Source organism: Pseudomonas sp. PSB11, assembly GCF_014596605.1.
Taxonomy (GTDB): Bacteria; Pseudomonadota; Gammaproteobacteria; order Pseudomonadales; family Pseudomonadaceae; genus Aquipseudomonas; species Aquipseudomonas umsongensis.
This window is the reverse complement of sequence record NZ_NOIO01000016.1, coordinates 1-57,671: the sequence shown is the minus strand read 5'-3', so window position 1 is coordinate 57,671 and position 57,671 is coordinate 1. Positions and strand designations below refer to the sequence as shown.

Below are 57,671 nucleotides of genomic sequence, written 5' to 3'. Positions count from 1 at the left end.
CTTGCGCTGCACCACGGTGGTGAAGAACACGATGGCGTAGGCCACCCATACCAGGGTCATCCACACCGCGCCGGAGAATTCGATCTCGGCGTATTCCTTGGTGGTGGTGTAGCCCAGCGGCAACGTGATGAGCATCACGACGATGACCGATTGCCAGCCCCAGAACGTGAAGGCTGCGAGCTTGTCCGAGAACAGTCGCACCTGGCAGGTACGCTGCACCGCGTAGTAGCTGGCGGCGAACTGCGCGCTGCCGGCAAATCCGAAAATCACCAGGCTGGTGTGCAGCGGGCGCAAGCGCCCGAAAGTGGTCCACGGCAGGTCCAGGTTCAACTGCGGCCACACCAGTTGCGACGCGATCCAGACGCCCATCGCCATCCCCACGACGCCCCAGATCACGGTTGCCACGATGAATTGGCGCACGACCTTGTAGTTATAAGCCTGTCCGATAGTTGTAGTGCTCATGTTCAATGCTTCCACGGTTGCAATGACGTGCACTGTAAAAACCCTGGCGAAAACAAAACAGACTCAGGAAAAACTGATTTATGCGGATCAGATATGCAGCGAATCAAATCGGGCGCCTCTGATCCTGATACGGTTTTTTCATGAGTAGCTGAATCTGTAATGAAAACCGGCACGGGTCCATAGTCATTGCCTCGAAACGAGCCGCAGTTAATGCCGCGCCCACAAGGGTCGCGCCAGGCATTGGCAACAGAGCCCGATCACTCTTGATGAGGTAGCCAGATGTATCAGTACGACGACTATGACCGGGCACTGGTGTTCGAGCGGGTTGCGCAGTTTCGCGATCAGGTCGAACGCTTCATGGCCGGCGAACTGAGCGAGGAAGAGTTTTTGCCGTTGCGCCTGCAAAACGGCCTGTACATGCAAAAACACGCCTACATGCTGCGCGTTGCCATTCCCTACGGCACCCTGAGTGCCCGGCAGATGCGCACGCTGGCGAGCATTGCCCGGGATTACGATCGCGGCTACGGCCACTTCACGACGCGCCAGAACATGCAGTTCAACTGGATCGAACTGGCCCAGGTGCCGGACATCCTCGAACGCCTGGCCCAGGTCAACATGCACGCCATCCAGACGTCCGGCAACTGCGTGCGCAACATCACCACCGAAGCCTTTGCCGGGGTTGCGGCCGATGAAATGATCGACCCGCGGCCGCTGGCGGAAATCCTGCGGCAATGGTCGACCATCAACCCGGAATTCCTCTACCTGCCACGAAAGTTCAAGATCGCCATCTGCTCGGCCGAGCAGGATCGCGCGGCAATCATGATGCACGACATCGGCCTCTATCTTTATCCCGGTGACGACGGGCAAATGCTGCTGCGGGTCATTGTCGGCGGCGGCCTTGGGCGCACGCCGATCCTTGGCTTGCAGATCCGCCAGGGCTTGCCGTGGCAGCACCTGCTGTCCTACGTCGAGGCGGTGCTGCGGGTGTATAACCGCCATGGCCGGCGGGACAACAAGTACAAGGCACGGATCAAGATTCTGGTAAAGGCCCTGGGCATCGAAGCGTTCGCCAGGGAAGTCGAGGAAGAGTGGACGCATATCAAGGATGGCCCGGCACAGCTGACCCTTGATGAGTTCGAGCGCGTGGCCAGTGCCTTCGTTGCGCCGCGATATCGCGAACTGGCGGATACCAGCCTTGAATTCGGCACGCAGCTGGCCCAGGACCCGGCGTTCGCCCGCTGGGTGCTGCGCAATGTACAGGCACACAAGGTATCGGGGTATGCCAGCGTGGTGCTGTCGACCAAGCCGGGCGGCAGCGCGCCGCCGGGGGATGTCACGGCCACGCAAATGGAGGCGGTGGCGCAGTGGTCCGAGCATTTCGGTTTTGGCGAGATTCGCATCGCCCATGAGCAAAACATCGTGCTGCCGGACGTGCCAAAAGCCGACTTGTTCACCCTCTGGCGCCTGGCGTGCGAACACAACCTCGGCTGCGCCAACGTCGGTTTGCTCACCGACATCATCGCCTGCCCCGGCGGCGATTTCTGTGCACTGGCCAACGCCAAGTCGATCCCCATCGCCCAAGCCATTCAAGCGCGCTTCGAAGACCTCGATTACCTGCATGACCTGGGCGACATCAGCCTCAACATCTCCGGCTGCATGAACGCCTGCGGTCATCACCACATTGGCAACATCGGCATTCTGGGTGTCGATAAGAACGGCAGCGAGTGGTACCAGATCACCCTCGGTGGCGCCCAGGGCAAGAACAGTGCGTTGGGCAAGGTCATCGGCCCGTCGTTCAGCGCTGCGCAAGTGCCTGCGGTAGTCGAACAGATCGTCGATACGTTCGTGCGTTACCGCGAAAGCGAGGAGCTGTTTGTCGATACCTTCCAGCGCATCGGCCTGGAGCCGTTCAAAGAGGCGGTTTATCCGTCAGCGCTGGAGGTGTCGGCATGAACAATCTGTTGCGTTTGCAAGAGGGAGGGGCACGGATTGTCGAGGATGATCCCTGGACGCTGGTTCGGGACCTTGAGGCGCCGTTGCCTGAGGGCCAGGTGATTTTGCCGGTGGCCCGCTGGCTGGAAAATCCGCAGCAAAACGCAGTCTGGCTCGGACCGGATGATGAGGTGGAAGGCCTTGAACGGTGGTTTGGCCAGTTGCCCTTGATCGCCCTGGAGTTCCCGAGTTTTCGCGACGGTCGGGCCTACAGCCAGGCTTATTTGCTGCGCACTCGATTAGGCTGGACCGGTGAGTTGCGCGCCGTGGGTGATGTGTTGCGCGATCAGCTCAGCCATATGCGCCAATGTGGGTTCGACAGTTTCGCGGTGCGAGAAGACAAGTCGGCCGAGGATGCGCTGAAGGGATTGGCGGGAATGAGCGTGTTGTATGGACGCTCGGTGATTGAGCCGCGACCGTTGTTTCGGCGGCGTTGACGTCAATTACGCATTGGCAGGGCTGACGCTTTCGCGAGCAAGCCCGCTCCCGCATTTGATCCTTGGCATTCACAAAAATCTGTGACCCACACAGATCCAATGTGGGAGCGGGCTTGCTCGCGAAGGGGCCATTGGATCAGCCCCCGATCACTTCAACGCCGGATCCCCCATGTTCATTTTCTTCCAGCCCTGCAACAGCACCTGGGCCTTCGGTTCCTGACCGTTATCGAGGTAGTACTGGATCAGCGACATCCGCGCATTTCGGTCGGCTGGCTGCACTTTCAACAGCCTTTCCAGTTCCTCGCACGCGGCATCGATCTTGCCGCTGTCATGCAGGGCCACCGCCAGCACATAGCCGTATTGTCCGCTCTGCGGTTCCAGTTGTGCGGCCCTGCGCAGGAAGGGCATGGCCTGTACGGGTTGGCCGGCACGCACCAGCGCCAAGCCCTGGGTGTGTTGCAACAGAGCGGCGTCGGGGTGTGCCTTGAGGCTCTGCGCCAGCAGTGCTTGGGCTTCCTGGCCGCGACCATTGGCTTCCAGCCATTGCACCAGTGTCACCAGCGCCGGATAAAAGTCCGGGTCGCGCTTGAGTGATGTGCGCAGCAAGCCTTCGACTTCGCCACTGCGACCGCTGGCCTGATACAGCATGGCCAGGTTGAGGTTGGCTTCGGCGCGTTCGGCCAGGCTTTTTTGCACGTTCTCATATTCGGTGATGGCCGCGTTCCACTTGTCTTGGGCAGCGCCCAGGCCATTGCGTGCAACGCTGAGCAAATCCCGGGCCGCGGCAATACGTACAGCCTTCACCGGATCGCTCAGCAACGGTGTCAACAGCGGTGCACGCTCCGGCGGTGGCAAGAACGCGCTGATCGCCCGTACGGCGCTTTCACGCACTTGCGGCGCCGGGTTGCTCAAGTCCCGAGTGGCCAGTTTCAGCGCCTGTTCGCTGGGGTACAGCGGTAGTTCGGCGAGCAGTGTCGCCCGTTGAATCGCCGGCAGGTTGCTGCGTTGCAGCTGTTCGTACAGGGCTTGTGCCGCGCCAGGCTGTCCATTGCGGATCAGCCACAGGCTTTCGTCGTAACGCGGGGCCTGCGCGGCGGTGGAGGTGTTCCAGAGTTTGAACTGCTCGGTGACCTTGTCACCGGCCTTGCCCTGGTGACAAGTCAGGCAAGCGTCCGGCGTACCGAGTTTTTTCGCCCGCTCGGGGTTGGGAATGCTGAAACTGTGGTCGTGCCGAAAGTCATTGCCCATATAAAACTTGCCGGGCATATGGCAATCGATGCACTGCGAACCCGGCTGGCCCATGGTGTGGCGGGTGTGTTCGATGGAATCGTAGTTTTTCGCTTGCAAGCCTTTGCCGTCGACACCTTCGACGGAGGTCTTGCCAGCTGTGTTGTGGCATTGCAGGCATACGCCATTGCCCGGCGCCTTGAGTTCGGTGCTGTGGGGGTTGTGGCAGTTGCTGCAGCGCACGCCCTTGTCGAACATTTTGCTCTGGGCGAACGAGCCGTGTTCGAACACTTCATCCTTGATTTTGCCGTCCAGGGCATACAGTTCACGGGTCAGGGCGCTTGGCAGGTAGTCGTCCATCAGGCGCTTGCCAACGGTAAAACCGTCGCCCAGTGGCGCACGACGGGAGTGACAGCGGGCACAGGTTTCGATCTCGACGGTCGCGTTCTTGTCCTTGAGGTCGACGGCGAAACCCGAGTGGATCAGATCGCCTTTTTTCGCCGTCCATTGCAGATGATTGGAGGCCGGGCCGTGGCAGGCCTGGCAGCCGACGCCGAGGCTGTTCCAGTGGCTGTCGAAGGTGTTTTTCGCGGCATCGAAATTGCGCTTGTAGCCGGTGGTATGGCACTCGACGCACATGAAATTGGCGTTCTGGCTCGGCTTGCTCCAATGCAGCGGGTCCTTGAAGGTCACGCCCTGGCCTGGATAGAGATGAAACCAGCGGTGCTTCTCGGTATCCCAGGCGATGCCGAGGGCTTGCAAGCGACCTTCACCGACCTCGATCAGGTATTGCTGCAAGGGTGCGATACCAAAGGTGTAGGCGACCTTGAAGTCGGCGTTCTTGCCGTCGATGCCCGGTGTGTTGACCCAGAATCCGTCATCCTTGCGCGAAAACCGGGTGGTTTCGTTTTCGGCCTTGAAGGTGACGTTGTTGAAGTCGCCGAGCATGGTCTGGGCGTTGGCCTCCTGCATCGCCAATTGGTGATGGGAACCTTGCCAGTCCTTGACCTGTGCACTGTGGCAGCCTTGGCATTGCTGTTCGTCGACCATCGTCGCCGGCGCCACGGCGACGGCTTGCGACGGCGGCTTGACGGGTTGCGCAACAGGTGTGTTGCTCGGCGCGTAGGTCAGCGGAGCGGGTTGGCTGTGCAGCAGAAACCAGCCGATGCCCGCGACCGCCAGCAACAAGACGCCGATGGTGGCGGGGAACAGGTATCGATGAATCAGGGTCGGTTGCGAATCAGGGTTTGGGTTTGCTGCTTTATTTTTATGTTTCGGCATTACGACTTCCGTAGTCCAGGTGCGTTTGCCGCAAGGCGCGCGTACAAGCTTGATGCAGCTTTGCTGGATGGCCGGCTTCTGTCAAATGATGGTTGCGGTGAAGCTGATGGCCTCTTCGCGAGCAGGCTCGCTCCCACATTTGGTCTGTGTCGTACACAAAATTCGTTTATGAACGCAATTCACTGTGGGAGCGAGCCTGCTCGCGAAAGCGGTTTGACAGACAACTGATCACTCGCCGACAAACCAGCGGTAATACGGATTCCCGCCATCCCCGCGCATCACCCAAAGTCAGGTCGGCAAAAATACACTGATCCCGGTGCTTATCGTTCCCACGCGGCGCATGGTCGCCGCATCCGGCCAGGACCACTGCGACAAACGTTCATTGCGGTCCTGCGTCACGCTTTTTTATTGCACTTGCTCGGGTGTAGCGGCATCGAACGGATAGATCCGGCGCCATTCGGCAGCCATGTCGACAACGGTCCAGCCACGGGCTTTTGCTTCGTCCAGGGCCTTGTCCAGACGGCCGATCTGCGATTGGCGGTCGTAGGCCCATTCGCGCTTGGCGTCGGTGTGATGCACCAGCCCCATGAAACGTTTGCCGGTCCCGGCCGCAGTCCACTGCAGCATTTGCAGGTCGCCGTCGGAGTTGCCGAACGCGAGAATCGGTCGACGCCCTATCACGGCGTCGATGCTCACCGGCTTGCCCGGCCCGTCGTCGTTATGTGCCAGTTTCGGGGTGCGCAGGATCGACGCCTTGCCATCCTTGTACTCAAACGAGGTGACGAATGTGGTGCCGATCACCTGTTCGGGGGGGATGCCGTAGACCTTTTCGGCGAAGGCGCGCATGAAGCCGGTGTCGCCACCGGAAACGATGTAGGTCTTGAAGTCCTGGCTGCGCAGGTAGTCGAGCATTTCCAGCATCGGCTGGAAGATCATTTCGGTGTACGGCTTGCCGGTTTTCGGGTGGCGGGCCTGGCTCAGCCAGGTCTTGGCGTAATCGTCGAAGGCTTCTGTTGTCATGCCGGTGTGGGTTGCACCGAAGATTTTCATCATGCCTTCAAGGCCACTGGCGGCCAGGGCCTGGTGATCGTTTTCCAGCACGGCCTGGAATGGCTGGGTGGTTTTCCATTCCGGATGCTGCGCCGCCGTACGCTTGACCTCTTCCAGGGCAAACAGCAGTTCGAAGTACATCGGCTGCTCGCTCCACAAGGTGCCGTCGTTATCGAACACGGCGATACGGTCCTCGGGTTTGACGAAGTCCTTGCTACCTTGATCGGTCACCGCCTGGACGAATTCGATGATGTTCATTTTCGACGGGCCGTCATTCCATGACGGCAATGGTTCAGCGGCCTGGACCAGCATTGGCAGGCTCAGGGCCAATGCCAGCAGCAGCTTTAACCCGTGGAACTGGCGGTGCGCTATCGGACTCGTCATGGGAAATCCTTCTCGTGAACGGGGTTGAGTGGTCGTAGTGCGCTAGCGACGGATTCTTGATGTTTTCGGCCTTGCTATGCAGCGTAGCCAAAGGTTGCCTGAGTTAGAGCAGTGCCGATGTTCTGGGTGAAACACAGCCCCGGCGCAGTTCATCGAAATTCAACCCACGGCCACGCAGGCACGAGGCAAAGCCCCTACCATCAACAACGCCACTTGCTTGTTTTGTTTGAATCGAGGCCGGTAGTTCACCTTCCATGACGATCTGGCCGATTCGGGTATCCGACTGGGCGCCGACCCCGCAACTGACGAACATCGTCATCAGGCTGAAACCGGCTGCGCGAATGGCTCCATGCATAGGGGGAGTTCCTTATTTGCCGAAGGTGGCGTTGAGGCCGACAAACAGCGTGAATTGCGGCATGCCATCGCCTTTCTTCTCGACGGTCCATTGCGGTTCGATGAAGGCGTTGAGGATATTGGAGCCGTCTTTCCACACTTTGCCACCACCCAAGCCGAGTGGGATGTAGTGGGTGTCGTTCTTCAGGTCGAACGTCCAGATGCCGGTGGAGCGCAGGTACCAGCCCTTTTCCAGGTTATGGATGATGAAGGGTTGCATCGTTGCGCTTTCGACGTGGGGCCGGTCGTTGTCACCGGCGAACGAACTCTGGTATTGCACCAGCGCGCCCAACAGCCCCCGTGGCGAAGAGTCGATGGCGATTGCAGCGAGGCCGCCCTGCCATTTGCCCGTGCCGAGTTCGTCCTGATCGGCAGTGGGGGCGGTTATCATCGGGCCGATGCCCAACTGCACGCCTTCAGTCTTCACCAGGAAAATATCGAACAGGTTCAGGTCACCTTCACCGGTGCTGTAGCCGCTGTTCGGATCCGGGTGGGTACTGATTGGCGCCGTGGCGCGGATCAATTGCGGCACGCCAATGTAATCGTTGGGCGCAATCGGCAGCGTGCCGCGTATCAGCAGGTCATTGGTGTGAATATTGGAGTCGTAGTACCTGGGCGTGTAGTAGTCCTGAGCGCTCATGCCTGGCGCGAAGTTCAGCGGGTTGTTGCTTTTGTTGGCGGTCTCGGCGTTGTCCGCCTGGGCGCACACGACAGGCGCAAACGAAGCCACCAAAAGACAGGCGCGGATCGCCATTTTGTTTGTCATGATTCCCCAATTCCATGGTGGCTAATTTGGACAACCCGGCACTTGGTGGCCGTAACGACGTAGTCTCTTTGCTATCAAGTCTGTAGGACACGTCTCTTGAACCTAGCAGCTAAATGGACGTTAGCCAGTCCAAGGGATTAATTCGTTGGTGGTTTGTACAAGTTTTTCGAGAACGTTGTGAACTAAAAAGTCAATACGAATCAAGGCACTGGAACCAGAAGGTTGTTCACGAAATCCAGGGAAACATAGAAACAAGAACGCCGATCCGTGGAGACCGTTTGTATCCCTGTAGGAGGAGCATGCTCGCTCCTACAGGGGGGAGAAGCCCAACATTCAGCACTTTTTCCCCTGCCCAAATGCCCGCTCTTCCTGCTCGCGCAACTCGGGCGTTAATTCCTCACCGAAATCCTCCAGCTCGAACACCTGGCGAATCTCGATTTCGGCTTCGGTGCCTGGCATCGGGTTGGGGCAGCGCTTGACCCATTCGATAGCCTCTTCTTTGGATTTCACTTGCCACAGCCAATAGCCGGCGATCAGTTCCTTGGTTTCGGCGAAGGGGCCGTCGATCACCGTGCGTTTGTCGCCTTCGAAACGTACACGGGCACCTTTGCTGCTCGGCTGCAGGCCTTCGCCGGCGAGGAGGATGCCGGCCTTGGCCAGTTCTTCGTTGTAGTTGCCCATGGCCGTCAGCAGTTCGGTGCTGGGCATGATGCCGGCTTCGGAGTCTTTGCTCGCCTTGACGATGATCATGAAACGCATGGTGTAGCCTCCGCTGGAGTGGAATTGTTCACTTATAGTCGAATGATCACCGGCCAAATCGACAAGGGTGTTACAACAAATTCTGCGATACCCCACCGAGGGGCGCGGAGTGCGGCGTTTTTGTGCACCGATACATGACAATTTGTATCCACCCCATAGGTCGCCGGAGCATTTCGTGGTTAACTTCTGCCTCTTCAAGATTCTCTACACCAACGTTCAGAAGGACTCCGTTCATGGCTCAAGTCACTCTTAAAGGCAACCCGGTTCAAGTCAACGGCCAACTGCCTCAAGCCGGTTCCAAGGCGCCAGCCTTTTCCCTGGTTGCCGGCAATCTGTCCGACGTCACCCTGAAAGACTTTGCCGGCAAGCGCAAAGTGCTGAACATCTTCCCAAGCATCGATACCCCGACCTGCGCCACTTCCGTGCGCCAGTTCAACGCCAAGGCGAGCAGCGTCGACAACACCGTCGTGCTGTGCATCTCCGCTGACCTGCCGTTCGCCCAGGCCCGTTTCTGCGGCGCCGAAGGCCTGGAAAACGTGCAGAACCTGTCGACCCTGCGCGGTGCAGAGTTCATCGAGAACTACGGCGTTGCCATCGCCGACGGTCCGCTCAAGGGCCTGACCGCCCGTGCCGTGGTGGTCCTGGACGAGAACGACAACGTGCTGCACAGCGAACTGGTCAAGGAAATCGCTGAAGAACCGAACTACGAAGCAGCCCTTGCCGTTCTGAAATAAGTAAAGCATTACAATTGTTAACGGCCTGGCCCTGTCCAGGCCGTTTTCATTTGTGTTTCAGTGTCTTGGATATATCTCCTGTTACGTAAGCCGAAGGTAAATTGCCGGTAAAGGCGCTTTGCTTCAGACCCGCCAGTGCTTATCGTTCAGCCTCATGTAATAAAGCCCACGCGCCCAATGGTTGATCACTCAATGCAATCCTCCGCTTCCCGTAGTCCCCGTCGCTGGCTGTTTGGCCTGCTGGTCCTGTTGGTCATCGCCGCCCTGTGCTGGAAATTCTGGCCTGGCAGCGCTGCGCCGAAAGAGGGCGCGGGGCAAAAAGCCGTGGCGGGGCACACCGGCCGATCGGGTGGGATGCGGCCGGGCTTTGGCGGTGCGTCAGGGCCGGTTCCGGTGCGCGTTGCGCCAGCGGTCACGGGGGATTTCCCACTGTATTACAAGGCGCTGGGTACGGTGACGGCGCTGAACACCATCAACGTGCGCAGCCGTGTCGGCGGTGAGCTGATGAAGATCTATTTCGAGGAAGGGCAGATGGTCAAGGCGGGCGACTTGCTGGCCGAAATCGACCCGCGCCCCTACCAGAACGCCTTGCTCCAGGCTGAAGGTACCTTGCTGCAGAACCAGGCGCAGTTGAAGAATGCCCAGGTGGATGTCGAGCGTTATACCGGTCTGTACCGCGAGGACAGCATCGCCAAGCAGACCCTGGACACCGCCGTAGCGCTGGTCGGTCAGTTCCAGGGCACGGTCAAGACCAATCAGGCAGCGGTCAACGACGCCAAGCTCAATCTCGAATTCACCAAGATCCGCGCACCCATCACCGGACGCGTCGGCCTGCGCCAGCTCGATGTTGGCAACCTGGTAGCGGCCAACGACACCACGGCGCTGGCGATCATCACCCAGACCCAACCGATCAGCGTGGTTTTCACCTTGCCGGAAAACAGTCTCGATGTGGTGCTGGCACGCTATCGCAGCGGCGCCAAACTGCCGGCCGAAGCCTGGGATCGCGGTGATACCAAGCTGCAAGCCACCGGCGTACTGCAGAGCCTGGACAACCAGATCGACGTCACCACCGGTACCCTGAAATTCAAGGCGCGATACGAGAACCGCGACCAATCGTTGTTCCCCAACCAGTTCGTCAATGTGCGCCTGCTGGCGGACACCCTCAAAGGCGTGGTGCTTGCGCCATCGGCGGCGATCCAGTTCGGCACCAACGGCACGTTCGTCTATGCCCTGGACGGCGACAAGAAGGTCAAGATCCGCCAACTGAAGATCGGCGCCAGCGACGGCGAAAACACCGTGGTCACCGAAGGCCTTGCCGCCGGTGATCGTGTGGTGCTGGAAGGCACCGACCGCCTCAAGGACGGCAGCGACGTGGAAGTGGTCAATGAGCCGCAGCAAGTCCCGACCAGCCCCGCGGGCCACCTGCAGGGTAAATCGGCGGCCAACGCGCCTGAGCCGGCTGCTGTGGACAAGGCGAAAAAGGGCGGCGCATGAATCTCTCGCGGCTGTTCATCCTTCGCCCGGTAGCGACCACCCTGAGCATGCTGGCCATCATTCTGGCCGGCGTGATCGCCTATCGCTTGTTGCCGGTGTCGGCCCTGCCTCAGGTCGATTACCCGACCATCCGCGTCATGACGCTGTATCCCGGCGCGAGCCCGGATGTCATGACCAGCGCCGTGACCGCGCCGCTTGAGCGACAATTCGGGCAGATGCCCGGCCTGACCCAGATGGCGTCCACCAGCTCCGGCGGCGCTTCGGTGCTGACCCTGCGTTTCAGCCTCGACATCAACATGGACGTCGCTGAACAGCAGGTGCAGGCGGCCATCAATGCCGCGACCAATTTGCTGCCCAAGGATCTGCCGGCACCGCCGGTGTACAACAAGGTCAACCCGGCCGACACCCCCGTACTGACCCTGGCCATCACCTCCAAGACCATGCTGTTGCCCAAGCTCAATGACCTGGTCGACACCCGCATGGCGCAGAAAATCGCCCAGATCAGCGGCGTCGGCATGGTCAGCATTGCGGGCGGCCAGCGTCAGGCCGTGCGGATCAAGGTCAATCCCGAGGCCCTGGCGGCCAACGGCCTGAACCTGGCGGACGTGCGCACCCTGATCGGCGCATCCAACGTCAACCAGCCCAAGGGCAACTTCGACGGCCCGACCCGGGTCTCGATGCTCGATGCAAACGATCAACTGACCTCGCCCAAAGACTACGCCAACCTGATCCTGGCCTACGCCAATGGCGCGCCGCTGCGGCTCAAGGACGTGGCGGAGATCGTCGACGGTGCCGAGAACGAACGTCTTGCAGCCTGGGCCAACGAAAACCAGGCGGTATTGCTGAACATCCAGCGTCAGCCCGGGGCCAACGTCATCGAGGTGGTTGACCGGATCAAGGCCTTGCTGCCGAGCATCACCGACAACCTGCCGGCCGGCCTTGACGTCACGGTGCTCACCGATCGCACCCAGACCATCCGCGCTTCGGTCACGGACGTACAGCACGAACTGCTGATCGCCATCGCCCTGGTAGTGATGGTGACCTTCCTGTTCCTGCGTCGGGCCAGTGCCACGATCATTCCGTCGGTGGCCGTGCCGCTGTCGCTGATCGGCACCTTCGGGGTGATGTACCTCGCCGGCTTCTCGGTCAACAACCTGACCCTGATGGCCCTGACCATCGCCACCGGTTTTGTGGTGGACGATGCGATCGTGATGCTGGAGAACATTTCCCGATTCATCGAAGAGGGCGACAGCCCCTTGAACGCTGCGCTCAAGGGCGCCAAGCAGATCGGTTTTACCCTGATCTCCCTGACCCTGTCGCTGATTGCCGTGCTGATCCCGCTGCTGTTCATGGCCGACGTGGTGGGGCGGCTGTTCCGCGAATTCGCCATCACCCTGGCGGTGGCTATCCTGATTTCCCTGGTGGTGTCGCTGACATTGACGCCGATGATGTGCGCACGACTGCTCAAGCGTGAACCCAAGGAAGCGGAGCAGGGCCGTTTCTATCGAGCCAGTGGCGCGGCAATTGATTGGATGATCGCAGCTTACGGGCGAAAGTTAACGTGGGTTCTCAAGCATCAGCCGCTGACGTTGCTGGTGGCCGTCGCCACCCTGGCGTTGACCGTGTTCCTGTACATGGTGGTGCCCAAGGGGTTCTTTCCGGTGCAGGACACCGGGGTGATCCAGGGCATTTCCGAGGCGCCGCAGTCGATTTCCTTCGCGGCGATGAGCGAACGTCAGCAGGAACTGGCCAAGGTGATCCTGGCTGACCCGGCGGTGGAGAGCCTTTCGTCCTACATCGGCGTCGACGGTGACAACTCGACGCTCAACAGCGGCCGTCTGCTGATCAACCTCAAGTCCCACAGCGACCGAGACCTGAGCGCGACGCAAGTGATCGCTCGCTTGCAGCCGGAACTGGACAAACTGGTCGGCATTCGCCTGTTCATGCAACCGGTGCAGGACCTGACCATCGAGGATCGGGTCAGCCGAACGCAGTACCAGTTCAGCATGTCGTCGCCGGATTCCGAACTTCTCACCCTGTGGAGCGGGCGCCTGGTCGAAGCGTTGGCCCAGCGGCCGGAATTGACCGATGTCGCCAGCGACTTGCAGGACAAAGGCTTGCAGGTCTACCTGGTGATTGATCGCGACGCCGCGTCGCGGGTCGGGGTATCGGTGTCGGACATCACCGACGCGCTGTACGACGCCTTCGGCCAGCGGCAGATTTCCACCATCTACACCCAGGCCAGCCAGTACCGCGTGGTGTTGCAATCGCAGTCCGGCGAGAAGATCGGCCCGCAGGCGCTGGACCAGATCCACGTCAAGACCAGCGATGGCGGGCAGGTGCGCCTGTCCAGCCTGGCGCACGTCGAAGAGCGCCAGGCGCAACTGGCGATCACCCACATCGGCCAGTTCCCGGCGGTGATGATGTCGTTCAACCTGGCCCCCGGCGTGGCGCTGGGGCATGCGGTAGAGATCATCGAGCAGGTGCAGCAGGATATCGGCATGCCGATCGGTGTGCAGACCCAGTTCCAGGGCGCGGCCGAAGCGTTCCAGGCGTCGCTGTCGAGCACCTTGCTGCTGATCCTGGCGGCGGTGGTGACCATGTACATCGTGCTGGGCGTGCTATACGAGAGCTATATCCACCCGATTACCATTCTGTCGACCTTGCCCTCGGCGGCGGTCGGCGCGCTGTTGGCGCTGATCCTCAGTGGCAATGACCTGGGTATGATCGCGATCATCGGCATTATCCTGCTGATCGGTATCGTGAAGAAGAACGCGATCATGATGATCGACTTCGCCCTCGACGCTGAACGAAATCAGGGCATGGACCCGCAAACGGCGATCTACCAGGCGGCCCTCTTGCGTTTCCGGCCGATCCTGATGACCACCCTGGCAGCCTTGTTTGGCGCGGTGCCGTTGATGCTGGCCACTGGCTCCGGCGCGGAACTGCGCCAGCCGCTGGGCCTGGTGATGGTCGGCGGCTTGCTGTTGAGCCAGGTGCTGACCCTGTTCACCACGCCAGTGATCTACCTGTACTTCGACCGCCTCGGTCGACGTTTTGGCAAAACCGACGTTCAGGAGACGGCGGTATGACGGCATGCACAACCTGTGGGAGCGAGCCTGCTCGCGAAAGCGGTGGGTCGGTAAGCTTCGATGTTGAACGTGCAGGCCTCTTCGCGAGCAGGCTCGCTCCCACAGAGGTGGGTCAATGAACCTCTCCGGACCTTTCATCAAGCGCCCGGTCGCAACCATGCTGCTGAGCTTGGCCATTATGCTCCTGGGCGGCGTAAGTTTCGGGCTGTTGCCGGTCTCACCGCTGCCGCAAATGGACTTCCCGGTGATTGTGGTGCAGGCCAGCTTGCCGGGCGCCAGCCCCGAGGTCATGGCCTCGACGGTGGCGACCCCGCTGGAACGTTCCTTCGGCGCCATCGCCGGGGTCAACACCATGAGCAGCCGCTCCAGCCAGGGTTCGACCCGGGTCATCCTGCAATTTGACCTCGACCGCGACATCAACGGCGCGGCGCGGGAAGTGCAGGCGGCGATCAATGCCTCGCGCAACCTGCTGCCCAGCGGGATGCGCAGCATGCCGACCTACAAGAAGGTCAACCCGTCCCAGGCACCGATCATGGTGCTGTCGCTGACCTCCGACGTGCTGGAAAAAGGCCAGCTCTACGACCTGGCCTCGACGATCCTGTCCCAGAGCCTGTCGCAGGTGCAGGGCGTTGGCGAAGTGCAGATCGGCGGCAGCTCCCTGCCGGCGGTGCGCATCGAACTTGAGCCCCAGGCGCTCAACCAGTACGGCGTGGCCCTGGACGATGTGCGCAACACCATCGCCAATGCCAACGTGCGCCGGCCCAAGGGTTCGGTCGAAGACGATCAACGTTTGTGGCAGGTACAGGCCAACGATCAGCTGGAAAAAGCCAAGGACTACGAGTCGCTGATCATCCACTACGCGGACGGCGCAGCCCTGCGCCTGAAGGATGTGGCCAAGGTCAGCGACGGCGTCGAGGATCGCTACAACAGCGGCTTCTTCAATGACGATTCGGCGGTACTGCTGGTGATCAACCGCCAGGCCGGTGCCAACATCATCGAGACGGTCAATGAGATCAAGGCCCAGTTGCCGGCGTTGCAGGCCGTTCTGCCGGCCAGCGTCAAGCTGAACCTGGCCATGGACCGCTCGCCAGTGATCAAGGCCACGCTGCACGAGGCGGAGATGACCCTGCTGATCGCCGTGGCGCTGGTGATCCTGGTGGTGTTCCTGTTTCTCGGCAACTTTCGCGCCTCGCTGATCCCGACCCTGGCGGTGCCGGTATCGCTGGTTGGCACCTTTGCCGTGATGTACCTCTATGGCTTCTCGCTTAACAACCTGTCGCTGATGGCGTTGATCCTGGCCACCGGGCTGGTGGTGGACGACGCCATCGTGGTGCTGGAGAACATCTCCCGGCACATCGACGCGGGTGTGCGACCGATGAAGGCGGCGTACCTCGGCGCCCAGGAAGTCGGCTTTACCTTGCTATCGATGAACGTGTCGCTGGTGGCGGTGTTCCTGTCGATCCTGTTCATGGGCGGGATCATCGAGAGCCTGTTCCGCGAGTTCTCCATCACCCTGGCGGCGGCGATCGTGGTATCGCTGGTGGTCTCGCTGACCTTGACACCGATGCTCTGCGCCCGTTGGCTCAAGCCGCACACGCCAGGCCAGGAAAACCGCCTGCAGCGCTGGAGTCAGCAGGCCAACGAATGGATGGTCGGCAAATACGCCACCAGCCTTGACTGGGTGTTGCGCCACCGTCGCCTGACCTTGCTCAGTTTGTTCGTGACAATTGGCGTGAATATTGCGCTTTATGTTGTTGTTCCTAAAGTATTTCTTCCTCAGCAAGACACTGGCCAACTGATCGGTTTCGTGCGTGGCGATGACGGTTTGTCGTTCAGCGTGATGCAACCGAAAATGGAGACGTTCCGCCGCGCCGTGCTCAAAGACGTAGCCGTGGAAAGCGTCGCCGGTTTCATTGGTGGGAGCAACGGCACCAACAACGCGTTTATGCTGGTGCGCCTCAAACCCATCAAGGAGCGCAGCCTTTCCGCGCAGAAGGTCATTGAACGCCTGCGCAAGGAAATGCCCAAGGTCGCCGGCGCGCAACTGATGCTGATGGCCGACCAGGACCTGCAGTTTGGCGGTGGCCGCGAACAGACCTCGTCGCAATATTCCTACATCCTGCAAAGCGGTGACCTGGGCGCGCTGCGCGAGTGGTATCCAAAAGTGCTGGCGGCGCTCAAGGCGCTACCGGAACTGACCGCGATTGATGCCCGCGAAGGCCGGGGCGCCCAGCAGGTGAAGTTGATCGTCGATCGCGACCAGGCCAAGCGCCTGGGCGTGGACATGGCCATGGTCACGGCGGTGCTCAACAACGCCTATGCCCAGCGGCAGATTTCGACCATCTACGACAGCCTCAACCAGTATCAGGTGGTGATGGAGGTCAATCCCAAGTATGCCCAGGACCCGATCACGCTCAAACAGGTGCAGGTGATCACCGCGGACGGCGCGCGGATTCCGCTGTCGACCATCGCCCATTACGAGAACAGCCTGGCAGACGATCGGGTTAGCCATGAAGGCCAGTTCGCCTCGGAAAGCATCGCCTTCGACATGGCCGAAGGCGTGACCGTGGAGCAGGGCAGTGCCGCCATCGAGCGAGCGATTGCTTTGGTGGGCCTGCCGGAAGACGTCATCGCGAAAATGGCCGGCACCGCCGATGCCTTCGCCGCGACCCAGAAAAGCCAGCCGTGGATGATCCTTGGCGCGCTGGTGGCGGTGTACCTGGTGCTGGGCGTGCTATACGAGAGCTACATTCATCCGCTGACCATTCTGTCCACCTTGCCTTCGGCGGGAGTCGGCGCGTTGCTGTCGATCTACGCCCTGGGCGGTGAGTTCAGCCTGATCTCGTTGCTCGGCCTGTTCCTGTTGATCGGCGTGGTGAAGAAGAACGCCATCCTGATGATCGACCTGGCGTTGCAGCTCGAGCGGCATCAGGGCATGGCGCCGCTGGAGTCGATTCGCAGCGCGTGCCTGCAACGTTTGCGGCCGATTTTGATGACTACCCTTGCCGCGATCCTCGGCGCCTTGCCGCTGTTGCTGAGCCGCGCGGAAGGTGCGGAAATGCGCCAGCCGCTGGGCCTGACCATCATCGGCGGGCTGATCTTCAGCCAGGTGCTGACCCTTTACACCACCCCGGTGGTCTACCTCTATCTCGACAAACTGCGCCATCGCTTCAACCACTGGCGTGGGGTGCGTACCGATGCTGCTTTGGAAACTCCGCTATGACTGACCGTTCGCTATTCAACCTGGCTGCACCGCTGATCAGCGCTCGAGGGTCGCGGTTGCTGAGCCTGTCGCTGTGCGTCGCGATGCTCAGTGCCTGCGCCATCGGCCCGGATTACCAGCGCCCGCAAACCGCAGAACCTGCGCAGTACAAGGAAGCGGCCGGCTGGCGCCAGGCGAACCCGAGCGATTCCCTGGCTCGCGGTGCGTGGTGGGAGCTGTACGGCGACCGGCAACTCAATGGCTTGATCGAGAAGCTCAACAGCGCCAACCAGACCGTTGCCCAGTCCGAAGCCCAGTACCGCCAGGCCCAGGCCTTGGTACGCAGCGCCCGTGGCGCGTTTTTTCCGACGGTGGACCTGACACTGGGGAAAAACCGCTCCAGCCAGGGTACCGGCAGTAGCAGTTCCAGCCTGACCAGTTCGTCCAGCGGTATTCGAGACACCTACACCGCCCAGGCCGGGGTCAGTTGGGAGGCCGATGTCTGGGGCAAGTTGCGCCGTGGTCTTGAAGCCGACACCGCCAATGCCCAAGCGAGTTTTGCCGACCTGGCGGCGATGCGCCTGAGCCAGCAGTCGGAGCTGGTGCAGAACTACCTGCAGTTGCGGGTGATCGACGAGCAGAAACGCTTGCTTGAAGCGACCGTCACGGCCTACCGCCGTTCGCTGAAAATGACCGAAAATCAATACCGCGCCGGGGTATCCGGCAAGGACGCGGTGGCCCAGGCCCAGACGCAACTCAAGGGCACCGAGGCAGACATGGTCGATCTGGTCTGGCAACGCGCCCAGTTGGAAAACGCCATCGCCGTATTGATCGGCTTACCACCGGCCGAATTCAGCCTGGCGGAAACACAAACGATCCCGGCCTTGCCCGAGGTGCCACTGAGCCTGCCCTCGCAACTGCTGGAACGCCGGCCTGACATTGCTTCGGCTGAACGCTCGGTCATCGCCGCCAACGCCAACATCGGCGTGGCCAAGGCCGCCTATTACCCGGACCTGACCCTGAGTTTGAACGGTGGCTACAGCAGCAGCACGTCGAAAGACCTGTTCAGCCTGCCGAACCGGTTCTGGTCGGTCGGCCCACAACTGGCAATGACCCTGTTCGACGGCGGGCAGCGTTCGGCGGAAGTGGACCGTAGCGAAGCAGCCTATGACGAAACCGTGGCCAAGTATCGCCAGACTGTACTCGACGGTTTCCGGGAGGTGGAAAATTATCTGGTCCAGCTCAAGGTGCTGCAGGACGAAGCCGTGGTGCGACAACAGGCGTTGGACGCAGCACGTGAGTCCTTGCGACTGACCGAGAACCAGTACAAGGCGGGGGTGATCGCTTATCTGGATGTAGTGGTGGTCCAGGCCGCGGCTTTGAGCAATGAACGCAGTAACCTGGACCTGTTGCAGAGCCGCCTGATCGCCAGCGTGCAGTTGATTGCGGCATTGGGTGGCGGCTGGGACGGCCAGCTTCAGGTGACTGATAACCCCTGACGCCGCCCCTCACTGTAGGAGCTGCCGCAGGCTGCGATCTTTTGACGTTGCTTTTCAAAAACAAGATCAAAAGATCGCAGCCTGCGGCAGCTCCTACAGGGATTAACATGTGCCGATGGAGTTAATGTAAAACCTTAAAACAAGCGTTTCATCGCCTTGCTGGCCTTTTGCTAATTTTCTGAGTGCGTTCTCATTTGGAATCAGTACAATCCCTCGGATTTACACCTCCGAGAATGGAAGCAGTACGGGGGTGATTGCGAGACATCTCATGCTCATCGGTAGTTATTCCCCAACGCTGGTCATCATTTCGCTTTGCGTGGCAATTCTCGCGTCATACACTGCACTGGACCTGACCGGGCGTATTGCCACGGCCAACGGCCGGGCGGTGCATTGCTGGACGGCCGGCGGTGCGTTCGCCATGGGCATCGGCGTATGGTCGATGCATTTCATCGGCATGCTCGCCTTCAAGCTACCCATCGACCTGGGGTACGACCTCTCCATCACCTTGCTGTCGCTGTTGATCGGCATCCTGTCCTGCGGCTTCGCCCTGTGGCTGGTCAGCCAGGCGCAATTACCGGCCTGGCAGCTGGCGTTCGGTGCACTGGTCATGGGCGCCGGGATCAGTGCCATGCACTACACCGGCATGGCGGCCATGCGCATGCAGCCGGGAATCGATTACGACCCGACGCTGTTCAGCACCTCTTTGCTCATAGCGGTTGGCGCCTCCGGCGCAGCACTATGGATTGCGTTCCGCCTGCGTCAGCACGCGCCTAATGTGCGCCTGATTCGCGCTGGCGCGGCAGTAATCATGGGCATTGCCATTGTCGGCATGCACTACACCGGCATGGCTGCCGCGCAATTTCCCGCAGGCAGTTTTTGCGGTGCAGCGGCCAATGGCCTGAGCGGCAACGGCCTCGACAACCTGGTGCTGATCACCACCCTGGCGGTATTGAGCATCGCCTTGCTGACTTCGATCCTCGATGCGCGCCTGGAAGCCCGAACCGCCAGTCTTGCCCAGTCGCTGACCGAAGCCAACCGCGAACTGACCCAACTGGCCTTGCACGACACCCTGACCGGTCTGCCGAATCGGATGTTGCTGGCCGACCGCATCGATCAGGGGATCTCCAGGGTCGACAACGAGGGTGGTTGCCTGGCGCTGATGTTCATCGATCTCGATGGCTTCAAGCCGGTCAATGACGCCTTCGGTCACCATATGGGCGACCAGTTGCTGCGTGAAGTCAGCTTGCGCCTGCGCGAAGACCTGCGTGGCCAGGACACCCTGGCACGCATCGGCGGCGATGAGTTCGTGCTGCTCGTTCAATTGAGCGAGCCGGATGACGCGATGAGCCTCGCAGCCCGGCAAGTGAGCTTGATCGCCCGGGCATTCCGGGTGGCCGAGCATGATCTGCAGATATCCGCCAGTGTCGGCATCGCCCTGTATCCGGGCAATGGCCAGACTGCCCACGAATTGCTGATGAATGCCGATGCGGCGATGTATCACGCCAAGGGGACGGGAAAGAACGGCTACAGTTTTTTCGATGTCTCGATGAACAGCAACGCGCGCAAGCAGCTGCAATTGCTGCAAGACCTGCGCAATGCCGTGGACCAGAACGAGTTCAGCCTGCACTACCAGCCCAAATTCGACGCTCACAATGGCCGTCCGGTGGGTGCTGAAGCGTTACTGCGCTGGGAGCATCCGACCCAGGGCATGCTGCTGCCGGACAAATTCATCGAGCTGGCGGAGAAAACCGGGCTGATCATTCCCATCGGCGAATGGGTCCTCAACGAAGCCTGTCGCCAGATGCGCGAATGGTATGTGCTCGGCTACACCCACTGGCGCATCGCGGTTAACCTCTCGGCGTTGCAGTTCTGCCACGCGGGCCTGGTGCAGAGCGTCGCCAAGGCGCTGGCCACCCACCATTTGCCAGCCAACAGCCTGACCCTGGAGATCACTGAAACCACGGCCATGAGCGACGCCGATGCCAGCATGACGGTGTTGCAGGAGCTGTCGGATATGGGCGTTGATTTGTCCATCGACGATTTCGGTACCGGCTATTCGAGCCTGATGTACCTCAAACGCCTGCCGGCCAACGAGCTGAAAATCGACCGCGGTTTCGTCCGTGACCTGGAGCGTGACAGCGACGACGCCGCCATCGTTTCAGCCATTGTCGCCCTCGGCCAGGCACTGGGCTTGCGGATCGTCGCCGAAGGCGTCGAAACAGGCTCGCAGCAGGACTTCCTGACCCAACTCGGTTGCGATTCGCTGCAGGGTTATTTGCTGGGGCACCCGTTGCCGGCCGAGCGCTTCATGAAGGAAATCCACCGCAGTGAGCAATTGGAACTGGCCTGATCTGGCGGGACCGATGACGGTGCCATGCAAAATCCGCAAATGACGGTTATTCTTCCCCCCGACTGCATAGGTTTGAAGGGGGGAAGTGGGCATGGACAAAGTCATCGTCATCACCGGTGGAAGTCGCGGCATCGGTGCCGCCACTGCGCTGTTGGCCGCCAGGCAAGGTTATCGGATCTGCATCAACTACCAGTCCGATGAGCAGGCGGCGCAAACGGTGCTGGACCAGGTCCGCGCCTTGGGTGCCCAAGCCATCGCCGTGCGCGCCGACGTCAGCATCGAAGACGAAGTCATCGCTTTGTTCAACCGGGTGGACAGCGAGCTGGGTCGAGTCACCGCGCTGGTGAATAACGCCGGCACCGTGGGGCAAAAATCCCGGGTCGACGAGATGTCCGAATTCCGCATCCTCAAAATTCTCAAGACCAATGTGTTGGCGCCGGTCCTCTGCGCCAAGCACGCCATCTTGCGCATGTCGCCCAAGCACGGCGGGCAGGGCGGCAGCATTGTCAACGTATCCTCGGTCGCCGCGCGTTTGGGCGCCCCCAACGAATACGTCGACTACGCAGCCTCCAAGGGTGCGCTCGACACCTTTACCATTGGCCTGTCCAAGGAAGTGGCCGGCGAGGGAATTCGGGTCAACGCCGTGCGTCCGGGCTATATCTACACCGATTTTCACGCCCTGAGCGGCGATCCGGATCGGGTCAGCAAGCTGGAGTCGGCAATTCCAATGGCCCGTGGCGGGCGCCCGGATGAAGTGGCGGAGGCGATTGTGTGGTTGTTGTCGGATAAAGCGTCCTATGCAACCGGGACCTTTGTCGACCTTGGCGGCGGCCGGTAAACATCAAGATCAAAAGATCGCAGCCTGCGGCAGCTCCTACATGGGATTGCATTTCCTTGTAGGAGCTGCCGCAGGCTGCGATCTTTGCTTTTAGAAGGATCTTACAATCCGCCCCAGCGTCTCCATCGCCTTCTCCGAAGCCTCATCCCACGGGCTGCCATAATTCAGCCGAATACAATTCCTGAAGCGCTGCGTTGGCGAAAAAATCGGTCCCGGCGCAATGCTGATCCCTTGCGCCAACGCCATCTGGAACAACTTCAGAGAATCCATCTGCTCGGGTAATTCCAGCCAGAGGAAGTAGCCGCCAGCGGGTTGACTGACGCGGGTCTGTGCCGGGAAATAGCGGGCGATGGCCGACAGCATGGCGCTTTGCTGTTCCTCCAGGGCATATCGCAACCTGCGCAAATGCCGATCATAACCCCCGTGCTGCAGATAGTCGGCAATGGCTGCCTGGGCAGGCATCGAAGCGCAAAGGGAGGTCATGAGTTTTAACCGCTCGATCTTCTGTGCATACCGCCCGGCGGCGACCCAGCCAATGCGGTAACCCGGGGCCAGGCTCTTGGCGAAAGACCCACAGTGCATCACCAGTCCTTCGGTATCAAAGGCCTTTGCCGGTTTCGGTGCTTGCTGACCGTAATAGAGTTCGGCGTAGACATCGTCCTCGATCAACGGCACTTGATGGACGCGCAGCAATTCCACCAGTTCGCGCTTTTTCGCTTCGGGCATGGTCGCGCCCATGGGGTTCTGGAAACTGGTCATGCACCAGCAGGCCTTGATCGGGTGGCGTTCCAGGGTTTGCGCGAGCACCCCGAGGTCGATGCCGTCGCGCGGGTGCACGGGGATTTCCACGGCCTTGAGTTTCAAGCGTTCGAGCACTTGCAGGCAGGCGTAGAACGCCGGGGCCTCGATGGCTACCAGGTCGCCGGGTTGTGTCACGGCTTGCAGGCACAGGTTCAGCGCTTCCAACGCGCCGTTGGTGATCAGCAATTCTTCCATGGGCAGCATCAAGCCGCCCACCATGTAGCGCAGGGCAATTTGTCGGCGCAATTGCGGGTTGCCCGGCGACATGTCGGTGACCACCATGCGCGGGTCCATGTCCCGGGCAGCGCTGGCCAGGGAGCGCGACAGGCGCTGCAGCGGAAACAGGGTCGGGCTGGGGAATGCCGAGCCGAAGGCTACGGTGTTCGGATCCTTGATTGATTCAAGGACCGAGAACACCAGTTCGCTGACATCGACTTCGGTGGATTCATTGACCTGGGTGCTGATCCCAGGCTCGGAAAATGGCCGCGGTGCATGGGCGTTGACGAAGTATCCAGAGCGCGGTCGGGCGCGAATCAGGCCGCGACGCTCAAGCAAGTAATACGCCTGGAACACCGTGGACGGGCTTACCCCATGGGTCTGGCTGGCATAGCGCACCGACGGCACACGCTGGCCGGGCCCGAGAACGCCGGTGCGGATCAGTTCAGCAATGTCATCGGCGAATTTTTCGTAGCGTTTCATCGTATGCCCGGATTGGTGTCTTTCAGAAAAGACGAGGTGACTTCTTCGCGAGCAGGCTCGCTCCCACAAGAACGATGCGGCGTCTGCTCGCGAATGGCGCACCGCAGTCTAAAGCCTTAACGATTCATCGGTGCAACAAACCGGCTCTTGGCCTCGCTGAAGATGCCCGGCTCATCGCTGTCGACGATCTTGAAGGCGATGCTTTGCGAACTGCTGCCCGGCCGCTCCGTGGTCATCGCCACCGACACGGGAACATCAACAATCTCACCCGGTGCCAGGCTCAAGTCGGTCTTGCCCTGCAGCTGGAAGCCATCGCCATTCACCAGCGTCAGGCGGTAGTCCTGGCGTTGCTGGGTCTTGTTGATGACCTTGAGGCTGTAGATGTTTTCGATCTGCCCCTGGCTGTTCTCACGGAACAGTCCACGGTCCTTGCTCACGTCCAGCGACACCATCGGCCGTTCCATCAGCGCAACGACCAGCGCACCGATCATCACCAGCAACACGGCGGTGTAACCAATCAATCGTGGCCGCAACAGGCGGGTCTTGCCGCCTTGCAGTTGGTGCTCCGAGGTATAGCTGATCAGCCCGCGATCGTAGCCCATTTTGTCCATGATCGAATCACAGGCGTCGATGCATGCCGCGCAACCAATGCATTCCATCTGCAAGCCGTCGCGAATGTCGATGCCGGTCGGGCAGACCTGCACGCAGAGCTGGCAATCGATGCAGTCACCCAGGCCGACCTCGGCCGGCTTGACCTCGCGCTTTCTTGGGCCACGGTGCTCGCCACGGGCCACGTCGTAGGAAATGGTCAGGGTATCCTTGTCGAACATCACGCTCTGGAATCGTGCATACGGACACATGTGCATGCACACCGCTTCACGCAGCCAGCCTGCATTGATGTAGGTGGCAGCGGTGAAGAACAGCACCCAGAACAGGCTGACGCCACCCATTTGCCAGGTCAGGAGCTCTTCGGCCAGCGGGCGGATCGGCGTGAAGTAGCCAACGAAGGTCAGGCCGGTCAACAGGCTGATGGCCAGCCACAGGGTGTGTTTCGCCGAGCGGCGCAGCAGTTTGTTCAGTCCCCAGGGCGCCGCCTGCAGTTTGATCCGCTGGTTGCGTTCTCCTTCGGTGATCTTCTCGCACCACATGAAAATCCAGGTCCAGGAGCTCTGCGGGCAGGTGTAGCCGCACCATACGCGGCCGGCGAACACTGTGATCGCGAACAGGCCGAACGCGGCAATGATCAGCAGCGCCGAGAGCAGGATGAAATCCTGTGGCCAGAACGTCGCGCCAAAAATGTGGAATTTGCTTTCGCAAAGGTCCCAGAGCACCGCCTGGCGGCCACCCCAGTTCAGCCATACGGTGCCGAAGAACAGCAGGAACAGCAAACCCGCGCCGCTGATGCGCAGGGAACGGAACAGGCCGGTGAAACTACGGGTGTGGATCAGGTTGTCGCTGGACTTGGCCTTCATCTTTGGACGCGAGGGCTCGAAAGTCTTGACTACGGGGGCGCTTTCCAGGGTTCGGACGGGGATTCTATCGCTCATGGTCTTTCGCTCATCAGCCTCCATCAGGCAGGAGCACTATGAGCGCCGATCTGTTTGCATAACAGACTCAGGTATTGCTTTAAAAACCGGATCAGATGGGTACGGTGCCCCCGCCTGCGACAAGTTGAAGCAGCTGGCGCAGCGGGGCCGGGAGACCTATACCAGACGTTTTCGGGCTTTATTGATCCAGGGCAGTCAAATCACCGAATCACTGTCGGTCGCTTTCAAATGCCGGCGACCATCGACCGCACCTGCTACGGTCAATGCGTCCGCTTCTGCTTCGGTGATGTAGATGCGCTGGCCATCGAGATCGACCGCCGACATGGCTTTTTCCCCGTCGGTGATGATGGTCACATCGGGACACAGGCGAATTTCCTCGCCGTTCGCGGTGGTAAAGAAACAAGTCTGGTTGTCAATGCGTACGGTCATGGCGTAATCCTGGCTTTTTACGATGGATGAAACATTAGGCTTTCGGCATCGACCATCGTTCTGTGCAACTGATTAATGGTCGGCGCGGTCCATCCTCCATGACCCCATTGCAAGGCTCTCTACAAGGGAATTCGCCATGAACGCCTGGTGGCATGAAGTCTGGGTAACCCTGCAAGCCGAATTCGCCGACATCGGCGATGCCTCGCAATTGACCCGCATCACTGTGCGCCTGTTGATGGCTGCGGTACTGGGCGGCATTCTCGGTTTCGAACGCGAGCACAAGGGCAAGGCCGCGGGGGTGCGTACCCACATGCTGGTGGCGCTGGGCGCGGCGTTGTTCGTACTGGTGCCACAAATGTCCGGTTCCCAGGCGGATGCCATGAGCCGGGTCGTCCAGGGCGTGATCGCCGGGATCGGCTTCCTCGGCGCCGGCACCATCCTGAAAAACCAGGAAGGCGACGAAGGCCACGTCAAAGGCCTGACCACCGCCGCCGGTTTGTGGATGACCGCCGCGATCGGGGTGTCTGCGGGGTTGGGAAGGGAAGCCACGGCGGTGCTGAGTACGTTGCTGGCGTTAGTGATTCTTGGCGTGATGCCTAGAATCGTGAAGGTGCTGGAGAAAGACAAAGATCAGCTGTAGGAGCGAGCACGCCCGCGAAAAACTCAAGATCGCCTCGGGGTGTCAGGCTACCAGCGTTATCGTTCACGATCTTCGCGAGCATGCTCGCTCCTACAGTCGGGAAGTTCGTGCTGGCTATGGTCGAAGTCACCTGTCCGCCGCAAACGTCATTCGGACTATTCCTTCGATCGGTCCCCCAGCGCGGCAGGGGGGCCGATCAACTGTCTTCATTCAGGGGTCACAATCACCGGTGGCATTGTCGTCGGCGGCTCTTCCCTAGGTGGCGGATTGCTACCCGGAGGGTCCTGCTCAGGTACAGGCTGCGGATCGCTGGGTGGTATCACCGGGTTGTCGATATTCGGATCGGGTGTTTCTGCCGGGAATGGATTGTTCATTGTTCATACCTCCAGTGGCACATGGCGTGAGTCGTGCTTAAGTTGGTTGACCACTGTGTAAAGGATTTGATTCCAGCCAATTGCCGATGAACTTTTCCCGACGCCCGTCGCTCGGAACCTAAGTGAGTTCATTCGGTGAGGGACTGACCGATGTGGATGACAATCGCAGACATGAGCGTCCTTGGGGCGTAAGGAGAGATGCTCGATGACGGCTGAAAAACCTGGTGAGTTGAGCTACAACCCGCACATTCCACTGTCGCAGGCGTTGTTATTGCCGCGAATCGTAATCGAAAACACCATGCCGACCCTGGATGGCGGGCAGTTCGCCGTCAAGGCCGTGGAAGGCCAGGATGTGGTGGTGACCAGCAAGGTTTTTGCCGACGGTCACGACAAACTGGCCGTGCGGATACGCTGGCAGGCCGATGGCGATGAGGCCTGGCATAGCGAGGTCATGACCGAGCTGGGTAATAATGGCTGGCAGGGGCAGTTTCGCGTGCAGGCGCAGGGGCGTCACGTTTTTTGTATCGAGGCCTGGATCGATCAATTCGCCAGCTTTTGCTATGAATTGGAGAAAAAACACGCTGCCGGCGTGCCTGTCAGCCTGGAACTGCAAGAAGGTCGCCTTCACGTTCAGCAAGCCGCCGAACGCACCGAAGGTCAATTGAGTGAGCAATTGGCTGCCTTGCATCATGAACTGTCGGGGCTGCTCGAAACCGAGCAGGTTGCACTGTTTCTGCACCCTCGTAGCGCCGATTTGATGGCCCAGGCCAATCATCGTGCCTACCTGAGCCTGAGCCCGGAGTACCCGGTCGATGTGGAGCGTGAGCTGGCGCAGTTCGCCAGCTGGTATGAACTGTTCCCGCGCTCGATCACCGACGATCCCGCGCGCCATGGCACTTTCAATGACGTGCATTCGCGGCTGGCGATGATCCAGGACATGGGCTTCGACGTGTTGTATTTCCCGCCGATCCACCCGATCGGTCGCAGTTATCGCAAAGGTCCGAACAATTCCCTTACCGCAGGCCCCGATGATCCAGGCAGCCCCTATGCCATTGGCAGTGAGGAGGGCGGACACGAGGCGATTCATTCGCAGTTGGGCACCCGCGAAGACTTCCGTCGCCTGGTGGCAGCTGCGGCTGATCATGGTCTGGAAATTGCGCTCGATTTTGCCATTCAATGTTCCCAGGATCATCCATGGCTGAAGCAACATCCGGGCTGGTTCAATTGGCGGCCGGACGGCACGATCAAGTACGCGGAGAACCCACCGAAAAAATACCAGGACATCGTCAATGTCGACTTTTATGCCGTCGAGGCGATTCCCAGCCTGTGGGTCGAGTTGCGCGATATCGTCGTGGGTTGGGTGCTGGAGGGCGTGAAGTTGTTTCGCGTGGACAATCCGCACACCAAGCCCTTGCCGTTCTGGCAATGGCTGATCGCCGATGTGCGGGCGCTGTACCCTGACGTGATCTTCCTCGCCGAGGCGTTTACCACTCCGGCGATGATGGCGCGGCTGGGCAAGGTTGGTTATTCGCAGAGCTACACCTACTTCACCTGGCGCAACACCAAGCAGGAACTGGCCACCTATTTCACCGAACTCAACGAGTCGCCGTGGCGCGAGTGCTACCGGCCGAATTTCTTCGTCAATACGCCGGACATCAACCCGGCATTCCTGCATGAATCCGGCCGCCCCGGTTTTCTGATTCGCGCCGCCCTGGCAACCATGGGTTCGGGGTTGTGGGGCATGTACTCCGGCTTTGAATTGTGTGAGTCCGCGGCGATTCCAGGCAAGGAAGAATACCTCGACTCCGAGAAGTACGAGATCCGACCCAGGGACTTCAACGCCCCCGGCAACATCATTGCCGAGATCGCCCAGCTCAATCGTATCCGCCGGCAAAACCCGGCGCTGCACACGCACCTGGGCCTGAAGGTCTACAACGCCTGGAACGACAACATCCTCTATTTCGGCAAGCGTAGCGCCGATGGCAGCAATTTCATCCTGGTGGCGGTCAACCTCGATCCGCACAACGTGCAGGAGGCGAATTTCGAGTTGCCGCTGTGGGAAATGGGTTTGTCGGACGATGCCAGCACCCAGGGCGAAGACTTGATGAACGGCCATCGCTGGACCTGGCACGGCAAGTACCAGTTCATGCGCATCGATCCAGCGTATCAGCCATTCGGCATCTGGCGAATTACCCCCTAGCCCACGATCGTTCCCACGCTCTGCGTGGGAAAGCAGCCCGTGACGCTCCGCGTCACTGGACGCAGAGCGTCCCTTGAGGCATTCCCACGCAGAGCGTGGGAACGATCCGCGTCAGGGCGCTCTTTCGAATTCAACAGGAGTTTCAAATGGCGAAGAAACCCAAGGCAGCCACCTTTATCAAGGACCCGCTCTGGTACAAGGACGCGGTCATCTATCAAGTTCACGTCAAATCCTATTTCGACTCCAATAACGACGGGATCGGCGATTTTCCGGGCCTGATCGCCAAGCTCGACTACATTGCCGACCTGGGCGTCAATACTATCTGGCTGTTGCCGTTCTATCCTTCGCCGCGTCGCGACGATGGTTATGACATCGCCGAATATCGTGGCGTGCACAGCGACTACGGCACCATGGCCGACGCCAAGCGGTTCATTGCCGAGGCGCATAAACGTGGCCTGCGGGTGATCACCGAACTGGTCATCAACCACACCTCGGACCAGCACGCCTGGTTCCAGCGCGCTCGCAAGGCCAAGAAAGGTTCGGCCGCGCGGGATTTCTACGTGTGGTCCGATGACGATCAAAAGTACGACGGTACCCGCATCATCTTTCTCGACACCGAAAAATCCAACTGGACCTGGGACCCGGTGGCCGGCCAATACTTCTGGCACCGTTTCTATTCGCACCAGCCCGATCTGAATTTCGATAACCCCCAGGTGATGAAAGCGGTGCTGTCGGTCATGCGCTACTGGCTGGACATGGGCATCGACGGATTGCGCCTCGACGCGATCCCGTACCTGATCGAGCGCGACGGCACCAACAACGAGAACCTGCCGGAAACCCACGACGTCCTCAAAAAGATCCGTGCCGAAATCGATGCCAATTACCCCGACCGCATGCTGCTGGCCGAGGCCAACCAATGGCCGGAAGACACGCAGCTGTATTTCGGTGACACCGACAAAAAAGGCCTGAACGGCGACGAATGCCACATGGCGTTTCACTTCCCGTTGATGCCGCGCATGTACATGGCGCTGGCCCAGGAAGACCGTTTTCCGATCACCGATATCTTGCGCCAGACCCCGGAGATCCCGGCCAATTGCCAATGGGCGATTTTCCTGCGCAACCACGATGAGCTCACCCTGGAGATGGTCACCGACAAGGAGCGTGACTACCTGTGGAATTACTACGCGGCCGATCGACGGGCGCGGATCAACCTGGGGATTCGCCGGCGCCTGGCGCCGTTGATGGAGCGTGATCGCCGGCGCGTGGAGTTGCTCAACAGCCTGTTGCTGTCGATGCCCGGCACGCCGACCTTGTACTACGGTGACGAGATCGGCATGGGCGACAACATCTACCTCGGCGATCGCGACGGTGTGCGCACGCCAATGCAGTGGTCGATCGACCGCAACGGCGGGTTTTCCCGCGCCGACCCGGCCAGCCTGGTGCTGCCGCCGATCATGGACCCGCAATACGGCTACCTGTCGGTCAATGTCGAAACCCAGGCCGGCGACCCGCATTCGCTGTTGAACTGGACCCGGCGCATGTTGACGGTGCGCAAGCAGTCCAAGGCGTTCGGGCGCGGCACCTTGAAAATGCTCTCGCCGACCAATCGCCGGGTGCTGGCCTATACCCGCGAATACACCGGGCCTGACGGCAAGCATGAAATCATCCTGTGCGTGGCCAACGTTTCGCGCAGTGCCCAGGCCGTGGAGCTGGACCTGTCGGCCTACGTGGGCATGGTGCCTGTGGAGATGCTTGGCGGTAATGCGTTTCCACCCATCGGCCAATTGAGCTTCCTCCTGACCCTGGCGCCCTATGGGTTCTATTGGTTCGGTCTCGCCGCAGAGAACCAGATGCCGAGCTGGCATGTGGAACCGGCGCAAAGCCTGCCGGACTTCACCACGCTGGTGCTGAAAAAGCGCATGGAAGAGTTGCTCGAAGCGCCTTCACGCACCACGCTGGAGCAGGGCATCCTGCCGAACTGGCTGCAGAACCGCCGCTGGTTCGCCGGCAAGGACGCGGCCATCGAAAAGGTCAATCTGGCCTACGGTGTGCGATTTGGCGATGCGCAGCACCCTGTGTTGTTGAGTGAAATCGAAGTCACCGGTGGCGGCCAGACCAGTCGCTACCAACTGCCGTTTGGTTTCATTGCCGAAGACCAGGTCGGCACGGCATTGCCTCAGCAATTGGCCTTGTCACGGGTGCGCCGTGGCCCGCAGGTTGGCTTGATCACTGATGCCTTCAGCCTGGAAAGCTTTATCCGCGCGGTATTGCAGGGCATGCAGAACAGCACGGTGTTGCCTTCCGATGGCGGTGAAATCCGTTTCGAACCCACCGCCGAGCTCGCCAAACTGGGCCTGACGGCAGAGTCCGATGTGCGCTACCTGTCCGCCGAGCAATCCAACAGTTCGGTGGTGGTCGGCAACAGCCTGGTGTTGAAACTGATCCGCAAGGTTGCGTCGGGCGTGCACCCGGAACTGGAAATGAGCGCCTATCTGACCGCTGCAGGCTTCGGCAATATCTCGCCGTTGCTGGGCGCTGTGGTGCGTCGGGATGCGGCAGGCGTGGATAACCTGCTGATGATCGCCCAGGGCTACTTGAGTAATCAGGGCGATGCCTGGGAATGGACCCAGAACAATCTGGAGCGGGCGTTGCGCGACGAACTCGCGGACGCCATGTCCGAGCAGGAACAGCATTACAACGCGCTTGGCGAGTTGAAGGATTTCGCCGCCATGCTTGGCCAGCGCCTGGGTGAAATGCACCAAGTGCTGGCGGTATCCAGCGAAAATCCTGACTTTGATCCGCAGATCACTACGCAAAAGGATGCGTCCGCGACGGGCAAGGATGTCGTGGCACAAATCGAGCATGCATTGAAATTGCTCAAGCAGCATCAACATGAACTGAACCCTGCGGACAAAACCCTGGTCAGCCGTTTACAGGAGCATAAAAAGGCCATTCTCAGTCATGTCCAGGAGTTGGCCAAAAAGACCGCGGGTGGGCTGCGGATCCGCGTACACGGTGATTTGCACCTCGGCCAGGTGCTGGTGATCAAGGGTGACGCGTACCTGATCGACTTCGAAGGCGAACCGGCGCGGCCTTTGCCGGAGCGTCGGGGCAAGCACAGCCCGTACAAGGATGTCAGTGGTGTACTGCGCTCTTTCGACTATGCGGCGGCCATGACCATCAACGTACATAACGTTGATAACACAGCCCATGCCCAGGACGCTCGCCGGCGGGTCGGCGATCGCTATTTGAGTGAGGCGAGGCAGGCATTTATCCACGCTTATCGGCTGGCGGCAGCTACGCTTGGCCATGCGTGGCAAGATCCGGATGGCGAAGATGCCGCCTTGGCATTGTTCGGGCTGGAGAAGGCGGCGTATGAAGTGGCCTACGAGGCGGAAAACCGCCCTGGCTGGCTGCCCGTGCCGTTGCACGGTTTATATGGATTATTGAGTGGGCTTAAACCCTTTTCCGATCTTGGTGGAGAGTAGTCATGAGTTTCTCGAACAAGGAACAGGGTCATCATCACAGTGAAGCGCTACTACCCAGGGCGCGGGATATCGATGCGCTGGTGCGTGCCGAGCATCGCGATCCCTTTGCCATTCTCGGCCCCCACGGCGATGGTGCCGGCGGACAATTCATCCGCGCTTATCTACCGGGCGCCTTGAGCGTGCAGGTGGTGGCCAAGGAATCCGGGGAGGAGCTGGGCAATCTGGAAGCGACCCAGACCCCAGGGCTGTTCGTCGGGCATTTCCCACGGGCACAGCCATATTTGTTGCGAACCCGCTGGGCCGGTGGCGAACAAATTTCCGAAGATCCCTACAGTTTTGGTCCATTGCTGGGTGACATGGATTTGTACCTGTTCGCCGAAGGCAATCACCGCGACTTGAGCAGCGCCCTGGGCGCCCAGTTGAAGACCGTGGACGGTGTCGATGGCGTGCGGTTCGCCGTGTGGGCACCGAACGCCAGGCGGGTGTCGGTGGTGGGTGACTTCAACGTCTGGGACGGTCGTCGCCACCCCATGCGCCTGCGCCATCCCACCGGTGTCTGGGAACTGTTTATTCCACGCCTGCAAGCGGGGGAGGCCTACAAGTACGAAATCCTCGGCAAGGACGGCATCCTGCCGCTCAAGGCAGACCCCATGGCGCTGGCCACCAGCCTGCCACCGGACACCGCCTCGAAGGTCGCCCCACCTTTACGGATCGACTGGCAGGATCAGGACTGGATGCAGTCGCGTGGCGAGCGCCAGCGCCCGACGGCGCCGTTGTCGATCTACGAACTGCACGCCGGTTCCTGGCAGTGCGAGCTGGACGATCTGGGTGAAGTGGCCCGTCAATACACCTGGCCGGAACTGGCTGAGCGGCTGATTCCGTACGTCAAGGAGCTGGGTTTTACCCACATTGAGCTGATGCCGATCATGGAACACCCGTTCGGTGGCTCCTGGGGTTATCAGTTGCTTTCGCAGTTTGCCACCAGCGCCCGCTACGGAACGGGCGACGAATTCGCTGCCTTCGTCAACGATTGTCACGTGGCGGGAATCGGCGTGATCCTCGACTGGGTGCCGGCGCATTTCCCCACCGACACCCATGGCCTGGCCCAGTTCGACGGCACTGCGCTGTACGAATACGGTAATCCCCAGGAAGGCTTCCACCAGGACTGGGACACCCTGATCTACAACCTGGGCCGCACCGAAGTGCACGGCTACATGCTGGCGTCAGCGCTGCACTGGCTCAAGCATTTCCACGTCGATGGCCTGCGGGTCGATGCGGTGGCGTCGATGCTGTACCGCGATTACTCGCGCAAGGCTGGCGAGTGGGTGCCCAACCGCCATGGCGGTCGTGAGAACCTGGAGGCCATCGACTTCCTGCGTCACCTCAATGACGTCGTGGCACTGGAAACTCCCGGGGCGCTGGTGATCGCCGAAGAGTCTACGGCCTGGCCCGGCGTCAGCCAGAGCACACAGCAGGGTGGCCTGGGTTTCGCCTATAAGTGGAACATGGGCTGGATGCACGATTCGCTGCACTACATTCAGCAGGACCCGGTGTACCGCGCCCATCACCACAACGAACTCAGTTTCGGCCTGGTGTACGCCTGGTCGGAGCGATTCATCCTGCCGATTTCCCACGATGAAGTGGTGCACGGCAAGCACTCGCTGATCGACAAGATGCCCGGCGACCGCTGGCAGAAATTCGCCAACCTGCGGGCCTACCTGAGTTTCATGTGGGCGCATCCGGGCAAGAAACTGTTGTTCATGGGCTGCGAGTTCGGCCAGTGGCGCGAGTGGAATCACGACCAGCAGCTCGATTGGTACCTGTTGCAGTACTCCGAGCACAAAGGCGTGCAGAAGCTGGTAAGTGACCTCAATCGGCTGTATCGCGAGGAGCCGGCGCTGCATGAACAGGACGACGTGCCCCAAGGCTTCCAGTGGCTGATCGGCGACGATGCGATCAACAGTGTCTACGCCTGGATGCGCTGGAGCAAGGACGGCCAGCCGATCCTGGTGGTCGCCAACTTCACGCCGGTGCCACGTGAGGGTTATCGGGTGGGCGTGCCGTTTGCCGGGCAGTGGAGCGAGATGTTCAACAGCGATTCTTCGATCTATGCCGGGTCCAACTATGGCAACAGTGGCGGGGTGACCGCCGAGCAAACGCCGAGCCATGGTCAGGCCCTGTCGCTGGCGCTGAATCTGCCGCCGTTGGCGGTGCTGATGCTGAGGCCGGCGGGCTGATTCAGAGCCGCTTTCGTGGGCAAGCCGGATCCCGCGGTGATCAGGCTTGCCCCCGAAGGCTCATTCACCAACGCATCCGCACGCCCAGGCTGCCGATCAAGCCATTCAAGTCATTGTCATCCACATCACTGCTGTAGTCGGCGCTGACGTACAAGCTCACGGTCGGCGTCATTCTGGCCACCAGGCCCAAGCCCAGTTCGACCGTCGAGGCGTTTCGGCTGCTGCTGATCTTGTCGACCTGGTCGAGGGTGACGGTATTGCCGGTGTACACCGTGTGCCACAAGTTGGTTCGCACATAGGGTTCGACGGGCAGGCCGTTGATGTCGTAACTACCTTTCAACTTGGCACCGACCCGGCCGCTCCAGGAGGATAGGTCGCTGGAGGATGCATTCCCCGAACCCGAATAGGGCGTGTCCAGGGTGATTCGCTGGTTGATCAATTGCGCTTGGGGTTCGACCACCCAGTTCTCGCTGATGCCGATCGGGAATCCGCCTTCGACCGAGAGGGTCACTGCGCTGCCTTCGGTGGCTTGCCTCGCGCCTTGTTCATTGCGACTGAAACCGTTGACCCGACCACCACTGGCCGACAGATCGACGTGCCAGCCTTGTGGGCCGGTCAGGCTCCAGTAGGCGCCGAGGCTCTGTCCTTGCAGGTTGAGGGTGTCGGTGTGCGGGTTTGATTGTGCGCGATTGGTCAGCAAACCGTTGCCGGTGCCGTGGAACTCGGCGGTGCCGCCGATCAGGCCGACCCGTTGGGTATGGCCACTATTGCTTTGCAGGGTCAGGATCGCCGGGCTTTTCAGTTCGCCAGAGCCGGCAATGGAAAACCCCTGGGCCATGGCGTCGGTTTGCGCCTGGCGTGAAGCCTGTCCATACAGTTGATCCCAGGCCCCGGGCGCAGCCGCTTCGACGGTCAGGCTCGAGCTTCGCGTATCGGCAATCGGGCTGAAGTGGCCGGGATAGGACGTTGTCGGTGCAGACAAAGAAAGCGACGGGACGTCCTGGCGGTACCAGGGGGTGGTTTCTTCCTCTGTAGGGGAAGCCTGCACTTCCATGGATGAACATAACAGCAGTGTACTGGAGACGGTGCAAACACTAATCCGGATCTCTTGAGGGGTGAATGAAGTTTTCATGGAGGTCTACCTTGCAATCGCATGCGGTATCTCGCTGTGGCGTCTCTCCTACCCCGAGTGAGGGGCGACCGAATGAATTAGGGCAAGCCGACCCCCGCCCGTTTTTACGGGTAGTAATCGGATTGATCCTGATGGTAATTCCGGGGTAGTAACGTGAAGTCAAGAGGACCCCCGGCATTGCGTCAAGAAAATGGCCGACTAGTGGTAGGGGTATTTCAGATCATATAAGTGACTGATTTACGACGCATGCTTAAGTGCTTGTTTATTGGTGAAAACGTCAAAAAACTCTCGAGCTAGAGCCTTTGCTCAGTCTTACCAGCTCATCCTGACTCCCAGGTTACCGCTCATTCCCCGCAAAGGATTGCTGTCGATATTGCTGCTGTAATCTGCATTGGCGTACATGCTGACAGCGGGCGCAAGTGTCAGGATGGCACCCAAACCCAGATCCGCCGATGAGGAGCGTTGGCGGGTTTTGATCTCGGTGCTGTCGTCGAAAGTCACCGTGTCGGTTCCCGACATGGTGTGCCACAGGTTCACGCGCAGGTAGGGTTCCAGCGGCAGGTCGGCGACGTCGTATCGGCCCTTGAGCCGGGCGCCGAGACGGCCGGTCCAGGCGGCGTCGGAATCGAACGACAGCTTTGAAATGCCGTCGTCCTGACGCTTCAGGTGAACCTTTTGATTGATCACTTGCAGCTGGGGTTCGACCACCCAGTTGTTCGCTACGGCAACAGGGTAGCCGGCCTCGACGGAGAGGGTCATGGCGTCGCCATCATTATCGATTTTCAGGCCACGCTCTGAGTGACTGTCGCCGTTGAGCCAGGTGTACATCGCCACCGTATCGAGATACCAACCCTTGGGGTCGGTCAGTGTCCAGTAAAGCCCGAGGCTATCGCCTTGCAATTCGACCTTGCCGGCACGTTTGTCCTGGAAACCCTGGTTGAAACCGTCGACATCACCCTTCAAGCGGCTATGGCCGACGAAGAAACCGGTGCGCTGGGTTTGCCCACCGGAAGTTTGCGAGCTGAACAGGTCGTTGCCCACCTGAAATCCGTTCAGCGAGCCATCGAGCCGTGGCGTGACAGTGCCGGCCCAGGTCTGCTCGATGTTTTTCCCATAGACCCGGCCCCAGCCTGCGCCAAACGCGCCGGTTTCTTTCAGCAGGCGTTGATCACCTTGTCGATCATGGAAGGTGCCGAGTGCCGTCAGGGCCAACTGCGCGGCCGCCGGAGGCAACACTGACCAGACCGGGACTTCCTGGCGGTACAGGGGAACGGGCGCCGCACCGGCAACGGGGGTCGGCAAGGGCGGTGTGCCAACAGCCGCCACCGGTAACGCCACCAACGGCACCAGGACGGGCGGCACGGTTGGATCGGGATTGGGCGTCGGATCTGGATCGGGCACTGGCGCTGCAACCAATGGCGGTGCAACCACGGACGAACGCAGGTACCAGCTGTTTTCGCTCCCGGCAGTGACGCCCCCCTTGAACAGGTAATAATCAAAGGCGCCGACCGACAACGGGGCTTTGAGTCTAAAGGCGCCACTGTCGCTGATGGCCGTGCCTTGGGCCTGGACGACTTGAATACCGTTTTGCAAGGTGGCGGCCCCCGTGCCGCCGAGGTTGCTGACGGTAATGGACGTGGTGCCAGACAAGGTACCGTTGTTGACCACCAGTTTGTCACTGGGGGATCTGTCATCGCCCATCGGGCTTTGTAGCCATAGCTGGCCGCCGTTGCCCGCATAGTTGCCCTGTACTGTCAGGGTGTCGCTGGTGCGACTGTTGCCGCTACCAAGGTCGATGATCCCGGCGTTGTTCAGCGTCGCCCGCTGGTCTGCGGAGATGGGCGTGAGGCTACCCTTGGCCGAGGTCACGACACTGCTGCTGTCGATGTTGAATACACCGCTACCGGTGGTGCTGTCACCCAGGACAAAGTTGCCGTCGAAGTCCAGTTGCGACTTATTGTTCAGGTTGACGGTTTCCCAGTTGATGTAGCGAGCGACGCCGCTGGTGGTGGTGTTATCGAAGGTCAGCAGATCGCTGCCGTTGCCCCCATCCAGGGTCGGAGTCTGGGCCAGGCTGCTGGCACTGAGATTGCGCAGGGTTGCCCGGTCATCGCCATCTCCCATCAGGATCGCCGAACGGATGATGCCACCGCTATCCCAGGTCAAGCTGTCATTGCCCGCGCTGGCCCGGATCTCCCCGACGATTTCGCCTCCAGTCACCGTAATGCTGTCATTGCCACCGCTGACACTGATGTTGCCGCCAATTCGGCCACCGGACACGATGATGGTGTCAGTCCCAAACCCGGTGAGCAGATTGCCGAGGATCTCGCCACCAGACAGGTCGAACAGATTGTCATCGAGCTTCATATCGACCCGGCCGATGCTGCCACCTGTCATTTTGGCGGTGTCACCGTCTTCGAAGGCGCCAATGATCATGCCTGCGCTCATCTGGAAGACGTCGCGACTGTCGCCCTGGGCCAGCGACTGGATAGTCCCGCCACGTATGAGGGCGGTGTCGACGCCATTACCCTGATTCACCGCCCCGGTGATCTGGCCGGCGTCAATGGTGAAGCTGTCGCTGCCGTCCCCCTGTTGGACAATCCCGGTAATGACGCCGGAATTCATGTCCAGGGTATCGTTGCCGGCGCCGAACGTCACATTGCCGGTGATCGTGCCGGTGCCATTGGCGGGGAAGGCCAGGTTGTTGTTTCCCGTCAAATCGGTCAGCGGCCCGTTGTTGCCGCTGTCGCACACGAAGTTGTCGTTGCCAGTGGAAGGGACCAGGGTACAAGCCGCCTGGCTAGGCAGGGACCAACCCATGCACAGCCAGATCGAAATGGCACAGGCGCTGTAACGGTAGCTGGGCAGTGCTTTACAAAGGTCCATGCGCGTCTCCGCTCAAGATTCGACACCCGATGCCTTGCAGGAACGGCAAGGTAGGGGGTGCATCTGCAGCGCGAGTCGCGAGACATCATCAGGAAGGCAAAAGACCCTTCAGGCAACGACGGCTACGGGCATGTCCATCCGAGTCAGTCGAACGGACGAGAGCACCGTAGCAAGTGTTTTTGGATGTATCTACTGTCATAAATGACAGTTGGAGATCAGGTTTGACGTGTTACAGGTGTACTTCAACCGCCAATGGCAAATGATCCGACAGGTGTGTCCAGGGCTTATGGCCGAGGATTTTCGGATCGTGGCTACTGGCGTTGCGCAAGTAGATCCGATCCAGGCGCAGCAGCGGGAAGCGAGCCGGGTAGGTTTTTGCCGGCCGGCCATGGTGGCGTTCGAAGGCTTCGTGCAAGTAGTCGCGGCGCGAGAGAGCGGCGTTGCCCTGTAACTGCCAGTCGTTGAAGTCGCCGGCAATGATGACGGGGGCGTCATCGGGCAAGGATTCGAGCAACTGGCAGAGCAACTGCAACTGCAACTGTCGATGACTCTCCAGCAGGCTCAGGTGAACGCAGATAGCATGGACCTCGGCATGGCCCGGTACATCCAGCACGCAGTGCAACAGCCCACGGCGTTCGGGGCCGGTAATGGAGACGTCAAGGTTGCGGTATTCACGGATCGGGTATTTGGACAGCAGTGCGTTGCCATGGTGACCGTCGGGATAAACCGCATTTCGCCCGTAGGCGAAGTCGCTCCACATGCTGTCGGCAAGGAACTCGTATTGCGAGGTTTGTGGCCAATCGTTGTAGCGCGAAGAATGGCGCTCGTGTTCACCGACGACTTCTTGCAGGAACACCAGGTCCGCTGAGGTACTGCGTACCGCTTCGCGTAATTCCGGGAGGATGAAACGCCGATTGAGGGCGGTAAAGCCTTTGTGGGTGTTGACGGTCAACACGCGCAGTCGATGGATAGCCTCGGGGCTGTTCAACGGCACTGATCCTGCTGCCAGCCGATTAGAGTCACTGCTCACTTTCACTCCTCTGAATCCGGGTTGCTTATGCATGCGACTGTTAGGGGAGCGAGCAGTTCAGCGCGTTATGCCGTGATGCCAAAAAATCGTCCGAACGCAGCGGGAATCGCGTCGCAGCGGTGGCGGCCTGTTAGTCGACCTGATTATAGGTTTGTCCGCCATGCCATTGTGGGAGCCAGCCCGCTGGTGAAAAACGTCCAGACAGCGTTCATCCAGACAGGGCGCGTTATCGTTGACTTCCATCGCCAGCAGGCTGGCTCCCACAGGGGATCCAGGTGCACCCGTCAAAGTCAGGTCGGCTTTAAGGCCGCCTCGCTTTGATGTTGATCGCGAGCGCCCCGTTAAACACGCTGGCCGAACGCAGGCCTTGCCGCAGCAATGGATATGTACACCAAACAACCGCACTTTCAGACAAACACAATTTCATAAGGCAACCGCATCCGCTCCAGCAAAATGCGCGGCAGCCGTGGCGCAATCCCGACGGCCGGTTCACCGTCAAGTTGACTGGCATAGGCATGGGTAGCATGGCTCTTGCGCGCCACCGTCCAGGTGTCCAGGCGCACTTTGCGCGCCCGATGCCAAGGGATCAAGGCGCTGTCTCGCGATGGCCAATGCCAGGCCCAGACCGGTATTTCGGTGAAGACGGCGCCGGCGATGGTGGCTGCATTGGCGCTGGCGCGGCCGACGGCGTCATGGTCGCTGTTGCCATCCTCGCACCAGGTGCTGAACACCACATCGCCCGGCCGTAGATAACGGACGATGAATTGGGTGAGCGCCTGTTCATGCTCAGCCAGGGTATGGTCGGTGAAGCCGCCGCGTATCCATTTCAGGCTGTGCATCGGCAATCCAAGCCGGCGCAAGGCCTCGACACTTTCCTGGGAGCGAAACACGCTCAGGCGTTTCTCCGACCACTGTTGGGAGCCCGGATGACTGGCGCTGCCGTCGGTCACCGAAATCAATTGCAAGGGGTGTCCCATGGCGCTGAGCAACTGCAGCAAACCGCCGCAAGTCAACACTTCGTCGCCGGGATGTGGGGCGATCACCACGGCGCGCGCGCCCGGGGAGAGAAGGGATTGAGTACCGATGACCGGAATATTGGCCAGTTGCGGGGCGCTGTTCCAGATTTGCTCTGTACAGCTGCTGTCACTGATGGACACAGATTTCATGGCGTTACGTCCTTGTTCCATACGCCCCCAGTCCTGCGCAACGCAAGCGCTGCTACAGCCATGAGGGCGGGTTGATAGCGAAGCGCGGCGTTCCGGACCCTGGACAGCCGCGCATCGAGTATTGCTCATGTATCGCTATTCGTCGCGCCGCAAGTGCACGCATGGCTCAATTTCTTTCATTGCGCCGGTGATTTCTACTCCTCTTCCTCACGTTGCAGTTCGAACAACAGCAATGAGCGTCCGGTGACCGAGTACTCGCGCCCGAAATCGAAGCGTTCCTGACCGCGTATGGACGGTTGATTGGTGTCCATCAGGCAGGTCCAGAAGCTGCCGTCCGGTACCTCCGGCAGAAGGAAGTTGACGATGTCGTGATGGGCGTTGACCACCAGCAACAACGTGGCGTCCGCGCCTTTGCGGCGGATCCCGGTTTCCTGGGCTCGCCCGTCGAGCAACATGCCCAGGCAGCGATTGTGCGCATCGTGCCAGTGCTCGGTGGTCATCTCGCTACCATCGGGTGCCAGCCAGGTGACATCCTTGACGCCGATGTCCTCATTGTAGTTGCCCACCAGGAAGCGCCCCCGGCGCAAAATCGGATAGGCCAGGCGCAACTTGATCAGGCGCTTGACGAACTTGAGCAACGCCTTGCCATCCTCGCTCAGGTCCCAGTTGACCCAGCCGATCTCGCTGTCCTGGCAATAAGCATTGTTGTTGCCTTCCTGAGTCCGGGCGAATTCGTCGCCGGCCACGATCATTGGCGTACCCTGGGCCAGCAGCAAGGTGGCAAAGAAGTTGCGCATCTGTCGAAAGCGCAGGTCGTTGATTTGCGGGTCGTCGGTGGGGCCTTCGACGCCATGGTTCCAGGACAGGTTGTTGTTGCTGCCGTCCTGGTTGTTCTCGTCGTTGGCTTCGTTGTGCTTGTCGTTGTACGACACCAGGTCATTGAGGGTGAAACCGTCGTGGGCGGTGATGAAATTCAGCGATGAGTAAGGACGCCGACCACGCTGGTTGAACATTTCGCCGGACGCGGTCATGCGGCTGGCAAAGTCCGCCAATTGGCCGTCGTCGCCTTTCCAGAAAGCGCGCACGGTGTCGCGAAACTTGTCGTTCCATTCCACCCAGCCCGGCGGGAAGTTGCCGACCTGATAACCACCGGGCCCGCAATCCCAGGGTTCGGAGATCAGCTTGACCTGGCGCAGTACCGGGTCCTGGCGGCAAGCCACGAGGAAACTGTGACGTTCGTCGAAACCGTCGTGATAACGCCCAAGTATGGTCGCCAGGTCGAAGCGGAAACCGTCCACGTGCATTTCCGAGGCCCAGTAGCGCAGCGAATCGGTGACCATCTGCAATACGCACGGATGGCTCAGGTCCAGGGTGTTGCCGGTGCCGGAATCGTTGATGTAGAAGCGCTTGTCGTCAGGCATCAAGCGGTAATAAGAGGCGTTGTCGATACCGCGCATCGACAGGGTCGGGCCCTGTTCGTTGCCCTCGGCGGTGTGGTTGTAGACCACGTCGAGGATCACTTCCAGGTTGGCTTCGTGCAGGTGCGCGACCATTTCCTTGAACTCGGCGATCTTGCCGCTGGCCAGGTAACGCGGGTCGGGGGCGAAGAACGCAATGCTGTTGTAGCCCCAGTAGTTGGTCATGCCTTTGTGCAGCAGGTGCTGGTCGTTGACGAAGGCGTGGATCGGCAGCAGCTCGACGGTCGACACCCCCAGCTTGCGGATATGCTCCAGCACTTCGTCGACCATCAGCCCGGCAAAGGTCCCGCGCTGGTTTTCGGGAACGGCGGGGTGGCGCATGCTGAAGCCGCGCACGTGGGTTTCATAGATGATCGTTTTGTCCCATGGCACGCTGACCCGGTGATCGTGGCCCCAGGTGTGCGCCGGATCGATCACCTTGCATTTCGGCACGTAGGGCGCGCTGTCGCGTTCGTCGAAGCTGAGGTCGGCGTCGGGGTGGCCGATGGTATAGCCAAACAAGGCTTCGGACCATTTCAACTGACCGACCAGCTGTTTGGCGTAAGGGTCGATCAACAGCTTGTTGGGGTTAAAACGATGACCGTTGGCCGGATCATACGGGCCGTACACGCGGTAGCCGTAGATCAGCCCCGGATGGGCATCGGGGAGGTAGCCGTGGTAGATCTCGTCGGTGTACTCCGGCAGTTCGATGCGTTCGAGTTCAACTTCCCCGGCGTCATCGAAAATGCACAGTTCGACGCGGGTGGCGTTGGCCGAGAACAGGGCGAAGTTGACCCCCAGGCCATCCCAGGTCGCACCGAGCGGGAAGGGCAGTCCTTCGCGGATGCGCGAGGGTTCGGCACGGGGAGGTGGCGTTTCTTTCTTGGTTCGGGTCATAAATGCTCCAGTAACGGCAGGCAGTGAAGGGGCTCAAAATTTTTTCGCGGGCGAGCGAATCCCTCGGTGGCGAGCGGGCTCGCCACTGGAATCTTCCGGACAGCGTGAGAAAAGCTTAGACCGCAGGCGGTTTTCGCGGTGCGCGAGGTTTTTTCTCGGCGGCCTTTTCCCCCGGTGGTATCACCGCGGAAGCAGCTGCCGGCTTGGCTTTGGCCTTGGGTTTTGCTTCCCCGGCCTTGCCATTGAGTTTGCCGTCGCCGGCTTTGCCCACGGTTGTCTTGCTCGACGCTGCTTTGGCCGGCTTTTTCGGTGCCAGGGCTTCGGCTTCAGCCAGTTTGCACGCCATCTCCCAATGCCGTGCTTCCTGGCCCTCAGGTTTGCCTTCGGATTCCCAGATCTGATAGGCAAACTCGCGGATGCGTTTATCGTCGGTACTCATCGCATTGCTCCTGAACTGAACTCAAATGTTTGTAGCCTGGATTAAGAGATTGACCGGGAAATCCCCCAGCGCGGCGCTGATCATCAGCTCCCTGTGTTTTGTGACTGCGACGCTTGAAAAAAGTCCCTTCAGATTTTCGTCGGCGATTGTGAACGGCAAACTGATCCGGGTATCGCCCCACTGCGGCGCGTCCACGTGAGGCACGGCACTGTTTTCCAGCAATGCCGAACAACGGATCGGCACGATGACGATGGCGCGGGTACCCTCCCATTCACGGACAAATCCCAACACCCGATTGGCCTGGCTGCCAATGACTTCGAGGGGCTGGTAAGTCCCGCGTCGAAACAGCTCGGCGTGCTCGGCACGGGTGGTTAAAGTCCGCGCAATCAAGGCTTGCTTGATGCGCCCGTCGCGCCAGTGCTCCGACAGATCAGGCAGATCCAATGGCTGCTGCAAGGCCTGCTGGCGGCTTGCGTAATCCACTGGCCGGCGGTTGTCCGGATCGACCAGCGTGAAGTCCCAGAAGTCGTTGCCCTGATACAGGTCCGGCACTCCCGGTACCGTCATGCGCAGCAAGGTTTGCGCCAATCCGTTGAGGGCGCCAGGCAAGGCAATCGTGCGGGCTGCCTTGCCCAGGGCGGTGCGCAATAGATCACCTTCCGGGCTCAGCAGCAGGCGCCGGGTAAAGTTTTCGCTGGCTTGTTCATACGCTTCATTGGTTGCGCTCCAGCTGCTTTGCAGCTTGGCTTCGCGCAGGGCCTTGCGTTGCCACTGGCAGATGCGTTGGGCGTAGTCCTCCAGGGCCGCGGGGTCGTCGGTGCGCAGGTCCAGCGGCCAGCTGCCCAGCAGTGCCTGATAGAGAATCAACTCATCGCCGGCTGACGGCATCTGCTCATCGTCGCGCAAGGGCCGGGCGAGGGCGTGCCAGAGGCCGATCTGTTCGACGTACCATTGACTGCGTTCACTCAAGACGGACAGGCGCGCGCGCGTATCCTCGCCACGCTTGTGATCGTGGGTCGCGGTGGCGAGCAGGTTGTCCGGGAAATCGGCCAGGCGCTGGGCACAGGCAGCATGAAAATCGGCCACAGGGGCACTGAATTGTTCCGTGCTGAAGCCGACGTCATTGCGCGATAGCAACACCGCCGAACGATAGAACGCGGTGTCTTCCACGGCCTTCGCGGCGGCAGGTGAAGTCAGTTGCTGAAAACGCACGCAGGCATGCTTGAGCCGTTTGCGCAGCCGGCCAGCCGGGCGTTTTCGCCAGCTCTCGCCCCCCAGCCACCCTGCCAGGCACTCGAGCACTGGCCAGTCGGCTTCGCCAAGGGTTTGTCGGGCGCCATCCATGGCTTGCTGGAAAAACACTTCGTCCTGCGCCGAACGGCCCAGAGCACTGATGTAGGTGCGATACACCGAGAAATGCACGATCAGTTCCTGCAGCGCGCGACGGATCGCGCCCAGCGTCAGGTCACGGGTCATCAGGTCATCCCGGGCCACTTGCAACAACGCCTGGGCGACACTTTCGAAATCCCCGGCCAGCGAGCCATTGAGAATCTGCTGGCGTGCCAGTTGGGCTTCCTGGCGGAAGTCAGCCGGGCGCCCGCTATAGCGGTGCCAGAGCTCACCCAAGGTAGGTTGACCGGCGGGATCGTGTTGCAGCAGCGACAACTGGTTCATGAACTCGTAGCCGGTGGTGCCATCCACCGACCAGTCGCGATGCAGGGTTTCGCCTTCGCCCAGGATCTTTTCCACAAAGATCGGCAGGTGTCGACCCGCTGCCAGGCTGTCGACGCGTCGCCGCAGTTTGCGACAGTACCCCCGTGGGTCGGCGAGGCCGTCGATGTGGTCGATGCGCAACCCGTCGACCAGTCCTTGTTCCACCAGCTGGAAGATCTTCGCGTGGGTCGCCTCGAACACCGCTGGGCGCTCGACGCGCAAACCGCCCAACTCGTTGACATCGAAAAAACGCCGCCAGTTGATGTCGTCCGCAGCGGTGCGCCAACTGGCGAGGCGGTAGCTCTGGCGCTCCAGCAAGTCATGCAAGCGTTGAAAACCTTCGCTGGTCAGCGAATCGTAGGCCTGCAGGTTTTGTTCGATGGCTTGCAGTATTGCGGGATCGCTGGCCAGTTCGCGCAATGCTTCTTTTAACGCAGTCGCCAGAGTGTAGGCATCTGTCTGATAGCTCAAGGCGTTGAACCGGTCCGCCAGCAATTTCAGTGGCTCGGCATCCGTCTTGAGCAGCTCGCCGTAATGACTGGGGCATATCGGAAAGTGATGATCGTAATGCTCCACATGAAACGCGCCGCGCTGCGCATTGAAACGCAGCGCCAGGGTGCCGTCCAGCAAGGCGATGCCGTAGTCGCTGCCCAGGAAGGGCAACAGCAACTGGCCTTCCATCAAGGGGTCGGGCGAGTGCCACTGGATATCGAAGAATTCGCCGTACGGGCTCAGGCGTCCCCACTCCAGCAAGTCCAGCCACCAGGGATTGTCGTTACCGCCGACCGCCATGTGGTTGGAGACGATGTCGAGGATCAACCCCATGTTCTGGTCACGCAGCGCGGCGACCAGGCGGCGCAGCGCAGATTCACCGCCCAGTTCCGGGTTGACCGTGGTCGGGTCCACCACGTCATAGCCGTGCATGGAGCCCGCGCGGGCGCTCAGCAGCGGCGATGCGTATACGTGGCTGATGCCCAGGCGGGCGAAGTAGGGCACCAGCGGTACGGCATCATCGAGAGTAAAACCCTTGTGAAATTGCAGCCGCAGGGTGGCCCGCAGCGGCGCGATAGCGACCGGGTTCATTGGTCACGCTCGGCCGCCTGAAGTCGCGCGCAGGCGAGCAGTTCCAGGCGTCTGGCGGCGTCCGGGCCATCGAGCAAGGCTTCGCTGGTAACGGGTAACCGGCGGGACCAGTTGGGGTGGGTATCGATGGTGCCGGGCAGGTTGGCCTGCTGTTCAATGCCCAGTGCATCCTCCAGAGGCAGCAGTACCAGCGGGGCGCGGGTGTGGCCGAGGAAACGCACACTGGCGTCGAGGACCTGATCGGTTTCGTGTGACTCTTCGCGAAAGTTCTGCGGGTCTTGGCTCAAGGTCCGGCGCAGGCCTTCACGTTCGCGCTCGCGATGCTGGCGCCACTCGATTTCAGCACTGGCATCGACCAGGCCGAGGCGGGCGTTCCAGTCGATGTCGCGGCCATGCCACCAGCCATTGAGGGTGGGCAGGTCGTGGGTACTGGTAGTGGCGAGGGCGTTGTCCGGCCAGTCGAGGATCGGTTTGAAGTGAGTGTTGTCCTGTTCGAACAGCAACACTCGCATACCGAGGATCGAACGGGCGCTGAGTTTTTCCCGCAGACCGTCCGGCACCGTGCCCAGGTCTTCGCCGAGGACGATGGCCTGGTGGCGATGGGACTCGAGGGTCAGCAGGCGCAGCAAGTCGTCAAACGGGTAATACAGGTAAGCCCCATCAGCGGGCGATGCGCCATTGGGGATCACCCACAACCGTTGCAGACCCATGACATGGTCGATCCGCAGGCCACCGGCGTGGGCGAAGTTGGCGCGCAGCATTTCAATGAACGCACGAAAGCCGTTGCGCACCAGGCCTTCGGGGGAAAACGCAGAGATGCCCCAACCCTGGCCGGTGCGGTTGAGAATGTCCGGTGGGGCGCCCACGGTGAGGGAGGCGAGCAGTTCATCCTGGCGGCTCCAGGCCTGACTGCCACCGCCATCGGCACCAACGGCCAAGTCGGCGATCAAGCCAATGCCCATGCCGCTGCTGCGGGCGGCGGCTTGCGCGCGCTCCAGGCAACGGGTGATCAGCCATTGGCAGAAGGCGAAGAAGCCGATGCGGCCAGCGTTCTCTTCGGCGAATTCGGCCAGGGCAGCGCTGCGCGGGTTGCGCCACTGCGGCGGCCACTCACGCCAGTCGAGGCTTTCGCCCCGGGCGGCACGGGTTTCTTGAATGGCCTCGAAGCGGCAATGATTTTCCAGCGCTTCACCGCCGGCATGGCGAAAGCTGCTGAAGTCGGCGTGCAGTGGATGTTCGCCGTGCACGAATCCGTCGTACAGCGCCTGTAATAGGCGATGCTTGGCTTCGGCAGCGGCCGGCCAATCGATCAATGGCAACTCTTGCAAACGCAAAAGTTCGGCAGCCAGGCCGGTGGCATCGATAGCGGTGCGCATCGCGCGCTCACCGAGAATCGCCCCCGGCGCGCAATACAGGCTATTGAGAAACAGACGGCTTGACGGCGAATAGGGGCTATAGCGCTGGGTGTCGTTGGCAAACATGGCATGCAACGGACTGATCGCCAGTGCGTCGGCGCCGCGTTCGCCCGCCACCCGGGCCAGGTCTTCCAACGCCTGGGTGTCGCCAAAACCGCCATCGCCGGCACGGCGCAATGCATACAGTTGCACGCTCAGGCCCCAGGCGCGCGGGATCGGGCTGTCCACCGCATCGGCTACGCTGTAGCAGCGGGCGGGAGCCACGGCCAGGGTAAAGCTTTGTCCATCGATCTCGACGTGTTGGTAACCGACCGGGATCAGCCCTGGCAGAACGGCTTCGGCATCCAGCTTGAGACTGAGTTTCGAGCCATCTTCAAGATGGATCTCGCAGGGAGTCAGCGGCTCAAAAAAGTGCGCCAGGTTGAGTCCCACGCCGACATCGGCGGTGATCAGAGGCGGCAGGTGCCGGGTCTGTTGTACTTGTTGCAGTTCGAGCAGGCTGGCGTCGATTTCCTGGGCGCTGCCGGCCGGGTGGCCGAGTCCCGTGAGGACGTTGCGCAGTACCGAAGGCGCGACTTTTTGCGGACGACCATTGGCGTCGATCCAGTCGACCGCCAGGCCAGCCCGGCTAGCAAGTATTTCCAGTTGCGCATCACTCATTGGCGCTCTCCATCAAGGTGTAGCAAAGGGGCCGCGGCCGTGAGGCTGACAATTGCGCAATACGGGGGCAAGGTGCCCTGGTCCAGCCGTTGGCCAGACCCGGGCGGGTGTTCGAACAGCAAGCTTGCGTCCACCTGTGGCACATGGCAGACCGGCGTGTCGCTGAGGTTGAGGTCGATGCGCAATTGACTGCCATCGCCCAGGCACCATGACGCGCTGACCGCGCCAAAACCCAGCACCTGTGCATTGCGCGCCCGGGTCCCGGGCAAGTGCGGGACGATGTGCCGATGGCGGATCTGCAGCAGTTGGCGGTAGAACTCATGCATCGCCGAAGCCCCGTTGACCGTGAGGGTAGGGCGGGACGCTTCGAAGGTCTGTGGTGCGTTGGGATCGGGAATCCTTTCCCGTTGATGCGGGTCGGCAAACGCGCTGAACGCGGCAAATTCATTGCGCCGGCCTTCGCGCACCAAGCGTGCGAGTTCGCCGTGGTGGCTGGTGAAAAACAGGAACGGTTGTTCGGCGGCAAACTCATCGCCCATGAACATCAGGGGGATCATCGGTGACAGCAGCAACAGCGCCGTCGCGGCTTTTAATGCGTCGGGGTGGGCCAGTTGATGCAGTCGCTCGCCAAAGGCGCGGTTGCCGATCTGGTCGTGATTCTGCAAGAACAGCACGAACGCGCTGGGTGGCAAATGCCCGCTGGGCTCGCCGCGCGCTTGGCCATGGCGGTTGAGGTGGCCCTGGAACACAAAGCCCTGGCTCAGGCAGCGGGCCAGCTGTTCGGTGGGATTTTTTGCATAGTCGGCGTAATAGGCATCGGTCTCGCCGGTCAGCAGCACGTGCAAGGCGTTATGACCGTCATCGTTCCACTGTGCGTCGAAACCCTGTTCGAGCAGGCTGGCCTGGTTATGTTCGTTTTCCACCACCAGCCACACATGTCGCGACGGATCGGTTTGCTGGCGCACCCGCTGGGCCAGTTCCTGGAGAAAGTCCGGGTCTTCGATGGCATGCACCGCGTCCAGGCGCAAGCCGTCAAAGCGGTACTCCAGCAACCACATCAAGGCGTTGTCGATGAAGAAGTCGCGCACCTCGCGCCGGCGAAAATCGATGGCCGCTCCCCATGGCGTGTGCCGGTCTTCGCGGAAGAACCCCTTGGCGTAGCGGTGCAGGTAATTGCCATCCGGCCCGAAGTGGTTGTAGACCACGTCGAGCATCACCGCCAGGCCAAGGCCATGGGCGGTGTCGATCAGGTGCTTGAGTTGTTCGGGAGAACCATAGGAGGCCTGGGGTGCATAGAGCAGCACCCCGTCGTAGCCCCAATTGCGCTCGCCGGGAAATTGCGCGATCGGCATCAACTCGATTGCGGTGACCCCAAGCTCCACCAGATGTGCCAGGTGCTCCTCCACGGCGAGGAAGCCGCCAAGGGCGCCGACGTGCAACTCGTAGATCACCGCTTCGTTCCACGGACGTCCCAGCCAGGTGCTGTGCCGCCACTGGTAGGCCAGCGGGTCGACCACCACGCTGTGCTGGTCAATGTCCCCGGCCTGGGCGCGGGAGGCCGGGTCGGGCACCTCCAGTTCGCCATCGATGTTGTAGCGGTATCGGGTACCCGCCGGGCAGCGGGTGTTGATCACGAACCAACCGTCGGCCTGAGGCAGCAACGGCAAGGACTGTCCATTTTCCAGTTCGACACTGACGTAGAACGCATCGGGTGCCCACAACGCGAATCGCGTGTTTTGCGGGTCCAGTTTGATTGCGCCGTGGGGCCAGGTCTCAAGGGTCCGTAACGGCATTGCGCGAGCCTCTTACTGTTTGTGCGATTTCCCCAAGGCTTTGGCTACAAGCTGCTCGTAGAGTTCGGCATAGGGTTCGACCGCCTTGCACCAGTTGAACGGTGCCGCCATGGCGCGGCAGCGCATGGCATTGAGCAGGTCGGGGAAGGCGAACACCTTGAACGCTCGGCTCAAGGCTTGCTGATAACTGTCCACCGTGGATTCATTGAACAGGAAGCCGGTCACGCCATCTTCAATGGTGTCTGCCAGGCCACCGGTATTGCGCGCCACCGGCAACGAGCCGAAACGCTGGGCATACATCTGGCTGAGGCCACAAGGTTCATAGCGCGACGGCATCAAGAGGAAATCGCTACCGGCGAACATCCGTCGGGCATCGGTTTCGTTGAAGCCGATGCGCACACCGATCTGCCCTGGAAAACGCAGGGCCAGTTCGCGCATGGCTTGTTCTTCTTCCGGCTCGCCACGACCGATGATGGCGATCTGGCCGCCGGATTTGACGATGTATTCGGAGACCGCTTCGGTCAGGTCCAGGCCTTTTTGGTAAACCAGGCGCGAGACCACGGCAAATAGCGGGCCTTTGCTGTCTTGCAGGCCGAACAACTGGCGAACGTGGGCGGCGTTGACCGCCTTGCCGTCCCAGTCACCGATTTTGAAGGGGCAGAACAGGTGCGGGTCGGTGGCCGAATCCCAGCTTTCGTCGATGCCGTTGGGAATGCCGCTGAGCAGGCCTTGCTGGGTCTTGGCGGCGAGAAAACCGTCGAGACCGCAGCCGAAGTCCGGGGTGGTGATTTCCTGGGCGTAGGTCGCGCTGACTGTGGTGATGTGGCTCGAATAGGCCATGCCAGCCTTCAGGAACGACATCTTGCCGTAGAACTCCATGCCTTCCTGTTGCAAGGCGTGCTGCGGAATGCCCAGCTCGGGGCACGACCCCAGGCTCGTCACGCCCTGGTACGCCAGGTTATGGATGGTGAACAGGGTCGGCGTGCGCTGCCCACGCCAGTGCATATAGGCAGGGGCCAGGCCAGCGGGCCAGTCATGGGCGTGCACCAGGTCCGGGCACCAGTGGATCTGTGCAAGGTTGGCGGCAATATCGGCGGCCGCCAGGCCCAGGCGGGCGAAACGGATATGGTTGTCCGGCCAGTCGCGGCCGTTGTTGGCGCCATAGGGTGAACCTTCGCGCTCGTAGAGCTCAGGGCAGATCAACACATAAATGACCAGACCGTCAGGCATGTCCATGCGCCCGATCTTGCACGGCGGGAGCGCCGCGTGACCACCGAGTTCACCGATGATGTGAATCGGATTTTCACTGTGCATGACCTGCGGATAACCGGGGATCAGGACACGCACATCGTGCAGGTGTGCCATGGCCCGGGGCAGCGCGGCGGAAACGTCTCCCAGGCCGCCGGTTTTCACCAGGTCGGCAATTTCGGAGGTGACGAACAACACTTTCTTCTTATTGGGATTCTGACTGGCCACCGGCGCCAGCGTCCGGGTATTGGTACCGCTGATCGGTTGGGCACTGAGAGCAGTCGCGGCGCTCGATTCGCCGATCTGTTGATGAGCCAGCTCTCCCTGAACATCCAAAGCCGCACTAATCATATGAATCTCCCGTGTTGTTGATCTAGTTCTTGGGTCTGGCAAAACGTTACCTGGCCAATGGGTGTGGCCACGCGCAAAGCGCTACGCCTCGGCGAGCAAGCGCTCCCCAAATGCGCTGAAGCAAAATGGGTGAATTAACCATTGCAAGGATTGCACCAGTCGCAACGCACCTTCTTTTTACTCGACCGATCCCGCGTGGCAAAAGTTTCGACTTTTTTTCCACTTTTTGACTGACCGGTCGCCCTCGGGGAAATCAGTCTAGGCCAGAACTTAGAGCGGTAAAGTGCTGATGGCAAAATTGTTCGACAATCGGTTGTTTAGGTACGAACGTGCCTGGTACCGGTGCGAAAGCACCGACGAAATGCAGTTTTTTTTGAATGTTCGCCCTGGAAATTCACCGGGTGGTCACAAAGCTGTGCGTAACGTCTTAATATGCATGCACCGTTATGGTGCGTGTGCAAGTCCCGCTTTTGGCTGAACCACTGCCTTGCTGCCTTGTTATAGTTCAGGCTTCTTTTTTGCCCGCTAAAGGATCACTAGCATGTCTGAGTACACAGCGTTCAGCGTCGAACTGGTAGATAAAATCGCTCATGTGCAGATCAATCGTCCGGACAAGATTAACGCGATGAATGCTGCCTTCTGGACCGAGATCATCGAGATTTTCCAATGGATCGACGACACCGACGAAGTTCGGGTAGTGGTACTCAGTGGCGCCGGAAAGCATTTTTCCTCAGGCATTGACCTGATGATGCTGGCTGGCGTGGCCAATGAGCTGGGCAAGGACGTTGGACGCAATGCGCGCTTGCTGCGCCGCAAGATCCTTGATCTGCAGGCGTCCTTCAATGCGGTCGACCAATGCCGCAAACCGGTGCTCGCGGCCATCCAGGGTTATTGCCTGGGCGGTGCCATCGACCTGATTGCCGCCTGTGACATGCGCTACGCCGCCGAAGACGCGCAATTCTCGATCAAGGAAATCGATATCGGCATGGCTGCTGACGTCGGTACACTGCAACGCTTGCCGCGGATCATCGGGGACGGCATGCTGCGTGAACTGGCTTACACTGGTCGCATTTTCGGCGCCGAAGAAGCGCGAGGCATGGGCCTGGTCAATCGCGTCTACAGCGATACCGCCAGCCTGCTCGACGGCGTCATGGGCATCGCCCGCGAGATTGCGAGCAAGTCGCCGATTGCCGTTACTGGCACCAAGGAGATGATCAGCTATATGCGCGATCATCGCATCGACGACGGCCTGGAATACGTCGCCACCTGGAACGCCGCCATGCTGCAATCGACCGATCTGCGCGTGGCCATGGCCGCCCATATGAGCAAACAGAAACCCGAATTTCTGGATTGATTGAAAAATGACTCCACGCTGGACCACGGCAGTACTGGACACCGACCAGCCCGGCGGCTGGGCGGTAGCGCGCAGCCCCGAAGGCTTTTTGTTCGATGACAACGGCGCATTGTTCCCCCGGGAATGGCTCAAGCGCCAGGACCTGGCGATACTCGCCGAGCACGGTATTGGCCATCTGGATGGCGAACCTGTCTATCTGCTGGAGTTGCGCGCCCACAGCGAGGTGCCGGGCTGTAACTGGAAAGGCTTGCGGGCGTTCATGCTCGAAGGCGATCACACGGTGTTCAAGGTCCTGGGTTACGCGGCGCAGATCGGCACCTGGGCCCGCGAGCACCGTTTTTGCGGCAACTGCGGCCAGGCCATGATCCAGGTGCCGCGTGAGCGGGCGATGTATTGCCAGCCGTGCGATTTACGCAGCTATCCGCGGATTTCCCCAAGCATGATCGTGCTGGTGACCCGTGGCGATGAGGTGCTGCTGGCACGCTCGCCGCGCTTCGTCGCCGGGGTCTACAGCACGTTGGCAGGGTTTGCCGAACCTGGCGAATCGGCTGAGGATTGCCTGATTCGCGAGGTGCGTGAAGAAGTGCAGATCGAAGTGAAGAACGTCCAGTACCTGGGCAGCCAGTGCTGGCCGTTCCCGCACTCGATGATGCTCGGCTTCCATGCCGAATACGCCGGTGGCGAGATCGTCTGCCAGGAGGACGAGATCGAAGACGCCCAGTGGTTCAATGTGCATGATCTACCGCCGTTGCCGGCCTCACGCTCGATCGCCCGCTACCTGATCGACGTCTACGTGGCGCGGCGCTTAGGCCACGCTGAACCAGTGTTGCCAGGCTAACCGGACGGTCAGGCCCAACACCACGGTGATGAACACCGGACGAATGAACTTCGCGCCGCCGCTGATGGCGGTGCGGGCGCCGAAGAACGCCCCGACCATCACCGACAGGCCCATGCTCAGGCCGATGATCCAGTCCACTTGCCCGGAAAACACGAACACCGACAACGCCGCAATGTTGCTGACGAAGTTCATGCTGCGCGCCACGCCGCTGGCTTTCACCAGATCGATCGGGTACATCAGCAGGCTGCTGACGGTCCAGAACGCGCCTGTACCGGGACCGGCCACGCCATCGTAGAAGCCGAGGCTGAAGCCTTGGGTCGATTGCCACTTTTTCCTGATCGGGGCGTTGCTGTCCAGCGGCGCCTTGGGCGTGCCACCGAACAAAAGATAAAGGCCACAGGCGAACACGATCACTGGCAGCATCTTGTTCAACCATTCGGCCGGCAAGTAATGAGCGACGACCGCACCGGTCAGTGCTCCGACCAGGGTGCCGACGATGGCGTGTGTCCACTGCCTGGGGTGGAACAACTTGCGGCGGTAAAAAGTGAAGCTGGCCGTGGCCGAGCCAAAGGTCGAACTGAGTTTGTTGGTGCCCAGCACCAGGTGCGGCGGCAGGCCAGCGGTCAGCAAGGCCGGGGTGGTCAACAGGCCGCCGCCGCCAGCGATGGCGTCGATGAAACCGGCAATGAAAGCGACAATGGCCAGGATGGCCAGGGTTGTGAGGTCAACGCTGAGTTCGAAAGGCATGGAATCGGCTTAATCGGCGGGGGGCAGCGAAGGGCTGCAGGGAAGGGCCGGTATCTTACCCATATCCAACTCTTGCTGCGACCGCGCTGACGCAACCCCCTGTAGGAGCTGCCGCAGGCTGCGATCTTTGATCTTGTTTTTGAGGGGGCAAGATCAAAAGATCGCAGCCTGCGGCAGCTCCTACGGGGATCGGGCTCAGATTTTACGGTCAGGCCCATTGCCGATCTGCCACACGAACGGCGGCTCGGTCCGGTTGATTTCCCAGTCTCCGACAATCCGCGACTTGTAGATCACCGGATTGTGCGACGACACGGTGCGCGCATTGCGCCAGTGCCGATCCAGCGATTTGCCCTGGCGAATATCCGAAGCCCCCAGCGCATTGAACAACTGCGTGGACGCGCGCTGGATCAGCTCCGTGACCACCACCTGTGCTTTCGCCGATTCGATTTCCGCTGCGACGTTTGCCGAACGCTCCCATTGTTCATCGCCGGCGAACCTCGCCAGATAAGCCTGTTGTGCCGGCTGCGCCGCCCGTAAAGTGGCGGCCTCGGCGGCATACACCCACGCGGCAATATCGCCGACCACTTGCTGGACCTGCGCATCCTCACTGACGCGCTGGGCATTGCCATGGCTGTAGATGCGTTGGCGTTCGCGCACCTGCCGGGACACATCGCGCAACGCTGCACGGCCAATCCCGGCCAGTGTTGCCAGCAACACCAACTGATAAAACGCGGTCTGGTATTTGAAGCGCGTAGCGAAGTCGATGATGTTTTGTGCGTCCACCTCGGCGTCGACAAAGCGCGACGTGCCGCTGCCCGTGGTGCGCTGGCCGAACCCGTCCCAGTCGTCACTTTGCACGATCCCAGGCTGGCGCGTGCGCACCGCGGCAATCACGTCGCCACCGGTGTCGCTACGTTGGGCATACACATCGATCCAGTCGGAAAACAGGCTGCCGGTGCTGTAGAACTTCTCGCCGTTCAGCCGCCATTGCTCGCCGTGGAGCGACACCTTGGTGATGACGTCGCCAATCGCCACGTTGCCGATTTCGGTCCAGGCGCAACCGACGACGTCACCGTCTACAAACCGTTTGAACCAAATGTCCCGGGCCGTGCCAGGCGGGGAATTGAGGCGATCTTCGGCAAAGGCGAAGTGACCGCGCAATGCCTGTGGAATGTTCGAGTCAGCCTCGGCCAGTTCGATCAGTAATTCAACCAGCTGCGGCAGCGAGGCGCCGCCACCGCCGTATTCAACGGGCACCCGCACTGCGCCAAAGCCAGCGTCCTTGAGCCATTGGATCGGCTCATGGGGCAGGGTGCGCGACTGCTCGCGTTGGAGGGCCCCTTCGGCGATTCGCTGGAAAATCGGGCGATACCGGGCGGCCAGCGCTTCGTAGTCAGTGCCGATGGACAGCGGGTTGATTACCTGGTGTTCGGTCATGGAAACAGCTCCTTGGCTGGGCAGAAAAAATGATGTTCGTGCAAGGAGCGATTGCACAGTCCATGCCGGAGGCTGGCGCGTGGATTTACTGGCCGGCGCTAATACCATGACGTCCTCAACTGTTGCCGGATCAACACTGCATCAGCAAATTGCTTCTGACACAGCTCAATCATTGTGGGAGCGAGCCTGCTCGCGAAGGGGCCATCCGACTCAACATCGATGTTGGCGGACAAGCCGCCTTCGCGAGCAGGCTCGCTCCCACAAGGGGATCTCGTTCGGTTCAGGGAAGTCGTGGCAGGCACTGGCACGCTTGCTGCTCTACCCCTGGGACAATCCCAATGTCCCGAGGACACGCCAATGAGTCAGCAAGCCGTCAAATTCGCCTACTGGGTACCGAACGTCAGCGGAGGGCTGGTGGTTAGCAAGATCGAGCAACGGACCCACTGGGGCATCGACTACAACCGCAAACTGGCGCAACTGGCCGAAGAGGCGGGGTTCGAATATGCGCTGACGCAGATTCGCTTCACTGCCGGTTACGGCGCCGAATACCAGCATGAGTCCGTCGCCTTCAGCCATGCATTGCTGGCCGCCACCCACAAACTGAAAGTCATCGCCGCGATCCTGCCGGGGCCATGGCAACCGGCACTGGCGGCCAAGCAACTGGCGACCATCGATCAACTGACCAACGGCCGGGTGGCGGTCAATATCGTCAGCGGATGGTTCAAGGGCGAATTCCAGGCCATTGGCGAGCATTGGCTGGAGCACGACGAACGCTATCGCCGTTCCGAAGAATTCATTCGCTCGCTCAAAGGCGTGTGGACCGAGGACAACTTCACCTTTCGCGGCGATTTCTATCGTTTTGACAACTACAGTCTCAAGCCCAAGCCACTGGGCCGGCCGGAGATCTTCCAGGGCGGCAGTTCCCGTGCGGCGCGGGACATGGCAGCGCGGGTGTCGGACTGGTACTTCACCAACGGCAATACCCCGGAAGGCATCAAGGCCCAGGTCGACGACATTCGCGCCAAGGCCGCGGCGAACAATCACTCGGTGAAGGTTGGCGTAAACGCCTTTGTCATCGCCCGCGATACCGAAGAAGAGGCGCGAGCGGTGCTGGCGCAGATCATCGACCAGGCCGATCCGCAGGCAGTGAATGCCTTCGGTGATGCAGCGAAACAGGCGGGCAGGGCATCACCCGAAGGCGAGGGCAACTGGGCGAAATCCACGTTCGAGGACCTGGTGCAGTACAACGACGGCTTCAAGACCAACCTGATCGGTACGCCGCAACAGATCGCCGAGCGCATCGTCGCATTGAAAGCGGTGGGTGTAGACCTGGTACTGGCGGGGTTCCTGCACTTTCAGGAAGAAGTCGAATACTTCGGCAAGCGGGTGTTGCCGCTGGTGCGGGAGTTGGAGGCCAAGGGGCTAGTGAAGCCGCAAACAGCCGTCGCCTGAACACGACTGATCGTTCCCACGCTCTGGACTGCACCCCAAAGGTTGGACACAACCGATGGGGTGTTTCATGGGGAAGTACACAGTTCAAGTGAAGCTGTTGGCGGTGCAGGATTACTGTTCCGGTAATGCGGGTCTTAGAGATGTTGCGGATCGGCACGATGTTGATTTTTCTTCGTTGCGCCAGTGGATCGCGGCCTA

Annotated in this window: 38 protein-coding genes (1 of these 38 running past the window's edge); 17 read left to right on the top strand and 21 right to left on the bottom strand. The window is 60.5% G+C overall.

Annotation, left to right across the window (positions count from 1 at the left end):
* Positions 1 to 462 carry the 5' end (the start) of a cytochrome-c oxidase, cbb3-type subunit I gene (ccoN, locus tag CGA21_RS18540; protein WP_110752190.1) on the bottom strand. The gene continues 966 nt to the left of window position 1, outside the view, so the window shows 462 of its 1,428 coding nt (coding positions 1-462); it begins with the start codon at positions 460 to 462; its stop codon lies beyond the left edge, outside the window.
* Between the two features lie 279 nt (positions 463 to 741).
* On the opposite strand from ccoN, the gene CGA21_RS18535 reads away from it, so the two are divergent.
* Positions 742 to 2,415, top strand: coding sequence for a nitrite/sulfite reductase (locus CGA21_RS18535; RefSeq protein ID WP_110752192.1), 1,674 nt, complete (start codon positions 742 to 744; stop codon positions 2,413 to 2,415).
* Positions 2,412 to 2,891: a DUF934 domain-containing protein gene (locus CGA21_RS18530; protein ID WP_110752194.1), complete on the top strand. Its 480-nt coding sequence runs from the start codon at positions 2,412 to 2,414 to the stop codon at positions 2,889 to 2,891. The genes CGA21_RS18535 and CGA21_RS18530 overlap by 4 nt, the downstream gene beginning before the upstream one ends.
* Before the next feature lie 147 nt (positions 2,892 to 3,038).
* On the opposite strand, the gene CGA21_RS18525 is transcribed toward CGA21_RS18530, so the two are convergent.
* The 5 genes from CGA21_RS18525 to CGA21_RS18505 form a co-directional block, all read right to left on the bottom strand.
* Positions 3,039 to 5,399 (bottom strand): tetratricopeptide repeat protein, encoded by a 2,361-nt coding sequence (locus tag CGA21_RS18525; protein WP_188264758.1) that lies wholly within the window; start codon positions 5,397 to 5,399, stop codon positions 3,039 to 3,041.
* 405 nt (positions 5,400 to 5,804) lie between these two features.
* Positions 5,805 to 6,833: an HAD family hydrolase gene (locus tag CGA21_RS18520; RefSeq protein WP_188264757.1), complete on the bottom strand. Its 1,029-nt coding sequence runs from the start codon at positions 6,831 to 6,833 to the stop codon at positions 5,805 to 5,807.
* A 103-nt stretch (positions 6,834 to 6,936) separates the two neighbouring features.
* Positions 6,937 to 7,188, bottom strand: a complete 252-nt coding sequence (locus tag CGA21_RS18515; RefSeq protein WP_188264794.1) for a hypothetical protein — start codon at positions 7,186 to 7,188, stop codon at positions 6,937 to 6,939.
* Positions 7,189 to 7,200: 12 nt separating this feature from the next.
* On the bottom strand, positions 7,201 to 7,980 hold the full coding sequence (locus CGA21_RS18510; protein WP_411157077.1) for a hypothetical protein: 780 nt from the start codon (positions 7,978 to 7,980) through the stop codon (positions 7,201 to 7,203).
* A gap of 345 nt (positions 7,981 to 8,325) precedes the next feature.
* A complete protein-coding gene (locus CGA21_RS18505; RefSeq protein ID WP_188264755.1) occupies positions 8,326 to 8,751 on the bottom strand; it encodes a YciI family protein in 426 nt (141 codons plus the stop codon).
* 233 nt (positions 8,752 to 8,984) lie between these two features.
* Here CGA21_RS18505 and tpx point away from each other — a divergent pair, with 233 nt between their 5' ends.
* The 7 genes from tpx (at position 8,985) to CGA21_RS18470 (ending at position 21,960) form a co-directional block, all read left to right on the top strand.
* Positions 8,985 to 9,485 carry a thiol peroxidase gene (tpx, locus tag CGA21_RS18500; protein WP_110752204.1) on the top strand — a complete coding sequence of 167 codons (501 nt, stop codon included), beginning with the start codon at positions 8,985 to 8,987 and terminating at the stop codon, positions 9,483 to 9,485.
* A 177-nt stretch (positions 9,486 to 9,662) separates the two neighbouring features.
* Entirely contained in the window at positions 9,663 to 10,979 is a 1,317-nt protein-coding gene (locus tag CGA21_RS18495; RefSeq protein ID WP_110752206.1) for an MdtA/MuxA family multidrug efflux RND transporter periplasmic adaptor subunit, read from the top strand.
* Positions 10,976 to 14,071, top strand: coding sequence for an MdtB/MuxB family multidrug efflux RND transporter permease subunit (locus tag CGA21_RS18490; RefSeq protein WP_110752208.1), 3,096 nt, complete (start codon positions 10,976 to 10,978; stop codon positions 14,069 to 14,071). The genes CGA21_RS18495 and CGA21_RS18490 overlap by 4 nt, the downstream gene beginning before the upstream one ends.
* Positions 14,072 to 14,186: 115 nt before the next feature.
* Positions 14,187 to 17,294 carry an efflux RND transporter permease subunit gene (locus CGA21_RS18485; RefSeq protein ID WP_188264754.1) on the top strand — a complete coding sequence of 1,036 codons (3,108 nt, stop codon included), beginning with the start codon at positions 14,187 to 14,189 and terminating at the stop codon, positions 17,292 to 17,294.
* Positions 17,291 to 18,772 (top strand): efflux transporter outer membrane subunit, encoded by a 1,482-nt coding sequence (locus CGA21_RS18480; protein WP_188264753.1) that lies wholly within the window; start codon positions 17,291 to 17,293, stop codon positions 18,770 to 18,772. The genes CGA21_RS18485 and CGA21_RS18480 overlap by 4 nt, the downstream gene beginning before the upstream one ends.
* A gap of 268 nt (positions 18,773 to 19,040) precedes the next feature.
* Positions 19,041 to 21,122 (top strand): putative bifunctional diguanylate cyclase/phosphodiesterase, encoded by a 2,082-nt coding sequence (locus CGA21_RS18475; RefSeq protein WP_110752214.1) that lies wholly within the window; start codon positions 19,041 to 19,043, stop codon positions 21,120 to 21,122.
* Positions 21,123 to 21,213: 91 nt separating this feature from the next.
* Complete coding sequence (locus CGA21_RS18470; RefSeq protein ID WP_110752216.1) at positions 21,214 to 21,960, top strand: SDR family oxidoreductase; 747 nt, start codon at positions 21,214 to 21,216, stop codon at positions 21,958 to 21,960.
* Positions 21,961 to 22,050: 90 nt separating this feature from the next.
* Here CGA21_RS18470 and mapR read toward each other — a convergent pair whose 3' ends face one another.
* The 3 genes from mapR to CGA21_RS18455 all read right to left on the bottom strand — a co-directional run bounded on the left by mapR (position 22,051) and on the right by CGA21_RS18455 (position 25,436).
* The gene (gene mapR, locus CGA21_RS18465; protein WP_110752218.1) at positions 22,051 to 23,460 is read right to left on the bottom strand and encodes a GntR family transcriptional regulator MpaR; all 1,410 of its coding nucleotides are present in this window, start codon (positions 23,458 to 23,460) and stop codon (positions 22,051 to 22,053) included.
* Between the two features lie 116 nt (positions 23,461 to 23,576).
* A complete protein-coding gene (ccoG, locus tag CGA21_RS18460) occupies positions 23,577 to 25,007 on the bottom strand; it encodes a cytochrome c oxidase accessory protein CcoG (protein WP_188264752.1) in 1,431 nt (476 codons plus the stop codon).
* 195 nt (positions 25,008 to 25,202) lie between these two features.
* On the bottom strand, positions 25,203 to 25,436 hold the full coding sequence (locus tag CGA21_RS18455; RefSeq protein WP_110752223.1) for a DUF3203 family protein: 234 nt from the start codon (positions 25,434 to 25,436) through the stop codon (positions 25,203 to 25,205).
* 136 nt (positions 25,437 to 25,572) lie between these two features.
* Between CGA21_RS18455 and CGA21_RS18450 the strand changes: the two genes are divergently transcribed.
* From CGA21_RS18450 to glgB, 4 genes are all read left to right on the top strand, one after another.
* Entirely contained in the window at positions 25,573 to 26,076 is a 504-nt protein-coding gene (locus CGA21_RS18450) for an MgtC/SapB family protein (RefSeq protein WP_110752225.1), read from the top strand.
* A gap of 579 nt (positions 26,077 to 26,655) precedes the next feature.
* Positions 26,656 to 28,650, top strand: a complete 1,995-nt coding sequence (locus tag CGA21_RS18445) for an alpha-1,4-glucan--maltose-1-phosphate maltosyltransferase (RefSeq protein ID WP_188264751.1) — start codon at positions 26,656 to 26,658, stop codon at positions 28,648 to 28,650.
* A gap of 146 nt (positions 28,651 to 28,796) precedes the next feature.
* Positions 28,797 to 32,138 (top strand): maltose alpha-D-glucosyltransferase, encoded by a 3,342-nt coding sequence (gene treS, locus CGA21_RS18440; protein ID WP_188264750.1) that lies wholly within the window; start codon positions 28,797 to 28,799, stop codon positions 32,136 to 32,138.
* Between the two features lie 2 nt (positions 32,139 to 32,140).
* The gene (glgB, locus tag CGA21_RS18435) at positions 32,141 to 34,375 is read left to right on the top strand and encodes a 1,4-alpha-glucan branching protein GlgB (protein ID WP_110752231.1); all 2,235 of its coding nucleotides are present in this window, start codon (positions 32,141 to 32,143) and stop codon (positions 34,373 to 34,375) included.
* Positions 34,376 to 34,439: 64 nt separating this feature from the next.
* Here glgB and CGA21_RS18430 read toward each other — a convergent pair whose 3' ends face one another.
* The 10 genes from CGA21_RS18430 to glgA form a co-directional block, all read right to left on the bottom strand.
* Positions 34,440 to 35,507 (bottom strand): autotransporter outer membrane beta-barrel domain-containing protein, encoded by a 1,068-nt coding sequence (locus CGA21_RS18430; RefSeq protein WP_188264749.1) that lies wholly within the window; start codon positions 35,505 to 35,507, stop codon positions 34,440 to 34,442.
* Positions 35,508 to 35,819: 312 nt separating this feature from the next.
* Positions 35,820 to 38,393, bottom strand: a complete 2,574-nt coding sequence (locus CGA21_RS18425) for an autotransporter outer membrane beta-barrel domain-containing protein (RefSeq protein ID WP_188264748.1) — start codon at positions 38,391 to 38,393, stop codon at positions 35,820 to 35,822.
* A gap of 229 nt (positions 38,394 to 38,622) precedes the next feature.
* Positions 38,623 to 39,423 carry an endonuclease/exonuclease/phosphatase family protein gene (locus CGA21_RS18420; RefSeq protein ID WP_020800631.1) on the bottom strand — a complete coding sequence of 267 codons (801 nt, stop codon included), beginning with the start codon at positions 39,421 to 39,423 and terminating at the stop codon, positions 38,623 to 38,625.
* A gap of 407 nt (positions 39,424 to 39,830) precedes the next feature.
* Entirely contained in the window at positions 39,831 to 40,589 is a 759-nt protein-coding gene (locus tag CGA21_RS18415) for a PIG-L deacetylase family protein (RefSeq protein ID WP_110752237.1), read from the bottom strand.
* Between the two features lie 194 nt (positions 40,590 to 40,783).
* Entirely contained in the window at positions 40,784 to 42,943 is a 2,160-nt protein-coding gene (glgX, locus tag CGA21_RS18410; protein ID WP_188264747.1) for a glycogen debranching protein GlgX, read from the bottom strand.
* A 115-nt stretch (positions 42,944 to 43,058) separates the two neighbouring features.
* Positions 43,059 to 43,382 (bottom strand): DUF2934 domain-containing protein, encoded by a 324-nt coding sequence (locus tag CGA21_RS18405; RefSeq protein ID WP_020799186.1) that lies wholly within the window; start codon positions 43,380 to 43,382, stop codon positions 43,059 to 43,061.
* Between the two features lie 21 nt (positions 43,383 to 43,403).
* A complete protein-coding gene (locus CGA21_RS18400) occupies positions 43,404 to 46,178 on the bottom strand; it encodes a malto-oligosyltrehalose synthase (protein WP_188264746.1) in 2,775 nt (924 codons plus the stop codon).
* Complete coding sequence (gene malQ / locus CGA21_RS18395) at positions 46,175 to 48,253, bottom strand: 4-alpha-glucanotransferase (RefSeq protein WP_110752243.1); 2,079 nt, start codon at positions 48,251 to 48,253, stop codon at positions 46,175 to 46,177. Before malQ ends, CGA21_RS18400 begins: the two co-directional genes overlap by 4 nt.
* The gene (gene treZ, locus CGA21_RS18390; protein WP_188264745.1) at positions 48,250 to 50,046 is read right to left on the bottom strand and encodes a malto-oligosyltrehalose trehalohydrolase; all 1,797 of its coding nucleotides are present in this window, start codon (positions 50,044 to 50,046) and stop codon (positions 48,250 to 48,252) included. The genes malQ and treZ overlap by 4 nt, the downstream gene beginning before the upstream one ends.
* A gap of 12 nt (positions 50,047 to 50,058) precedes the next feature.
* The gene (glgA, locus tag CGA21_RS18385) at positions 50,059 to 51,645 is read right to left on the bottom strand and encodes a glycogen synthase GlgA (protein ID WP_188264744.1); all 1,587 of its coding nucleotides are present in this window, start codon (positions 51,643 to 51,645) and stop codon (positions 50,059 to 50,061) included.
* A 541-nt stretch (positions 51,646 to 52,186) separates the two neighbouring features.
* On the opposite strand from glgA, the gene CGA21_RS18380 reads away from it, so the two are divergent.
* Together CGA21_RS18380 and nudC are read left to right on the top strand one after the other, a co-directional pair.
* Positions 52,187 to 52,999 (top strand): crotonase/enoyl-CoA hydratase family protein, encoded by an 813-nt coding sequence (locus tag CGA21_RS18380; protein WP_020799191.1) that lies wholly within the window; start codon positions 52,187 to 52,189, stop codon positions 52,997 to 52,999.
* A gap of 7 nt (positions 53,000 to 53,006) precedes the next feature.
* A complete protein-coding gene (nudC, locus tag CGA21_RS18375) occupies positions 53,007 to 53,837 on the top strand; it encodes an NAD(+) diphosphatase (RefSeq protein ID WP_020799192.1) in 831 nt (276 codons plus the stop codon).
* Here the strand turns inward: nudC and CGA21_RS18370 are convergent.
* Both CGA21_RS18370 and CGA21_RS18365 read right to left on the bottom strand, forming a co-directional pair.
* The gene (locus CGA21_RS18370) at positions 53,805 to 54,584 is read right to left on the bottom strand and encodes a TSUP family transporter (RefSeq protein ID WP_020799193.1); all 780 of its coding nucleotides are present in this window, start codon (positions 54,582 to 54,584) and stop codon (positions 53,805 to 53,807) included. The genes nudC and CGA21_RS18370 overlap by 33 nt on opposite strands.
* A gap of 195 nt (positions 54,585 to 54,779) precedes the next feature.
* Positions 54,780 to 56,021: an acyl-CoA dehydrogenase family protein gene (locus tag CGA21_RS18365; protein ID WP_188264743.1), complete on the bottom strand. Its 1,242-nt coding sequence runs from the start codon at positions 56,019 to 56,021 to the stop codon at positions 54,780 to 54,782.
* Positions 56,022 to 56,378: 357 nt separating this feature from the next.
* On the opposite strand from CGA21_RS18365, the gene sfnG reads away from it, so the two are divergent.
* Positions 56,379 to 57,473: a dimethylsulfone monooxygenase SfnG gene (gene sfnG / locus CGA21_RS18360; protein ID WP_110752251.1), complete on the top strand. Its 1,095-nt coding sequence runs from the start codon at positions 56,379 to 56,381 to the stop codon at positions 57,471 to 57,473.
* 67 nt (positions 57,474 to 57,540) lie between these two features.
* Positions 57,541 to 57,671 (top strand): transposase (locus tag CGA21_RS18355; RefSeq protein WP_188264089.1); only part of this gene is annotated, 131 nt, incomplete at its 3' end.

What these genes read in the sequence shown, in the direction of transcription:
- CGA21_RS18535 (WP_110752192.1), top strand. Translation starts at nt 742, where the DNA reads ATGTATCAGTACGACGACTATGACCGGGCACTGGTGTTCGAGCGGGTT.
- CGA21_RS18530 (WP_110752194.1), top strand. Translation starts at nt 2,412, where the DNA reads ATGAACAATCTGTTGCGTTTGCAAGAGGGAGGGGCACGGATTGTCGAG.
- CGA21_RS18525 (WP_188264758.1), bottom strand. Translation starts at nt 5,399, where the DNA reads ATGCCGAAACATAAAAATAAAGCAGCAAACCCAAACCCTGATTCGCAA.
- CGA21_RS18520 (WP_188264757.1), bottom strand. Translation starts at nt 6,833, where the DNA reads ATGACGAGTCCGATAGCGCACCGCCAGTTCCACGGGTTAAAGCTGCTG.
- CGA21_RS18515 (WP_188264794.1), bottom strand. Translation starts at nt 7,188, where the DNA reads ATGCATGGAGCCATTCGCGCAGCCGGTTTCAGCCTGATGACGATGTTC.
- CGA21_RS18510 (WP_411157077.1), bottom strand. Translation starts at nt 7,980, where the DNA reads ATGGCGATCCGCGCCTGTCTTTTGGTGGCTTCGTTTGCGCCTGTCGTG.
- CGA21_RS18505 (WP_188264755.1), bottom strand. Translation starts at nt 8,751, where the DNA reads ATGCGTTTCATGATCATCGTCAAGGCGAGCAAAGACTCCGAAGCCGGC.
- tpx (WP_110752204.1), top strand. Translation starts at nt 8,985, where the DNA reads ATGGCTCAAGTCACTCTTAAAGGCAACCCGGTTCAAGTCAACGGCCAA.
- CGA21_RS18495 (WP_110752206.1), top strand. Translation starts at nt 9,663, where the DNA reads ATGGTTGATCACTCAATGCAATCCTCCGCTTCCCGTAGTCCCCGTCGC.
- CGA21_RS18490 (WP_110752208.1), top strand. Translation starts at nt 10,976, where the DNA reads ATGAATCTCTCGCGGCTGTTCATCCTTCGCCCGGTAGCGACCACCCTG.
- CGA21_RS18485 (WP_188264754.1), top strand. Translation starts at nt 14,187, where the DNA reads ATGAACCTCTCCGGACCTTTCATCAAGCGCCCGGTCGCAACCATGCTG.
- CGA21_RS18480 (WP_188264753.1), top strand. Translation starts at nt 17,291, where the DNA reads ATGACTGACCGTTCGCTATTCAACCTGGCTGCACCGCTGATCAGCGCT.
- CGA21_RS18475 (WP_110752214.1), top strand. Translation starts at nt 19,041, where the DNA reads ATGCTCATCGGTAGTTATTCCCCAACGCTGGTCATCATTTCGCTTTGC.
- CGA21_RS18470 (WP_110752216.1), top strand. Translation starts at nt 21,214, where the DNA reads ATGGACAAAGTCATCGTCATCACCGGTGGAAGTCGCGGCATCGGTGCC.
- mapR (WP_110752218.1), bottom strand. Translation starts at nt 23,460, where the DNA reads ATGAAACGCTACGAAAAATTCGCCGATGACATTGCTGAACTGATCCGC.
- ccoG (WP_188264752.1), bottom strand. Translation starts at nt 25,007, where the DNA reads ATGAGCGATAGAATCCCCGTCCGAACCCTGGAAAGCGCCCCCGTAGTC.
- CGA21_RS18455 (WP_110752223.1), bottom strand. Translation starts at nt 25,436, where the DNA reads ATGACCGTACGCATTGACAACCAGACTTGTTTCTTTACCACCGCGAAC.
- CGA21_RS18450 (WP_110752225.1), top strand. Translation starts at nt 25,573, where the DNA reads ATGAACGCCTGGTGGCATGAAGTCTGGGTAACCCTGCAAGCCGAATTC.
- CGA21_RS18445 (WP_188264751.1), top strand. Translation starts at nt 26,656, where the DNA reads ATGACGGCTGAAAAACCTGGTGAGTTGAGCTACAACCCGCACATTCCA.
- treS (WP_188264750.1), top strand. Translation starts at nt 28,797, where the DNA reads ATGGCGAAGAAACCCAAGGCAGCCACCTTTATCAAGGACCCGCTCTGG.
- glgB (WP_110752231.1), top strand. Translation starts at nt 32,141, where the DNA reads ATGAGTTTCTCGAACAAGGAACAGGGTCATCATCACAGTGAAGCGCTA.
- CGA21_RS18430 (WP_188264749.1), bottom strand. Translation starts at nt 35,507, where the DNA reads ATGAAAACTTCATTCACCCCTCAAGAGATCCGGATTAGTGTTTGCACC.
- CGA21_RS18425 (WP_188264748.1), bottom strand. Translation starts at nt 38,393, where the DNA reads ATGGACCTTTGTAAAGCACTGCCCAGCTACCGTTACAGCGCCTGTGCC.
- CGA21_RS18415 (WP_110752237.1), bottom strand. Translation starts at nt 40,589, where the DNA reads ATGAAATCTGTGTCCATCAGTGACAGCAGCTGTACAGAGCAAATCTGG.
- glgX (WP_188264747.1), bottom strand. Translation starts at nt 42,943, where the DNA reads ATGACCCGAACCAAGAAAGAAACGCCACCTCCCCGTGCCGAACCCTCG.
- CGA21_RS18405 (WP_020799186.1), bottom strand. Translation starts at nt 43,382, where the DNA reads ATGAGTACCGACGATAAACGCATCCGCGAGTTTGCCTATCAGATCTGG.
- CGA21_RS18400 (WP_188264746.1), bottom strand. Translation starts at nt 46,178, where the DNA reads ATGAACCCGGTCGCTATCGCGCCGCTGCGGGCCACCCTGCGGCTGCAA.
- malQ (WP_110752243.1), bottom strand. Translation starts at nt 48,253, where the DNA reads ATGAGTGATGCGCAACTGGAAATACTTGCTAGCCGGGCTGGCCTGGCG.
- treZ (WP_188264745.1), bottom strand. Translation starts at nt 50,046, where the DNA reads ATGCCGTTACGGACCCTTGAGACCTGGCCCCACGGCGCAATCAAACTG.
- glgA (WP_188264744.1), bottom strand. Translation starts at nt 51,645, where the DNA reads ATGATTAGTGCGGCTTTGGATGTTCAGGGAGAGCTGGCTCATCAACAG.
- CGA21_RS18380 (WP_020799191.1), top strand. Translation starts at nt 52,187, where the DNA reads ATGTCTGAGTACACAGCGTTCAGCGTCGAACTGGTAGATAAAATCGCT.
- nudC (WP_020799192.1), top strand. Translation starts at nt 53,007, where the DNA reads ATGACTCCACGCTGGACCACGGCAGTACTGGACACCGACCAGCCCGGC.
- CGA21_RS18370 (WP_020799193.1), bottom strand. Translation starts at nt 54,584, where the DNA reads ATGCCTTTCGAACTCAGCGTTGACCTCACAACCCTGGCCATCCTGGCC.
- CGA21_RS18365 (WP_188264743.1), bottom strand. Translation starts at nt 56,021, where the DNA reads ATGACCGAACACCAGGTAATCAACCCGCTGTCCATCGGCACTGACTAC.
- sfnG (WP_110752251.1), top strand. Translation starts at nt 56,379, where the DNA reads ATGAGTCAGCAAGCCGTCAAATTCGCCTACTGGGTACCGAACGTCAGC.